The following is a 41,717-nucleotide window of genomic DNA, read 5'->3' as shown; positions in this document are numbered from 1 at the left end:
GCCCCCCTCACCCCGCCGCGGACGGATCACGCGGCACCGGCACCCCGTCGCCCCCCGTAACACCGTCCCCCGGCACCACCGCGGGCGGCGTGCCCTCGTCGMCGAGGACCTCGTCGAAGCCCTCCCATCCGCGCCAGTCCCACACGTCGACGGCCGGGTCCGCGTGCAGCGGGGTGAAGCGGCCGCGCTCGAAGTCGTCGCCGTCCAGGTCGAACCACCGTTCGTCGACGACCTCCGTGCCGAGGCCGACCGTCCGCGCGGTCAGCCGGACGAGGAGCTTCACCCCGACCGAGTCGCTCAGGTCCTTGCCCTGGATGTGCCGGAAGGGCAGGGCGTCCGCGGGCGCCTCCAGCGGGATCCACACGGTGAAGGGCGCGCCCCGTTCGACCGCGAGCCAGGACCGTTCGTCGGCCGGCTCGCCCTTCTCGTCGAGGACCTTGAGCCACTTCTTGTAGATGACCAGGCTGCCGTCGTGCGGCGACCGCTCCAGGTAGCGCAGATGGGCGCGGGCGCGCAGGTCGACCACGGTGAGGTTGTCCAGGTAGTTGTAGAAGCGGACGGCGATGATGGCGTCGTCGCTGGCCGCGTGCTCCCGGGAGTAGCCGGGGAAGTCGGCGGCCCACGCGTGGGAGATGCTGGCCCTCCGGCGCCAGACGAACGGCCGCAGCGCGAAGAGCTTGATCATGACGACGCCGAGGACCACGGCCGGGGCGAGGGCGCCGGTCACCGAGGCGAACGAGGCCAGCACCTGGTGGGTCAGGTTCCCGTCCTGCGGGCTGAGGTTGTCCGTCCCGACGCAGGCGCGCAGCGCCTCCAGCGAGGTGCTGACCACCCTCTCGACGTCGCCGAACCGGTCGGCCAGCGGGACCGGCGACGACTCGGTGAGGGTCCAGACGACCGCGATGACCGTAGAGAGCGCCATCAGGGCGCCGAGGGTCATGGCCATCAGGACGTGAACCGCGCGCCCGGCGATCCACCACCGTACGGACGTACGACGTCTCGGATGCGGACGGGTACGCCGTCTCCAGTTTCGCGTGAACCGCAACTCCACTTCCCCCCAAGTGAATTGATGCCGCCGTCCGTATTCTGCCCGAGCGGAGGTGTGTCCGGTATACGCCGGGTCGACCGTCCCGTACGCTCTCCCGGAACGGTCCGGCGCACCCGGCACAGCTCGTCGACCGCACGACCCCGAAGGGCCCATCCGATGAACCGCAGCCTGGCAGCCCTCGGCCTGGACGATGTCGCCGCCGAGCGTCCCCTCGTCTATCCCGGACGCCCCGCGACCCAGCCCTCCCTGCTCGCCCAGGACGAGCTGCTGCCCCTGGACGTGCGCCCCGCCCGGCTGGGCGCCTGGCAGGCCGAGCAGGGCGGCACCCTCGACGACGTCCTCATGGCGCACGGCCAGACCCCGGCCGGCCGCCGCCATCCGGTCATCGCCGTGGGCTCCAACGCCTCGCCGGGCCAGGTGCGGCACAAGCTGCTGCGACTGGGCCTGCCCGTGTTCGTCCCCATGGTCCCGGTGCGCGTCGAGGGGATCGGCGTCGGCTGCTCCGGCCACATCAGTCCCGCGGGGTACGTGGCGGCCACGCCGGTCGTCGCCCCGGGGACCACCACCACCCTGGTGGTCACCTGGCTCGACGGACGCCAGCTCAAGGCGGTCGACGACACCGAGTTCCCCGACTACCGGCGCGCGGTCCTGCCCGGCGAGGAGTTCGCGATGACGATGCCGTCCGGGGAGCGGCTGAGCGGCGCCTACATCTACTTCAGCGCGCACGGCACGCTCGCCCCCGTCGGCGGGCGACCCCTGCCGGGCGGCGGCGACCAGGCGGCGATCCTGGCCGGGCTGCTCGGCCGCTCGCCCCGCCTCCACGAGCTCCTGGGCCCGGACCCCGAGTCGTGGGTGGAGCGGGCGGGCGGTGACACCGGGACGCGGGCCCGTGGCACGACCCTCTTCGGCGAGGAGGGATGGGTGCTGCCCCCGGACGACTTCGTGCCGTACCTCGACGAGTCGGACACCCTGCGCCGGTACGACGACCTCCCGCCGCTGCCGGGCTCCCTGCCGTCCGGCAGCGGGACCGGCTGAGCCGGTCCGGCCGGCCGGGCACCCTCCCGGAAGGTCCGGCCGTTCCTCCGCCTTGGCCGGAACCGTCAACGGCTCGATAAGCTCCTAGCTCATACGGGGGGCTCCGGCCGACGGCCACGGCCCCGACGACGACCTGACCTGTCGATGGGGCTGGAGAATGATCGAGGCAGTCGGCCTGACGAAGCGCTACGGCGCCAAGACGGCCGTGTACAACCTTTCCTTCCAAGTACGGCCGGGGACCGTCACCGGCTTCCTCGGACCCAACGGCTCCGGCAAGTCGACGACGATGCGCATGATCCTCGGCCTCGACCGGCCGACCTCCGGCCACGTCACGATCGGCGGGCACCCCTTCCGGCAGCTGCCGAACGCGCCCCGCCAGGTCGGCGCGCTGCTCGACGCCAAGGCCGTGCACGGCGGACGCAGCGCGCGCAGCCACCTGCTCTCGCTCGCCCAGCTCGCCGGCATCCCGGCGCAGCGGGTCGACGAGGTGCTCGGGGTCGTCGGCCTCCAGGAGGTGGCCAAGCGCCGCTCCAAGGGCTTCTCGCTCGGCATGGGGCAGCGCCTGGGCATCGCCGCGGCGCTCCTCGGCGATCCGCAGGTGCTGCTCTTCGACGAGCCGGTCAACGGCCTGGACCCCGAGGGCATCCTCTGGGTGCGCAACCTGATGAAGAAGCTGGCCTCCGAGGGCCGGACGGTCTTCGTGTCCAGTCACCTCATGAGCGAGATGGCGCTGACCGCCGACCACCTGATCGTGATCGGCCGGGGCCAGCTGCTCGCGGACATGAGCGTCACGGACTTCATCTCGGCGAACTCGGCCGACTTCGCGCGCGTCCGGACGCCGCAGACCGAGCCGCAGCAGCGGGAGAAGCTGACCACGGCCCTCACCGAGGCCGGCGGGCAGGTGATGTCCGAGCCGGACGGCGCGCTCCGGGTGACCGGGCTCGCCCTGCCGCGGATCAGCGACGTGGCGCACGAGGCGGACGTACGGCTCTGGGAGCTGTCGCCGCACCAGGCGTCGCTGGAGGAGGCGTACATGCGGATGACGCAGGGCGCCGTGGACTACCGCTCCACCGAGGACCAGCTGGCGCACCTCCAGCAGCCTCATCCGCAGCAGTTCCCGCACGCCCCGCAGCAGCAGCCGGGGTACGTGATGCCCGAGGTGCCGCAGCAGGGCTGGTACGCCCCGCCGCCGCCCGGACAGAACCCGTACGCGACGCAGAMCGAGCCCGCCCCGAAGCCCGAGGACCCCCGATGACGACCCCCTACTCCTACGTGTCCCCGATCCCGGTCCGCAAGGCGCACCTCGGTGACGCGCTCGCCTCGGAGTGGACCAAGATCCGCTCGGTCCGCTCGACGATGTGGACGCTCGGCGTGATGGTGCTGCTGATGCTGGGCATCGGGCTCGGCGTCGCCGCGCTGGTCGCCGCCAACGCTCCGGAGACCCAGAACGAGTCCGCGCTCGGCCTCGGCTTCTTCGGCATGCTGCCGGGCTCGKTCTGCGTGATCACCCTCGGCGTGCTGACCATCGCCTCCGAGTACGGCACCGGCATGATCCGTACGACGCTGACCGCGTGCCCGAGCCGGGCCCGGGTGCTGACCGCCAAGGCGATCGTCTTCTTCCTGCTCGTCTTCACGCTGACCACGGTCGTCGCGGCGATCACCGGCGCGATCCAGGTCGCGATGGTCAGCGCCGCCGAGCCGACGGGCGCGGAGTGGCTGCGGGCGACCGTGGGCGCCGCCCTCTACCTGGCGCTGCTCGGCCTGCTCTCGCTCGCGCTCGGGTCGATCATCCGGCACTCGGCCGGTGCGATCACCGTGATGATCGGCGTGCTGCTGCTGCCGCTGGTGGCCGCCATGTTCATGTTCTCGGAGTCGCTGAAGTCGGTGCAGGACGCGCTCCTGATGTACGCGATCCCCTCGCAGATGATCGCGCTCTACAGCGAGACCCCCGCCTTCAACGGCGAGGGTCCGGCCGGCTGGGAGCCGGTCCTGGTGCTGGCGGCCGTCACGGCCGCGGCGATGGGCGGCGCGTACGCCCTGCTGAACAGCCGGGACGTCTGACGGCCGGCCGGTCCGCTCGTCAGTAGCGCGGCGCGTTACGGGACCGCTGCACCCGCGAGGTGCGGCGGTCCTTCGCGTTCCAGCAGGCCTTGTGCCAGTGCCGCCGGTCCTCCACTCCCCCGTACTCGGGCCAGGCCACCACGTGCGGGGCTCCCCCGGGGATCTCCTGGTCGCAGCCGGGGCAGCGGTAGCGCTTGCCGGGCGCGCTCGCACCGGCCACGTGCCGGACGCACCACTCCTCGCCCTGCCAGGACTCCGTGCGCTGCGAACCCCCGTACCGGTCGCCCGCATCACCCTGGGGATCGGGCTTCTCGCCGCCCTGGGGGCGGTTGCGACGCGGCGACACTCTCTTCACCTCACGGGGTCGGGGACGCGGGGAGCACAGACGGTGCCATCCAGCCTACGGGCCGCGACGCGGTGCCCCGCCCGCCCTCCGGAGCGGGTTAGCGGAAAATCGCAAGAACTTCATGAAGAGCCGTTGCCTTTGGCACGTGTCAGACGTTGTTGCCGGTGTGGAGGGGGAGAAACGCGTCGGCCGCAAGGAGGCAGAAGGCGATGCGCGTGGGTACGTTTGTTCTGGCCGCCCAGTTCCCGGGGCAGGGCCAGGGGGAGGCACTGCACCGTGCGGTGCGGACCGCCGAGGTCGCCGAGGAGGCGGGACTCGACTCGGTCTGGCTGGCCGAGCACCATTTCGTTCCGTACGGCGTCTGCCCGTCGGCCGTGACCCTGGCGGCGCTGCTGCTGGGCCGCACGCGCCGCATCCGGGTGGGCACCGCCGTGAGTGTGCTGCCGAGCGTCCATCCGGTCGCGCTCGGCGAGCAGGCGGCCCTGCTGCACCTCACCTCCGGCGGACGGTTCACCCTCGGGGTGGGCCGCGGAGGGCCGTGGGTCGACCTGGAGGTCTTCGGCGCGGGCCTGGAGGCGTACGACCAGGGCTTCCCCGAGTCGCTCGACCTGCTGCTGCGCTGGCTGAGCGAACCCCGGGTGGGGGCGGACGGCGAGCGGTTCTCCTTCCGCGAGGTGGCCGTGGTGCCCCGTCCGGACGAGCTGATCGGCGGGGCCGCGACGCCCGAGGTGGTGGTCGCCTGCACCTCCCTCAGGAGCGTCCGGCTCGCCGCCGAGCGCGGGCTGCCGATGCTGCTCGGGATGCACTGCGGCGACGAGGAGAAGGCCGACATGGTGGCCGCGTGGCGGCGCTGCGCGCGTGAGGCCGGGCGTGACCCGGACGAGATCGCGCGGATCGGCGCCGGGCACGTCTCGGCGGGGGTCGCCCAGCTCGCGGACCGCGGCGCGGACGCCGCCGAGGCGCTGGTGAAGGCGATGCCCGGCTGGCTGAAGCAGGGACTCGACGCCCATGTGACCGTCGACGGCCGGCACCGGTCGATGCGCGATCCGGTGGCCTACACGGAACTGCTGTGCGGACTGCACCCCGTGGGCACGCCGCGACACGCCGCGGACCGGCTGGCGGCGACGTCGGAGCGCACGGGCATCACGCGCTTCGCACTGCTCGCCGAGGGCTCGGGCGACCTCGCCGCCACCGAGGAGAACGTGCGGCGGCTGGGTGCCGAGGTGCTGCCCCTGCTCGTCTGAGGCGAAGGGAGTCATCGAAGGCCGTAGGGGGTCGGGCACCGGGGGATGCTGCCGCTCCGGTGTCTCTCGCATCGTTCGTGTCTCCCGCGATGCGGAGCGGCAGCACCGTGCCTCAGCAGTCGCGGAGTTCCGGCGACTGGTTGAGCAGCTGGCCCCGCACGGAGGTGAAGCGGGCCAGCCGCTCGTCAACCGCCGGATCCAGCGGGAACACCGCCACACGGTGGCAGTTCTGGAAGGCAAGACGCACCCCGAAGTGCCGCTGCAGCGCACCACGGATCGCGTCGCTCGCCAGTGCACGCAACAGCTGACCACGTGCCTGCTCGTTCGGCGGCGGCGTCTGGTTGTCGGCGAACTCTCCGCCGTCGACCTTCAGCTGGGCCACCAGAGAACTGATCATCTCCCATGCGTAGGGCAGGGAGGTCCGGACGCAGTCGACGAAGTCGGCTTCGTCGACCTCGCCTCGCTCGGCCTGTTCCAACAGCGCCGGTGAGACGTCGAGCGACATGGGTTCTCCTCTCGCGACCCCGACGGGCGGGGTCTTACGGGCAGGGATGAAGGACCCCCGTACGACACGCTGCGTGCACGGACGGCGACCTCCTGCTTCCACGGTAAGCGCGCGGTCCGAAGCACACCAGGAGATTGGGAACACAACCGGCCAATAACCGACGGGCGCGGGACGGGTGTTAACAGCCGAATCGCGCGGAAGAGCGTGCGTCTTGTAGCGTTGCCGACCATGCGTCTCGTCATCGCCCGCTGCTCCGTGGACTACGCGGGCCGGCTCACGGCCCACCTGCCCTCCGCTCCCCGTCTGATCCTGGTCAAGGCAGACGGGAGCGTCTCCATCCACGCGGACGACCGGGCGTACAAACCGCTCAACTGGATGTCCCCGCCGTGCACGCTGAAGGAGGGCGTCGACGGCGAGGCCGGCATCTGGACCGTGGTGAACAAAGCGGGCGAGAAACTGATCATCACGATGGAGGAGATCCTCCACGACTCCTCGCACGAACTGGGCGTGGACCCGGGCCTCATCAAGGACGGCGTGGAAGCACACCTCCAGGAGCTGCTCGCCGACCGCATCGAGACACTCGGCGAGGGCCACACCCTGATCCGCCGCGAGTACCCCACGGCGATCGGGCCGGTGGACATCCTCTGCCGTGACGCCGACGGCGGGACGGTCGCGGTGGAGATCAAGCGCCGCGGCGAGATCGACGGCGTGGAGCAGCTGACCCGGTACCTGGAGCTGCTGAACCGCGATCCCCACCTCGCGCCGGTGAAGGGCGTCTTCGCGGCGCAGGAGATCAAGCCGCAGGCCCGGGTGCTCGCGACCGACCGCGGCATCGACTGCGTGGTACTCGACTACGACGCGATGCGCGGCATCGAGGACGACAAGCTGCGGCTGTTCTAGGTCCTGTCCGGGCGATCTTGGAGGATCGGCCCGCGGCGTCGGATGTGGTGCATCGCAAGGCGGAGGGTCGCCCTCGGACCGGGTGTACTCGGGCGACTCGCGGTCCCAGGACGGACATGACGAAGGCCCCGGATGCGTTCACCGCATCCGGGGCCGTCGTCGTCGTACGGGAGCCGTCAGGCCGGGGTGCCCTCCGGGGTGGTGGAGACGGGCGGTCCGCTGCTGAGCGTCGCCGAGGCCGAGTTGCTCGGGTTCTCGGTGGTCGCCGTGTCGGTCGGCGTCGGCTGCGTGGTCGGCGGAGTCGTCGGCGGAGTCGTCGGCGGGGTGGTCGGGGGCCGGGTCGTCGGCGGTCGGGTCGTCGGCGTCGTCGTCGGGCGCGGGCTGGTCGGCGCCGTGCTGGGCGCTCCCTTGGTCGGACCGCCGGGGCTCGCGGAGCCGGCCGGGGACGACGGGGTCGCCGCGGTGCCGCTCGCGCCGGGAGAGGCGGAACCGGAGGCGCCGGGAGAGGCGGACTCCGACGGGCCGTCCGCCGGGCCGTCGTCCGCCGGCACGTCCACGTCCAGACCGTCGTCGCCCTCGTCGGCCGTGCTGTCGGAGGTGACCCGGCCGGTGCCGGGGTCGTCGGTGCTGCCGGAGGTGGCGCCGATGATCACCACGGTGCCGAGCACGGCGGCCAGGAGCGCGCCGGTGCTGACGGCGACGATGTTGCGGCGGGCGCCGGCGATGACGCCCCAGCGACCGCCGGAGCGGCGCTTCTCGTCGCCGTCGCCGTCGCCGTCGGCGGCAGCGGCGGAGCGGGTGAGCACGGTCGGGCCCTGGTCCCCGAAGCCGGGGAACGCCGGGACCCGCTTGGTGACGGCCGTGACCGGGCCGGCGGGCAGGGCCGCGGCCGGGATGCCGCGGGGCGGGGACACGGGTCCCTCCCGCCGGGTGGCGGCCGTCTCCTCCTCGCCGTGGCCCGGGTCCCCGGTGCGGTCCGCGACCAGGGCGAGCGCCCGGCGGCCGGCGACGGTGCCGCGCTTGTCCGCCAGGACGCCGCGCATGCCGACCGAGGCCTCCAGTTCGGCGCGGGCTCGCTCCAGGTTTCCGGCGCAGAGTGCCAGGACGCCCAACTCGTGGTGGAAGTAGGCCTCTTCGGCGACCTCGCCGGCGAGCCGGGCGGCCTCCTGACCGCTGCGCAGCGTCCGCTCCCAGGCGCCCCAGTGCAGCCCGGCGGCGAAGGCCGGGGCCGCGCTGCGGGCGAGGAGGACGGCGGTGGCGGGGTGCTCGGAGTCCGTACCCGGGACGACCGCGCCCAGGGCCGCCAGCAGGGCGTCCGACTCGGCGGCGGCCCGGGCGGGCGTGACGGAGGGGTGGCCGGCCCACCAGGCGTAGTGCTGGGCCACGGTGTGGGCCCGGTCGGCCGTGTCCTCGCCGTACCCCTGGGCGAGGAGCTGGGTCTGGACCCCCGCGGCGAGGCGGTAGCGGGTACCGGCCGGGGAGAGCAGTCCGCAGCCCATGAGCTCGCCGAGGGCGGCGTCGGCGTGGGTGTCGCCGACGAGGGCGGGGAGGTGGGCCTGGTGCGGCACCTCGCCGCCGAGGGCGACGGCGAACCTCAGGGTCTCCTGCGCGGAGCGGCTGAGGCGGGAGGCGAGCAGGGCGGCGGGGGCCGCGCCCTCGCCGAGGCTGGGCAGCGGTATGTCGCGCAGCTCGACCTCGTCGGCGTCGGCGACGCCGTCGAGGTCGAGGTCGTCGGCCTCGTCGGTGGCGCGGCTCGTGCCGGCGGCCGGGCCGAAGGCGTCGTCGAGCGCCCCGAAGGCGTCGAACTCGGCCGGTGTGACGCGCTGTTGGTCGCGCTGCCGGAGCAGCGCCCCCGCCTGGACGAAGCGCAGCGGAAGCCCTTCGGACTCGAACCAGAGGTCGCCCGCCCAGTTGGCCTCGTCCTCGGTGAGGGACCGGCCGACGGAACTCTCCAGGAGTTCGAGGGCGGCGGCCCGGCCGAGACCGGCGAGCGGGACCTCCTCGACGTGCGCCGCGGGCGAGGGGGCGGCGACGTCGGGGGTGGCGGCGAACAGGAAGGCGCATTCGGGGGCCGCGGTGAGCAGCTCGTCGAGGGTGGCGCCGCCGAACTCCAGGTCGTCCACGACGACGACGGCGCCGATGCCGGCGACCCGGTCGAGCAGGGCGGGGCGGTCGGGGCGCTGGTCCGGCGCGTACTCGACCGCGGCGAGGAGCTCGTACAGCAGCTCGGTGGGGGTGCGGTGCAGGCCGGAGAGCCGGACGACGCCGTCGGGCGCGAGGTCGGCGCAGTCGGCGGCGACGCCGTCGAGGAGGGTGGTGCGGCCGGAGCCGGCGGGGCCGGTCAGCCGCGCGGAGCGGCCCCGGGACAGGAGCTGGACCAGCTGGTCGCGCTGCTCCTGCCGTTCGAGCATCGGCAGCGGCACCGCGGCGGGGCCCGGCAGTACGGGCGGGCCGGCGGCACGGGTCGCCTCGGCGCGCTCCTCGCCGGTGCGGCGGCGGGACGGCCCGGGCTGCTCGCCGGGCGGGCAGGCCTCGATCTCGCTGCCGTCGACGGGGTTGACGGTCAGCAGCAGGTCGCCGGAGACGACCCGGGCCGTGCGGGCCCGGGTGGGTGCGGAGGGTCCGCGTTCGGGCAGCAGCCCGCCGCGGGTGTCGCGGGTGTCGTCACCCTCGTTGTCGTGGCCGAACTCTTCCGGCCCCCGGTTCATCGGGTCCATGATCCAAGCCCCCAAAAGCGGTGCGCGCCGAAGCCCCTCCCGGCCGATCTGCACGCTCGCCGTCGCTTCTGGTCCGGTGCCCGCCGGGTGGGTTCGTCAATGGGCAGGCGAGGCGAACCCTAGACCGTCTTCCGTCATCCGGGAACAGGCGGGGTACCGCCCCGCCCCAGACGTCACGGTCTTGTGAGGATTGAGGCGGGACGCCTCATTCTCACAAGCGCTTCACAGCCGGCTCAGACCCGGGGCAGCGACTCGGCCGCCAGGCCGCCCTCGATGGCGAGGATGCGGTGCAGCCGGGTCGCCACCAGGAGCCGTTGCATCTGCGGCGGCACGCCACGCAGCACCAGCCGCCGGCCGCAGCGGCCGGCACGGCGGTGTGCGCCCATGATGACCCCGAGCCCGGTCGCGTCCCAGGAGTCGAGACCGGTCAGGTCCAGCACCAGGTCGCCGACGCCGTCGTCGACGGCCGAGTGCAGGACCGTACGGGCGTCCGCCGCGCTGCGGACGTCGAGGCGGCCCCCGACGACCAGCTCGACATGGTCGCCCCTGATGTGCATATGCGCTCCCCGGGAGTGCTCCGTCTTTGCAACAACTGACTGCCGTGCGAGCAGAAGCGTTGCGCCTTGTAAGCGAACTGATACCGAATTCACCCTGTGGGGTGATGGTGAAGCGACCGAACAGAACTCAGTTCCGACTCGCAGCGATTCAGTGCTTGTAGAAGCCCTGCCCGCTCTTGCGTCCGATGTCACCCGCGTCCACCATCCGGCGCATCAGCTCCGGCGGGGCGAACTTCTCGTCCTGGCACTCGGTGTAGATGTTGCTCGTGGCGTTCACCAGGATGTCGACGCCCGTCAGGTCGGCGGTCGCGAGCGGGCCCATGGCGTGGCCGAAGCCCAGCTTGCAGGCGATGTCGATGTCCTCGGCGGTGGCGACGCCCGACTCGTAGAGCTTGGCGGCCTCGACGACGAGCGCGGAGATCAGCCGCGTGGTGACGAAGCCTGCCACGTCGCGGTTGACGACGATGCAGGTCTTGCCGACCGACTCGGCGAACGCCCGCGCGGCGGCGAGGGTCTCGTCACTGGTCTTGTACCCGCGGACGAGCTCGCAGAGCTGCATCATCGGGACCGGCGAGAAGAAGTGGGTGCCGACGACGGCCTCCGGGCGCTCCGTCACCGCGGCGATCTTGGTGATCGGGATGGCCGAGGTGTTGGAGGCGAGGACCGCGCCGTCCTTGGCGACCTTGTCGAGGGAGCGGAAGATCTCGTGCTTGACCTCCAGCTTCTCGAAGACGGCCTCGACGACGATGTCGGCGTCGGCCACGGCTTCGAGCTCGGTGGTCGCGGTGATGCGGCCGAGCGCGGCCTCGGCGTCGGCGGCGTCCAGCTTGCCCTTGGCGACGAACCGGTCGTACGACGCCTTGATGCCGTCGGTGCCGCGGGTGAGGGCGGCGTCGGTGACGTCACGCAGGACGACGTCCCAGCCCGCCTGGGCCGAGACCTGCGCGATTCCGGACCCCATGAGTCCGGCCCCGATGACGGCGAGCTTCCTGGCCACGATCTTCCACCCCTTAACGCCTGTTCACTTCTCTGGCTCTTCGGCGGAGATTAGCGGGAGTGGGCCCCCCTGTGACCGTGAAGTAATGCGCGTCACGCCCCGTTTGACGGACGTCACACTCGCGACAGGTCCCGCGGGGGCACGCCGATCCGGACGCGGGGCGCCCGGGAAGATCGCCCGGGACGGCCCGCAGCCATGTACGGCGTACGTCAGGACGCGCTCGCTCGGCAGGTCCTCGATCTCGTCGAGGAGGACCAGGGCCTCCCGGGAGACGGCGGTGGCCTTGCGGCCGGCCGTCCTCGCGCGGGTGATGCAGCCGACGACGGTGTACACCGCCCCGATGTCCTGGCGTGTCCCCCAGGTACGCGCGTGCTCGCCGTGACGGTGGGCACACGGACGTTCCGCGGGGCCGGAGCGTAACTACGCTGGGGTCATGGTCAATCTGACGCGCATCTACACCCGTACCGGCGACAAGGGCACCACCGCGCTGGGCGACATGAGCAGGACCGCCAAGACCGATCTGCGGATCTCGGCGTACGCCGACGCCAACGAGGCGAACGCGGTCATCGGCACGGCCGTCGCGCTGGGGCAGCTCGGCGAGGAGGTCGTGAAGGTCCTCGTCCGCGTCCAGAACGACCTGTTCGACGTGGGCGCGGACCTCGCGACCCCGGTGGTGGAGAACCCCGAGTACCCGCCGCTGCGGGTCGAGCAGTCGTACGTCGACAAGCTGGAGGCGGACTGCGACCGCTTCCTGGAGGAGCTGGACAAGCTCCGCTCCTTCATCCTGCCGGGCGGCACGCCCGGTGCCGCGCTGCTGCACCAGGCGTGCACGGTGGTGCGCCGGGCCGAGCGCTCCACGTGGGCGGCGATCGAGGTGCACGGCGAGACGATGAACGCCCTGACCGCCACCTATCTGAACCGCCTGTCCGACCTCCTGTTCATCCTGGCCAGGACGGCGAACAAGGAGGTCGGGGACGTGCTCTGGGTCCCGGGCGGCGAGCGCTAGGGGCTGTCCGGTCGACAGGGGCGCCGGGGCGTCGTCGTCCCGGTGGCCCCGGCCCGTCCGGGGCCGGGGCCACCGCGGCTCAGCGCGTCCGGTCGGGCACCCGCTTCCCGTCCCCCGCGGTCCCCGCCCCGCCCCCGGGCTCCTTCTTCGGCCAGATCAGGTAGGTGAGGGCGATCAGGCCGTGGATGCCGGCGGCCCGCCAGGCCGCCACGATCCAGGCCGTCAGCGACGCGGTGTCGCCGTCGTCGCCCACGTACCAGGTGGCGAGCAGCAGCAGGCCGCTCGCGACGGCCGCCGCCACGACCGAGCCCAGCCAGACCCGGCCCTCGTGGCGGGCGCGGGCCATCCCGTAGCGCGGGGGTCCGGCGGGCCGCTCCCCGCCGCCGAGGCGGTGGGCCGCGTGGCCGTCCAGCCACTTCACCGTGCGGTGACCGTGGCCGACCGTGTAGCCGATGTAGACCGCGGCGAGGCCGTGCCGCCAACTGGGTTCGGCGCCGTTCTTCAGGTCGATCGCCGTGACGACGAGCAGGACGATCTCCAGCAGCGGCTCGCACAGCAGCAGCGCGAGGCCCGTCCGGGGCATCCTCAGCAGGTAGCGGGCGCCGAGTCCGGCGGCCAGCAGGACCCAGAACCCGACTTCGCAGATCACGATCAACGTGACGATCACGGCACTCATCCCTTCGGTCCCCTCCAGCGTCCCGTCCGCCGCGCCGTTTCTCGTCGTCGCCGGTGACGACCTCCGTCTACATCCTTCGACGGAGGCGGGGATCGGTCCGGACGGCGAGGTCGCGCCGCCGGCCACCGTGTTGGATGGGAGCGTGACCCTCCCCCGACCGCACCGCGACGATCTCCTGATCGCCGCCGCCGGGCTCGCCTGCGGCCTGCTGCTGTACACCTTCTCGCTGCACACGCAGGCCGATCCGCTCGTCACGGCGCGCTGGGCGACCCTCGTACCGCTCGCCGTGATGACCGCGGCGGAGACCGTGCGCCGCACGCTGCCGCAGGCCGCGCTGGTCGTCGGCACGGTCGCGATCGTGGCGGACCAGCTCACCTACGGCAGTCTGCCGACGGTGCTGATGTTCACGGACGTGGTCTACTCGGCCGTCGTCTACGGCACCCCCGCCTCCGCCCGGCGCATCCCGTACACCACGGGGCTGATCACCATCGGGGTCACGGTCGGCTTCCTCGCCTGGTTGCAGGACGCCATCGCGCTGCTCATCGGCCTGGTCACGGGCATGGTCTCGTTCCTGCCCGCCGTCACCGGAGCCGTCGTGCGCAACCACCGGCAGGCCGCCGAGGCGGCCCGGCTACGCGCGGAGCAGACGGCGCTGCTGGCCGAGATGGACCGTACCCAGGCGATCGTCGCCGAGCGCGCCCGGATGGCCCGCGAGCTGCACGACCTGGTCGCCAACCACCTCTCCGCCATCGCCATCCACTCCACGGCCGCGCTCTCGATCGACGAGCCGGCGACGACGCGGCAGTCGCTGACGGTGATCCGGCGGAACAGCGTCGAGGGCCTGGCGGAGATGCGCCGGCTGATCGGACTGCTGCGGGACGGCAGCGGGGACGGCGAGCCCGCCGCCGCGCCCACCCTGGCCGGGCTCGACGCGCTGCTGGCCCAGGCCCGGACGAACGGCGAGGCGAGCGGGCTGGCCTTCGCGCTCGACGACACCCGGGACCCGTCGGAGGAGCACCGGGAGCCGTTGCCGACCCCCGTCGAACTGGCCGCGTACCGGATCGTGCAGGAGTCGCTGACCAACGCCCTCAAGCACGCCCCGGCCGGTACGGTCACCGTCGCCCTCTCCCGCGACGAACGGGCGCTGACGGTGCGGGTGGACAGCCCGTTCGGCGACCGGCCCGGACCGCGCGCCCCGGGTTCGGGGTCCGGTCTGATCGGCATGCGGGAGCGGGTGGCGCTGCTCGGCGGTGCCTTCGAGGCGGGGCCCGTGCCGCACGGGGACGGGTCGAAGATCTGGCAGGTACGGGCCGAGCTGCCCGCCGAGGAGAGGACACCGGACGCATGKCGATCCGGATCGTGGTCGCGGAGGACCAGAGCGCGGTACGGGCGGGGCTCGTCCTCATCCTGGGCAGCGCCCCGGACATCGAGGTGGTCGGGGAGGCGGCGGACGGGGAGCGGGCGGTGGAGCTGGCCCGGGAACTGCGCCCGGACCTGGTCCTGATGGACGTTCAGATGCCGCGGATGGACGGGGTGGCGGCCACCGGGCTCGTCGTCTCCGAGGGACTGGCCGACGTGCTGGTGCTGACCACCTTCGATCTCGACGCGTACGTCTTCGGCGCGCTGCGGGCCGGGGCGGCCGGGTTCCTGCTGAAGAACACCGAGGCGAAGGACCTGATCGAGGCGGTGCGGACGGTGGCGCGCGGGGAGGGGACGATCGCGCCGGCCGTGACCCGGCGGCTGATCGCGGAGTTCGCGGCGCCGACCCGTCCGGCGCGCGCGGCGGAGGCGTCCGTGCTGGACGTGCTGACACGGCGGGAGCGCGAGGTGCTGGCGACACTCGGAGAGGGGCTGTCCAACGCGGAGATCGCGGTCCGCCTGGACATGGCGGAGGCGACGGTGAAGACGCACGTCAGCAAGGTGCTCGGGAAGCTCAAGCTCCGTTCGCGAGTCCAAGCGGCCGTTCTGGCACAGGAGTTGGGGATCTGAGCGGGACCGGACGGCGGGGCGGCCGGGACCGGGGCGCCGTCGTGCCGACGTTGGTCTGGACCTCTTGACGGTTGGTCCAGACCTTTCTACGCTCGCGGGGCGCGCGCACAGTTCACGGACCACCCCCACCTTGTCCGTCCGCAACTTGAGGAGCACCGTTGAGCACTCAAGCACCGACGCGCAGAACAGGGTTCAGACACCGGGCTGCCGCCGGTCTGACCGCCCTGATCCTGCCCCTGGCCGCCATGGTCGGCCTCGCAGCACCCGCCGAGGCGGCCACCTCGGCCACCGCCACCTACACCAAGGTCTCCGACTGGGGTTCCGGCTTCGAGGGCAAGTGGACGGTGAAGAACACCGGCACCACCGCCCTCTCCTCCTGGACGGTGGAGTGGGACTACCCCTCCGGCACCGCCGTCACCTCCGCCTGGGACGCCACCGTCACCAGCTCCGGCACCCACTGGACCGCCAAGAACGTCGACAAGATGCGCAAGGACTCCCACGCCCTCGGCGCCACCGCCGAGGCCCGCAAGGCCCGTGGCCAGGCGGACGCGCTCGACCGACAGATCCGCAACTGCATCGACGCGGACGACAACCACAAGCCCTGGAACTGACGTTCCTCGGTTCCTCGCCCGGCGACAACGCCCCCTCCGCCCCCGGCACCCCGGTCGCCTCGGACATCACCAACACCTCGGTGAAGCTGACCTGGACCGCCGCCACCGACGACAAGGGCGTCAAGAACTACGACGTCAAGCGCGACGGCACCACCGTCGCCACGGTCACCGGCCTCACCTACACCAACACGGGCCTGACCGCCGGCACCGACTACAGCTACACGGTCGTCGCCCGCGACACCGTCGACCAGACCGGCCCGGCCAGCGGAGCGGTGCCCGTGCGCACCACCGGCGGCGGGGGCACCCCTCCCCCGAACGTCGTGAAGATGGGCTACTTCACCAACTGGGGCGTCTACGGCCGCAACTACCACGTCAAGAACATCGTGACCTCCGGCTCGGCCGCCAAGATCACCCACATCAACTACGCGTTCGGCAACGTCACCGGCGGCAAGTGCACCATCGGTGACTCCTACGCCGACTACGACAAGGCCTACACCGCCGACCAGTCCGTCGACGGCGTCGCGGACACCTGGGACCAGCCGCTGCGCGGCAACTTCAACCAGCTGCGCAAGCTGAAGAAGGCGTACCCGAACATCAAGGTCCTGTGGTCCTTCGGCGGCTGGACCTGGTCCGGCGGCTTCGGCCAGGCCGTGCAGAACCCGACCGCGTTCGCCCAGTCCTGCTACGACCTCGTCGAGGACCCGCGGTGGGCCGACGTGTTCGACGGCATCGACCTGGACTGGGAGTACCCGAACGCCTGCGGTCTGTCCTGCGACACCAGCGGGGCGGCCTCCTTCAAGAACATGATGCAGGCCATGCGGGCCAAGTTCGGCGCGAACAACCTGGTCACCGCGGCCGTCACGGCCGACGCCTCGTCCGGTGGCAAGATCGACGCCGCCGACTACGGCGGCGCCGCGCAGTACATGAACTGGTTCAACGTGATGACCTACGACTTCTTCGGCGCCTGGGCGGCGCAGGGCCCGACGGCCCCGCACTCCCCGCTCACCTCCTACGCCGGGATCCCGCAGGCGGGCTTCAACTCCGCCGAGGCGATCGCCAAGTTCAAGGCGAAGGGGGTCCCCGCGAGCAAGCTGCTGCTCGGCATCGGCTTCTACGGCCGCGGCTGGACCGGCGTCACCCAGTCCGCCCCGGGCGGCACGGCGACGGGCCCGGCGGCGGGCACGTACGAGCAGGGCATCGAGGACTACAAGGTCCTGAAGAACTCCTGCCCGGCCAACGGCACGGTCGCCGGYACGGCGTACGCGCACTGCGGCACGAACTGGTGGAGCTACGACACCCCGTCCACGGTCACGTCCAAGATGAGCTGGGCGAAGAACCAGGGCCTGGGCGGCGCGTTCTTCTGGGAGTTCAGCGGTGACACCGGCAACGGCGAACTCGTCGGCGCCATCAACAGCGGACTGAACTAGCCCGTCGACGGGAGCGGGGGACGGCGCAGCACGCCGTCCCCCGCTTCTCGTATGTCCGTACCGGCGACGCTCGGGCTCCGCCGGCGGCGCGGCGCCTCAGGCCACGTTCACCCGTTGGCCGGGCGGCGCCGCCTCCAGCCAGGCCAGGAAGCCGGTGAGGGCGTCCTCGCTCATGGCCAGCTCCAGCCGGGTGCCGCGGTGCAGGCAGCCCTGGATCACGGCGTCGGAGAGCAGCGCGAGCTCCTCCTCGCCCTCGGGCATCCGGCGCTCCAGGACCTCGATCGCGGAGCGCTCCAGGATCCGGCGCGGGCGCGGCGCGTAGGAGAACACCCGGAACCAGGAGACCTGGTCCCCGCTGTAGCGCGCGACGCCGTAGACCCAGCCCTTGCCGGAGGGGTCGGGCTCCTCGGAAACGTTCCAGCGCAGCGAACAGTCGAAGGTGCCGCCGGCCCGCTGGATCAGTCTGCGGCGCAAACCGAAGACGAAGAGCCCGATCACCACCAGTGCGACGACCAGGCCGCCCAGGAGCAGAGCGAGGAACATCTTCACCGACCTCCTCGCTGCGTCCCGTGACCGGCTCCGCCGGCGTAACCGAATACGACCTGCATCTGCATCGCCTCAGCCGCGACACGGTCTGGATAGTTCCAGCCGTGCCGCGGCTGAGGGCACAACTCTCGGTGCGGTCCGCTAGTGGACCGCTACCGCACGCAACCGGACATCGGCGCGTCGCTCGGCGGCGGCGTCCGACTCCGACTTGGCGCGCTCCAGCGCGCGCTCGGCGCGCTGGGCGTCGATCTCGTCCGCCAGTTCGGCGATCTCCGCGAGCAGAGAAAGCTTGTCGTCGGCGAACGAGATGAATCCACCGTGCACGGCGGCGACGACGGTGTTGCCCTCGCTCGTACGGATGGTCACCGGGCCCGACTCCAGCACACCGAGCAGCGGCTGGTGGCCGGGCATGACGCCGATGTCGCCGGAGGTGGTACGCGCGATGACCAGGGTGGCCTCGCCGGACCAGACACTCCGGTCCGCGGCGACCAGCTCGACGTGCAGCTCAGCAGCCAAGGGTGGCTCCTCGGGTCACCACCCGGCGGTCGTGCCGGGTGTTGGGGTCAATTCTAAGGGGCGTGAAGAGGGGGACGGGACGAACCCGCCCCCCTCACGAGAGCACGGGGCTCAGGAGACGCCGAGCTCCTTGGCGTTGGCCTTGAGGTCCTCGATGCCGCCGCACATGAAGAACGCCTGCTCGGGGAAGTGGTCGTACTCACCGTCGCAGATCGCGTTGAACGCGGCGATCGACTCGTCGAGCGGAACGTCCGAACCGTCCACACCGGTGAACTGCTTCGCCGCGTGGGTGTTCTGGGACAGGAAGCGCTCGACACGGCGGGCGCGGTGGACAACGAGCTTGTCCTCCTCGCTCAGCTCGTCGATACCGAGAATCGCGATGATGTCCTGGAGGTCCTTGTACTTCTGCAGGATTCCCTTGACGCGCGTGGCGGCGTCGTAGTGGTCCTGCGCGATGTAGCGCGGGTCCAGGATCCGGGACGTGGAGTCCAGCGGGTCCACGGCCGGGTAGATGCCCTTCTCGGAGATCGGACGGGAGAGAACCGTCGTCGCGTCGAGGTGGGCGAAGGTGGTGGCCGGGGCCGGGTCGGTCAGGTCGTCCGCGGGGACGTAGATCGCCTGCATCGAGGTGATCGAGTGACCACGGGTCGACGTGATGCGCTCCTGGAGGAGACCCATCTCGTCGGCCAGGTTCGGCTGGTAACCCACCGCGGAGGGCATGCGGCCGAGCAGGGTCGAGACCTCGGAGCCGGCCTGCGTGAAGCGGAAGATGTTGTCGATGAAGAACAGCACGTCCTGCTTCTGCACATCGCGGAAGTACTCCGCCATGGTCAGACCCGCGAGGGCCACGCGCAGACGGGTGCCCGGGGGCTCGTCCATCTGGCCGAAGACCAGGGCGGTCTTGTCCAGAACGCCGGCCTCTTCCATCTCGACCATGAGGTCGTTGCCCTCACGGGTGCGCTCGCCGACGCCCGCGAAGACGGAGACACCGTCGTGCAGCTTGGCCACACGGACGATCATCTCCTGGATCAGAACGGTCTTGCCGACACCGGCACCACCGAACAGACCGATCTTTCCACCCTTGACGTACGGGGTGAGGAGGTCGACGACCTTCAGGCCGGTCTCGAACATCTCGGTCTTGGACTCGAGCTGGTCGAAGGCCGGGGCCTTGCGGTGGATCGTCCAGCGCGGGGCGTCCGCCACCGTGGAGGGGTCGTCGTTCAGCACCTGGCCGAGCGTGTTGAACACGCGACCCTTGGTGACGTCGCCGACGGGCACGGTGATGCCGGCGCCGGTGTCGACCACCGGGGCCTGGCGGACCAGACCGTCGGTGGGCTGCATCGAGATGGTACGGACGAGGCCGTCGCCGAGGTGCTGGGCGACCTCGAGGGTCAGCGTCTTGGTCGCGCCCTCCTCGGCCGGGTCCGGAACCACGACGTTCAGCGCGTTGTAGATCTCCGGCATCGCGTCGACGGGGAACTCCACGTCGACGACCGGGCCGATGACCCGGGCGACGCGGCCCGTGGCGGCGGCCGTCTCAACAGTGGTCGTCATTACTTGTCACTCCCCGCGGTCGCGTCGGCCAGGGCTGCGGTGCCACCGACGATCTCGCTGATTTCCTGGGTGATTTCGGCCTGGCGGGCCGCGTTGGCAAGTCGGGAGAGGTTGTTGATCAAGTCTCCCGCGTTGTCGGTCGCCGACTTCATCGCACGACGCGTGGCGGCGTGCTTGGAGGCAGCCGACTGGAGCAGCGCGTTGTAGATCCGGCTCTCGACGTAGCGCGGCAGCAGGGCGTCGAGGACGTCCTCCGCCGACGGCTCGAAGTCGTACAGCGGACGGAGCGTGTCCTGCTCGCCCGCCTCCTTCGCCACCTCGTCGAGGCTGAGGGGCAGCAGCCGGGCCTCGACCGCCGTCTGCGTCATCATCGAGACGAACTCGGTGTAGACGATGTGGAGCTCGTCCACGCCGCCCTCGGCCGTGTCCTTCTCGATCGCCTCGATCAGCGGAGCCGCGATCGTCTTGGCGTCCGCGTACTCAGGCTGGTCCGTGAAACCGGTCCACGAGCCGGCCAGCTTGCGCTCACGGAAGTTGTAGTGCGCGATGCCGCGGCGGCCGACGACATAGATGTCGACCTGGCGGCCCTCGCCCTCCAGCTTCCTCGTCAGCGCTTCCGCCGCCTTGATGGCGTTGGAGTTGAAGGCACCGGCCAGACCACGGTCGCTCGAGAGGAGCAGGACCGCGGCGCGGGTCGGGTTCTCCGCCTCGGTGGTCAGCGGGTGCTTGTCGTTCGCACCCGTGGCCACCGCGGTGACCGCGCGGGTCAGCTCGGTCGCGTACGGGGTCGACGCCTGCACCTTGCGCTGCGCCTTGACGACGCGCGAGGCGGCGATCATCTCCATCGCCTTGGTGATCTTCTTCGTCGCGGTGACGGATTTGATGCGACGCTTGTAGACCCGGAGCTGCGCTCCCATGAGTCAGGTCCCTTCCGTCGTCACTTCGAGACGTTGACGGCAGCGGAAGCGTCGTCGCCCAGCAGCTTCCCGTCAGAGGTCTCGAACTGCTTCTTGAACTCCGCGATGGCGTCGGCCACGGACTGCAGGGTGTCGTCCGACAGCTTGCCGCCCTCACGGATGGAGCTCATGAGACCGGAGTGGCTCTGGCGCAGGTACGCCAGGAGCTCGGCCTCGAAGCGGCGGATGTCGGACACCGGGACGTCGTCCATCTTGCCGGTGGTGCCGGCCCAGACCGAGACGACCTGGTTCTCCGTGGGCATCGGCTGGTACTGAGCCTGCTTGAGCAGCTCGACCATCCGCTGGCCACGCTCCAGCTGCGCCTTCGACGCGGCGTCCAGGTCGGAACCGAAGGCGGCGAACGCCTCCAGCTCACGGAACTGGGCCAGGTCGACACGGAGGCGACCGGAGATCTGCTTCATCGCCTTGTGCTGGGCGGAGCCACCGACACGCGAGACCGAGATACCGACGTTCAGGGCCGGACGCTGGCCGGCGTTGAACAGGTCGGACTCCAGGAAGCACTGGCCGTCGGTGATGGAGATGACGTTGGTCGGGATGAACGCCGAGACGTCGTTGGCCTTCGTCTCGACGATCGGCAGACCGGTCATCGAGCCCGCGCCCATCTCGTCCGAGAGCTTCGCGCAGCGCTCGAGGAGGCGGGAGTGCAGGTAGAAGACGTCACCCGGGTAGGCCTCACGGCCCGGCGGGCGGCGCAGCAGCAGCGACACGGCGCGGTAGGCGTCGGCCTGCTTCGACAGGTCGTCGAAGACGATCAGGACGTGCTTGCCCTGGTACATCCAGTGCTGGCCGATGGCGGAGCCGGTGTACGGCGCCAGGTACTTGAAGCCGGCCGGGTCGGACGCCGGGGCGGCGACGATCGTCGTGTACTCGAGCGCACCGGCCTCCTCCAGCGCGCCGCGCACGGACGCGATGGTGGAGCCCTTCTGGCCGACGGCGACGTAGATGCAGCGGACCTGCTTGTTCACGTCGCCGGAGCGCCAGTTGTCACGCTGGTTGATGATCGTGTCGACGGCTAGCGCGGTCTTGCCGGTCTGACGGTCGCCGATGATCAGCTGACGCTGACCGCGGCCGACCGGGGTCATGGCGTCGACGGCCTTGTAGCCGGTCTCCATCGGCTCGTGGACCGACTTGCGCTGCATGACGCCGGGCGCCTGCAGCTCGAGGGCGCGGCGGCCCTCGGTCGCGATCTCGCCGAGGCCGTCGATCGGGTTGCCGAGCGGGTCGACAACGCGGCCGAGGTAGCCCTCGCCGACACCTACGGAGAGGACCTCACCGGTGCGCTGCACCGGCTGACCCTCCTCGATACCGCTGAACTCGCCGAGGACGATCGCACCGATCTCGCGCTCCTCGAGGTTGAGGGCGAGACCGAGGGTGCCGTCCTCGAACTTCAGCAGCTCGTTCGCCATGGCGGAGGGCAGGCCCTCCACCTTCGCGATGCCGTCGCCGGCCAGGCTGACCGTTCCGACCTCCTCGCGCGAGGCCGCGTCCGGCTGGTACGACTGGACAAAGTTCTCCAGCGCGTCCCGGATCTCCTCCGGCCGGATCGTGAGCTCCGCCATCTGGGTTCCCTGCTCTCCTTGTTGGGCCCGAAGTTTCTTAGGGGTCTGGGGGCCGACCCCCAGGAATCTTCTGCAATCTCTGCACGGCCCAACCGGGCCGCTGGTCATGCTTGTTGTTTTGGTGGCTGCTGCCGTCAGCCGGCCAGTCGCCGGGTCGCCTCGTCGAGGCGCTCCGCGATGGTCCCGTTGATGACCTCGTCGCCGACCTGCACCGCGATCCCGCCGAGGACCGTGGGGTCCACGTCGAGGTTCAGGTGCATCTCGCGGCCGTACAGCTTGGCCAGGACGGCACCGAGGCGCTGCTTCTGCTGGTCGGACAGCGGCACCGCAGTGGTGACGACCGCGACCATCCGGTCCCGCCGCGCCGCGGCGAGCTTGGAGAGGGACTCGAGTCCCGCTTCCAGGCTACGTCCACGCGGCTGCGTCACGAGACGGACGACCAGACGCTCGGTGACCGGGTTGGCCTTGCCGCCGAGCAGGCTGCGCAGCAGCTCGCTCTTGGCGGACGCCGTGGCGGCCTTGTCCGTCAGCGCCGAGCGGAGCCCGGTGCTGGAGGAGACGATCCGGCCGAACCGGAACAGCTCGTCCTCGACGTCGTCGAGCGCGCCGGCCTGCTGCGCCGCGGTGAGGTCGGCGGTGTTCGCCAGCTCCTCGACCGAGTCGACCAGGTCACGCGACTGCGACCAGCGGGAACGCACCATGCCGGACACCAGGTCGACGGCCGCGCCGCCCACCTGACCGCCGAGCAGTCGCCCGGCGAGCTCGGCCTTGGCCTCGCCCGCCTGCGCCGGGTCGGTCAGGACCCGACGCAGCGACACCTCGCGGTGGAGCAGCGCGGTGACCGCGGCCAGCTCGCCCGCGAGCTTCGCGGCGTCGACCGAGGTGTTGTCGGTCAGCGCGTCGAGGGACTCGCGCGCGCCGGCCAGTGCCTCGCGGCTCGCTCCGTTCATCGGACGGCCTCGGCCTTCTCCTCGAGCTCGTCGAGGAAGCGGTCGATCGTGCGGCTCTGGCGGGCGTGGTCCTCGAGGGACTCACCGACCAGCTTGCCGGCCAGGTCGGTGGCGAGCTTGCCCACGTCCTGGCGCAGCGAAGTCGCCGCGGCCTTGCGGTCGGCCTCGATCTGAGTGTGGCCGGCCGCGATGATCTCCTCGCGCTGGCGCTGGCCTTCCGCCTTCATCTCCTGGATGATCGCGGTGCCCTGCTCCGTCGCCTCCTGGCGAAGACGCGCGGCCTCGTGGCGGGCCTCGGCGAGCTGGGCCTTGTACTGCTCCAGCACACTCTGGGCCTCGATCTGGGCCGACTCGGCCTTCTCGATGCCGCCCTCGATGGCCTCGCGACGCTCGTCCAGAACCTTGTTGATGTTCGGGAGGAGCTTCTTGGCGAGGAAGCCGAAGACGATGACGAAGGCGATCAGGCCGATGACGAGCTCGTCAAGATGCGGGATCAGAGGAGGCTGGGGCTCCTCCGCCTGCGCAAGAAGCAGAGCGTTCACATCAGTGCCTTCCGTAAAAAAGGTTCGGGCTGTCGGTCCGGCTTACTGGTAGACGAAGCCCATGACGATGCCGATGAGGGCGAGCGCCTCACAGAACGCGAAGCCCATGATCTGGTTGGTGCGGATCAGACCGGCGGCCTCGGGCTGGCGGGCGAGGGCCTGCGTACCGTTACCGAAGATGATGCCGACGCCGACGCCGGGGCCGATCGCGGCCAGGCCGTAGCCGATCGAGGCGACGTTGCCGACGACGTTCTCCTTGGCGYCGGCGGCGAGGTTGACCATGTCGAGAGCAGCGGACATGCCGTTACTTCCTTCTCTTTCAATGACCCGGTGGGGGTTGGCCACCGGACGACAGTTGGCTTGGGGGTGGTGCGGCTGGTCTGGTCGGGCTCAGTGGTGCTCGGCGAGCGCGCCCTGGACGTAGCTGCAGGCCAGGAGGACGAAGACGTACGCCTGGACGGCCTGGATGAAGAGCTCGAAGGCGGTCATCACGAGGACCATCACGAACGAGGCGCCGGCGTAGACGAAGCCCAGGCCGTTCATGAGGTACCAGGTGGCCAGCGAGAACATCACGATGAGCAGGTGACCGGCGAACATGTTCGCGAACAGTCGCACCGCGTGCGTGAAGGGCCGGATGAGGAGGTTCGAGAAGAACTCCAGGACGACGACCATCGGGAGGATCGCGCCGAGGGACTTGTCGTAACCGACGATGTTCTTCCAGCCGCCGACGAAGCCGTGCTTCTTGAAGGTCAGCGAGACCCAGAGGACGTACACGATCAGGGCGAGACCGGCCGGGAAGGCGATCAGCGAGGTGACCGGGAACTGGGCGAGGGGAATGATCGACCAGAGGTTGAGCATCCACACGAAGAAGAACAGCGACACCATCAGCGGGACGTACTTCTCGCCGTCCTTCTTGCCGATGATCTCGTAGACGATGCCGCGGCGCACGAAGTCGTACCCGGCCTCGCCGACCATCTGCATCTTGCCGGGGATCAGCTTGGGCTTGTTGAAGGCGGCCCAGAAGAACCCGACGACCACGATCGAGCCCAGGATCGCGAGCAGCATGGGCTTCGTGAACTCGAAGCCGCCCCACGTGGCGATCGGCTCGTACATGAACGTGTGCAGGCCCGGCGCCGGGAAGCCGCATCCACTGAAGATGTGGCAATCCGGGTCGAAGGCAAGCGTCTGGTCAGCACTCACCGCGGGCTCCTTCAGCGTGGCGCATAGGTACGGCAACCTCGTTGTGTCGGCGCGGCACGCAGCCGCGGGTCGGCACTGGACTGGTCTTACGGATAGGGGGGCGGCGGTTCGGCGTCGAGCCTCGCGCTGGGACAGGCGTCAGCTCGGATGCCCGCGCCCGCAATGCCGCAGTTGGCACCGGACGATAGCAGGAAGCCGATGGCGCCTTTATCCCGGCCCTACCCCTCACGTCGACGACCCCGTCTTCTTGGGCTTGTCGCCGTTCGAGGAGTCGGGGTCGACGTAAAGGATCTTGGCCTTCATGTAGGCACGGGCCTGTGCGGCGATCCACACGATGGTCACTGCGAGCAGGGTGAAGGCGAACGCCTTGAAGTCGAACCAGGTGGTGTTCTTCAGCAGGGCCATCAAAATGAACAGCAGCAGCAGCTGGGCCGTGTAGAGCATCAGCCCCATGGCCTGGAACAGGTGCGGGAGCGACTTCGCGGTCCGCTGGAGCACCACGAGCCCGATACCCATGAAGGCGATGACCACGACGCAGCCGAGGACGGCGCCGAGCACCCCTTCGCCGCCGGCGACCACGCCGCTGATGACCGCGGCGATGGCGCCGGTGGCCGCAGCGGGAATGGCAGCTGACAGAAGGATGCGTGCGTCGTTGGACGGCATGGCGGTGTCTCCGCTTGCTTGGTGGGGGCAGTGGTGCAGGGGTGTCGTCGAGGACGAGCGTAGGCCCGGTCCGAGGTGTGTCTCGGGGCCAACAGACCGTCGCACTACGGTCTTTCGGCTCTGTCGCCGGGTCTCGTGAACCGTATCACAAACTATTTGAATAGGTCTTTACCCGTGGGTGTGCGGACTGTCACACATGAGAGGTACTCCGCGCGTGTGTGCGCGAAGCGACGTCGAGTTGTCTGGTAATGCGCCCGTGCGGGGCATTCGTCAACTCGGCGTTCCGGCCTTCCGCCGGTCGGTGAAGCGCGAGCGGTGACCGATGGCGGTCGACCCGTTGACCCCGGCCGGCACCGGAATGCGCTCGGGACGGTCCTCCAGGGCGCCCTGAGGGGTCCCAGCCGCCCCGGAGACGGCCGCGGAGGCTGCCTCCGGCTGGACGGGACGGGAACGGCGGTACCGGGGCGGCACGAAGGACTCCGCCCATCTCGGCGCCCGCGGCGCGAAGCGCGGCAGCAGGAGCAGCACCAGACCGAGCGCGCTCAGGAAGACGACCGTCAGCACGATCCACATCGACGTGGAGTGCACCGAGTAGGCGAGCGTGCCGAACGCGATCAGCGCCGACCAGAAGTACATGATCAGCACGGCCCGGCTGTGCGAGTGGCCGATCTCCAGCAGCCGGTGGTGCAGGTGGCCGCGGTCGGCCGCGAACGGGGACTGCCCGTTCCAGGTGCGGCGCACGATCGCCAGCACCAGGTCGGCCATCGGGATCGCGATGATCGTGAGCGGCAGCAGCAGCGGGATGAAGACCGGGAGCGCGGCGTGGGTGGCCTCTCGGGTCGAGCCCTCGAACAGCTTCAGGGTGTCCGGGTCGACCTGCCCGGTGATCGAGATCGCCGACGCGGCCAGGATCAGGCCGATCAGCATCGAGCCGGAGTCGCCCATGAAGATCCGGGCCGGGTGCATGTTGTGCGGCAGGAAGCCGAGGCACATGCCCATCAGGATCGCCGCGAACAGCGTCGCGGGGGCGGCGGCCTCGATCATGTAGCCGTACCAGAGCCGGTAGGCGTACAGGAAGAACGCCGCCGCGGCGATGCAGACCATGCCGGCGGCCAGGCCGTCCAGACCGTCGACGAAGTTCACCGCGTTGATGGTGATGACCACCAGGGCGACCGTCAGGAGGGTGCCCTGCCACTGGGTCAGCGCGACGGTGCCGACACCGGGGATCGGCAGCCACAGGATCGTCAGACCCTGCATGACCATCACGCCGGCCGAGATCATCTGCGCGCCCAGCTTGATGAGCGCGTCGAGTTCGAACTTGTCGTCGAGGACGCCGATCAGCCAGATCAGGGCGGCGCCGGAGAGCAGCGCGCGAGGCTCGTTGGAGAGCTCGAAGACGCTGTTCAGGTTCTGCAGGTGGTCCGCGACCAGCAGTCCGGTGCAGAGCCCGAAGAACATGGCGATGCCACCGAGCCGCGGAGTCGGTTCTCGGTGTACGTCGCGGGCGCGGATCTCCGGCATCGCCCCGGTCGCGATGGCGAACTTCCGCACCGGACCGGTGAGCAGATAGGTCACCGCGGCCGTGACACAGAGCGTCAGCAGGTAATCACGCACGGGCTGCCCCACAGGAATCGCTGGCCATCTCAGCCCCACACCCTAGCCGGGCCGTCCATGTGCTTGAGGACATCCGACCGGTGCGTACGGTTGCACTGTGAGGCCCGTCACCCGCCATACGGGGGAAATCCACCCGTAAGGGAGCGCACTTCCGCGCGCACGCGGGCCGTCTCCGCGGCGTCGTCGCGCAGCGCGAGCGTGAACAGCGCGGCGATCCGGGCCATCTCCGGGGCGCCCATGCCCTGGGTGGTGACGGCGGCCGTGCCGAGACGCAGCCCGCGCCCGTCCCCGTACGGCAGGGCGCAGGTGTCGAGCACCATGCCGGCCGCGGCCAGCCGCAGCCGGGCCGTGCGGCCGTCGACGCCCAGCGGCGCGGGGTCGGCGGTGATGAGGTGGGTGTCGGTGCCCCCGGTGGTGACGGCGAAGCCCTCGGCGGCGAGCGCCGCGGCGAGCACCCGGGCGTGCGCGACCACCTGATGGGCGTACGTGGCGAAGCCGGGGGCGGCCGCCTCGCCGAAGGCGACCGCCTTGGCGGCGATGGTGTGCATCTGGGCACCGCCCTGGGTGAACGGGAACACCGCCCGGTCGACCCGGTCGGCCAGATCGGCCCCGCACAGGACCATGCCGCCGCGGGGACCGCGCAGCACCTTGTGGGTGGTGGCGCAGACGACGTCGGCGTACGGGACGGGACTGGGCGCCGCTCCCCCGGCGACCAGCCCGATCGGGTGGGCGGCGTCGGCGATGAGGTAGGCGCCGACCTCGTCGGCGATGTCGCGGAAGACCGCGTAGTCGATGTGTCGCGGGTAGGAGATCGAACCGCAGACGATCGCCTTGGGACGGTGGTGGCGGGCCAGCGCGGCGACCTGCTCGTAGTCGATGAGCCCGGTCTCGGCGTCGACGCCGTAGGGCACGAAGTCGAACCAGCGCCCGGAGAAGTTCGCGGGCGAGCCGTGGGTGAGGTGGCCGCCGTGGGCGAGCCCCATGGCCAGCACGGTGTCCCCGGGCCTCAGCAGGGCCGCGTACGCGGCCAGGACCGCGGAGGAGCCCGAATGGGACTGGACGTTCGCGTGCTCGGCGCCGAAGAGGGACTTGGCCCGGTCGACGGCGATCCGCTCGGCGGCGTCCGCGTACTCGCAGCCGCCGTGGTGGCGGGCGCCGGGATATCCCTCGGCGTACTTGTTGGCGAGCGGGGAGCCGAGCGCGGCCAGGACGGCGGGCGAGGTGAAGTTCTCGGCGGCGATCAGCTGGAGGTCCTCGGTCTGCCGGCGCACCTCCCCGAGCAGCACGTCGGCGATCTCCGGGTCCTGCCGCCGCAGGACGTCGAGTTCCTCTTCGGGTGGAGCGGTGACCGGCATCTGTGGCTCCCGGCGTGGGCTGGGCTTCAGCTCCAATGTAGGCGCGTCGCCCCGGCTCTGCCCGCCGTTCACCCGCGGCTGGGCCGTCCGGCCCAAGCCGGCCGGCCGCTCCCCCGCGTCCGGGCCGGCGCCGCCCCGCGCGGGCCGGCCGTCAGCGCCGTGCGGACACGCCGGTCAGCGCCGTGACGACCGGGTCCAGCGCCTGGTTGATCTCGTCGCCGATCGAGCGGAAGAAGGTGATCGGTGCTCCGTACGGGTCGTTCACCTCGYCCGCCTCCACGCTCGGGGCCAGAAGCCACCCGCGTAGAGCCGCGGCCGCACGGACCAGGGCGCGGGCACGTTCGACCATGCCCTCGTCCCGCGGATCCGGCAGCGTCGCGGGGTCTATCGCGCGGACCAGGCGGGTGAACTCCTTCAGGGTGAAGGTGCGCAGACCCGCCGAGTGCCCCATCGAGATGACCTGGGCCCGGTGGTCGCGGGTCGCCGTCAGCACGAGGTCCGCCCTGATGACGTGCTCGTCCAGCAGCTCACGGCCCGTGAAGCCGGTGGCGTCCGCGCCGAAGTCGGCGAGGACCAGCTCGGCGTTGGCCTCCATCGGAGCCCCTTCGTGGCCCCAGGTGCCCGCGCTCTCCACGATCAGGCCGCCGCCGCGCGGGTCGCCCAGCCGGTCGCACAGGGCATGCCGCGTCAGCCGCTCGGTGATCGGCGAGCGGCACACGTTGCCGGTACTGACGTGGAGGATGCGGAAGGAACTGCTCTCCGGCCCCGCTATGCCACGCCCCTCAGGGGCCGTCAACTGGCCACCTCGAGGTCGGGTACCACCTTGCGGAGCTCCTCCGGGGACAGCGCGCCCTCACGCAGCAGCACCGGGACCTTGCCGGTCACGTCGACGATGGAGGAGGGCACGATGCCGGGCGTCGGGCCGCCGTCCAGGTAGACGGAGACGGAGTCGCCGAGCATGCCCTGCGCCGCGTCGCAGTCCTCCGGAGAGGGGTGTCCCGTCAGGTTCGCCGAGGACACGGCCATCGGGCCGACCTCGGTCAGCAGCTCGATCGCGACGGGGTGCAGCGGCATCCGGATCGCGACGGTCCCCCGGGTGTCGCCGAGGTCCCACTGGAGCGACGGCTGGTGACGCGCGACCAGCGTCAGCGCGCCCGGCCAGAACGCGTCGACGAGCTCCCACGCCTGCTCGGAGAAGTCCGTGACGAGCCCGTGCAGCGTGTTCGGGGAGCCGATCAGCACCGGGGTGGGCATGTTGCGGCCCCGGCCCTTGGCCGCCAGCAGGTCCGCGACGGCCTCCGAGCTGAAGGCGTCCGCGCCGATCCCGTAGACGGTGTCGGTGGGCAGCACGACCAGCTCGCCGCGGCGGACGGCGGACGCGGCCTCGCGCAGACCCGTCACGCGGTCGGTCGCCTCGTTGCAGTCGTATCGCCGAGCCATTTAGCGGGCCTCCCAGTTCGTGGTCACTACGGGGTCTCTCGGGCAGGGGGACGTCATGGCGTCGCCTTGCGGGCGGTCGCGAAACGCGGCCGCTTGTTCAGGTCGGGGTGGTCGGCGGCGTCCGCCCAGCCGGCCTCCTCGTTGAAGATCCACGGAACCTGGCCGCCCTGCGTGTCCGCGTGCTCGATGACCACGAGACCCCCGGGGCGCAGCAGCCGGTGTGCGGTGCGCTCGATGCCCCGGATGGTGTCGAGACCGTCCTCGCCCGAGAACAACGCCATCTGAGGATCGTGGTCACGGGCCTCGGGCGCCACGTACTCCCACTCGGTGAGCGGGATGTACGGCGGGTTGGAGATGACGAGGTCGACCTGGCCGTCGAGCTCCGGCAGGGCGCTCAGCGCGTCGCCCTGGTGGACGGTGACCCGCGAGCCCTCGGCGTTCTTCCGGGTCCAGACCAGGGCGTCGTCGGACAGCTCCACGGCGTGCACGCGGGCGCGCGGGACCTCCTGCGCCATGGCGAGCGCGATCGCGCCCGAGCCGGTGCACAGGTCGACGATCAGCGGCTCGACCACGTCCATGGCGCGCACGGCGTCTATGGCCCAGCCGACGACCGACTCGGTCTCCGGACGGGGCACGAAGACACCGGGCCCCACCTGGAGCTCCAGGTAGCGGAAGAACGCCCGCCCGGTGATGTGCTGGAGCGGCTCACGCGCCTCGCGACGGGCGATCGTCTCCCAGTAGCGGGCGTCGAAGTCGGCGTCCTTGACGTTGTGCAGTTCCCCCCGCTTCACGCCGTGCACGAACGCGGCGAGCTCCTCCGCGTCGAAACGCGGTGAGGGCACGCCGGCGTCGGCCAGCCGCTGGGTGGCCTGGGCCACCTCGGCAAGCAGCAGGTTCACGCTGGTCCTCCGTGGTGCGGGGTGGGGCTGACGGGCTCGTGTGCTCAGGCCGCGGCGAGCTTGGCGGCCGAGTCGGCGTCGACACAGGCCTGGATCATCGGGTCCAGGTCGCCGTCGAGCACCTGGTCCAAGTTGTACGCCTTGAAGCCGACGCGGTGGTCCGAGATGCGGTTTTCCGGGAAGTTGTAGGTCCGGATCTTCTCGGAGCGGTCGACGGTGCGTACCTGGCTGCGGCGGGCGTCCGCGGCCTTGGACTCGGCCTCCTCCTGGGCCGCGGCGAGCAGCCGGGAGCGGAGGATACGCATGGCCTGCTCCTTGTTCTGGAGCTGGCTCTTCTCGTTCTGGCAGGAGGCCACGATGCCGGTCGGCAGGTGCGTGATGCGCACCGCGGAGTCGGTCGTGTTGACGGACTGGCCGCCGGGGCCGGACGAGCGGTAGACGTCGATCCGCAGGTCGTTCTGGTGGATCTCGACGTCGATCTCCTCGGCCTCGGGGGTCACGAGGACACCGGCCGCGGAGGTGTGGATCCGGCCGGCGGACTCGGTGGCGGGCACGCGCTGGACGCGGTGCACCCCGCCCTCGTACTTCAGCCGCGCCCAGACGCCCTGGCCGGGCTCGGTCGCGCCGTTGCCGCCCTTGGTCTTCACGGCGACCTGGACGTCCTTGTAGCCGCCGAGCTCGGACTCGGTGGAGTCGATGATCTCGGTCTTCCAGCCCACGCGCTCGGCGTAGCGCAGGTACATCCGCAGCAGGTCGCCGGCGAACAGGGCGGACTCGTCGCCACCCGCGCCGGCCTTGATCTCGAGGATGACGTCCTTGTCGTCGCTGGGGTCGCGCGGGACGAGCAGCAGCCGCAGCTTGTCGGTCAGCTCCTCGCGCTGCTTCTCCAGCTCCTTGACCTCGGCGGCGAAGTCGGGGTCGTCGGCGGCCAGCTCCTTGGCCGTCTCGATGTCCTCGGCCGACCGCTTCCACGCCTTGTAGGTGCCGATGATCGGGGTCAGCTCCGCGTAGCGCTTGTTGAGCTTGCGCGCGTTCGCCTGGTCGGAGTGGACCGAAGGGTCGGCGAGCTTCTTCTCGAGGTCGGCGTGCTCGCCGACCAGGTCCTCGACCGCTTCGAACATCGGGTGCTCCTGGGGTGGATTCGTGAGGGGGGCTGCGGGAAAACCACTGCGGGGACGGCAAAGCGCCGGTCCGGTCCCCCCGTGCGGGAGCGACCAAGGACCGGCGCAGTGACGTGCTACTTCTTGGCCGCACCCTTGCCGAAGCGGGCCTCGAAGCGGGCGACGCGGCCGCCGGTGTCGAGGATCTTCTGCTTGCCCGTGTAGAACGGGTGGCACTCGGAGCAGACCTCGGCACGGATGGTGCCGTCGGTCAGGGTGCTACGGGTGGTGAACGACGCGCCACAGGTGCAGCTGACCTGGGTCTCGACGTACTCGGGGTGGATCTCGCGCTTCAAGGTGTCTCCTAGTTTCGGGAGGGCACCGGGTCGCCGTGCGGGATGCACATGCGTGAACCGGGGCCGACGTACCAGTCTGCCAGGACCGGCCGTATCTCCCAAAACCGGGTCCTGCGCGAAACTATTCCGGCCACGGCCGGAGCGTCTCCGCGGCCGGGTCCGGGGGGCGGTTCCGCGGCCGGGTCCAGGGGCGGTTCCGGGGCGGCACGGGGTGGTGCGGGACGGTGCCGGGACTACCGGACGACGCCCTCGGCCTTGCCGGTGGCCGCGTCCTCGGTCGCCGAGGCGGGGATCGGGCGGTCCGCCTTCAGCGCCTTCCAGACCTGGTCGGCCTCGGCCTGCAGGGGCACCACCCGGTTCGGGTCGGCGGGGTCGTACCGGACCGGCATGGTCACCATGTCGACGTCGTCCGCGCCGATCCTGCCGAGGCCGCGGGCGAAGCCGAGGAGCTCGTCGACCGAGTCGAGCTCGGAGTCCGGGGTGATCGCCTTGGTGGCGGTGTCGGCGAGGCCGAGGAGCTTCTGCGGGCTGCTCAGCACGCCGACGTCCTTGACCTGCGCGATGAACGCCTTGATGAAGGCCTGCTGCAGCTGTATGCGGCCGAGGTCGCTGCCGTCGCCGACGCTCTTGCGGGTGCGCACCAGGCCGAGGGACTGCTCGCCGTCGAGCGTGTGGGTGCCCGGGGCGAGGTCGAGGTGGCTCTTGGCGTCCTTGATGGGGACCGTGGTGGTGACGTCGACGCCGCCGAGCTTGTCGATGAGCTTCTTGAAGCCGCTGAAGTCGACCTCGATGTAGTGGTCCATGCGGATGCGGGACATCGACTCGACGGTCTTGACGGCGCAAGCCGGGCCGCCGACCTCGTACGCGGTGTTGAACATCGCCCGGTCGTCGCCGGCGACGGTGCCGCCCTGATCGTCGGTGCACTTCGGGCGGTCGACGAGGGTGTCGCGCGGGATCGAGACGACGCTCGCCTTCTTGTGGCCCTCGTAGACGTGCACGACCATCGCGGTGTCGGAGCGGGCGCCGCCCTCGTCCTTGCCGTACGCGCCGTTGTCGCCGGAGCGGGAGTCGGAACCGAGGACGAGGATGTCCATCGATCCGTCGTCGACGTTCTGGGGGCGGTCGGAGCCGAGCCGGGTGTTGATGTCGACGCCCTCGAGGTTGCCGTTGAGCTTGAGGTACGTGTACCCGAGCCCGGAGCCCCCGACCACGACGAGCACGGCGGCGCCCCAGGCGGCGGCGATCGCCGCGCGCCTGCCCCTGGTGGGCGGCTTACGGCGGCTGCCGGTGCCACGTATGCGGGCGTTCCTGGACTGCTCGGTCATCTTCTACCTCGGGTCTATGGTTCACCTTCTGTGACGGCGAAGCACCCGAAAGGGTTGCATAGTCCTCTGTGAGGTTTGGATGAGTGATGGAGCGCGACGGTCCGCGACGCACGATGCCCACCGTGCGAGGCACGGTGGGCATCGTGGTCTTTGCGCAGGTCGCGGCGGGGATCACGGCCCGGGGGGCCGGATCACCGCCGCGTGACGGAGATCTCGTCAGTCGTTGTTGCCGGCCGACGGGGTCGTCTTCTGGATCTGCAGCAGGAACTCGCCGTTCGACTTCGTCTGCTTCATCTTGTCGAGCAGCAGCTCGATCGCCTGCTGCTGGTCGAGCGCGTGCAGCACGCGACGCAGCTTCCAGGTGACGGCGAGCTCGTCGCTGCCGAGCAGGATCTCCTCCTTGCGGGTACCGGACGCGTCGACGTCCACCGCCGGGAAGATGCGCTTGTCGGCGAGCTTCCGGTCGAGCTTGAGCTCCATGTTGCCGGTGCCCTTGAACTCCTCGAAGATCACCTCGTCCATGCGCGAGCCGGTGTCGACCAGCGCGGTGGCCAGGATGGTCAGCGAGCCGCCGTCCTCGATGTTGCGCGCGGCACCGAAGAAGCGCTTCGGCGGGTAGAGCGCGGTCGAGTCGACACCACCGGACAGGATGCGGCCGGAGGCCGGGGCGGCGAGGTTGTACGCGCGGCCCAGGCGGGTGATCGAGTCGAGCAGGACGACCACGTCGTGACCCAGCTCCACGAGACGCTTGGCGCGCTCGATGGCCAGCTCGGCGACGGTGGTGTGGTCCTCGGCCGGACGGTCGAAGGTCGAGGAGATGACCTCGCCCTTGACCGACCGCTGCATGTCGGTGACCTCTTCCGGACGCTCGTCGACCAGGACGACCATCAGGTGGCACTCGGGGTTGTTCGTGGTGATCGCGTTGGCGATCGCCTGCATGATCATGGTCTTGCCGGTCTTCGGCGGGGCCACGATCAGGCCTCGCTGGCCCTTGCCGATCGGCGACACGAGGTCGATGATCCGCGTGGTCAGCACACCCGGGTCCGTCTCCAGACGGAGGCGGTCCTGCGGGTAGAGCGGGGTCAGCTTGTTGAACTCCGGGCGGCCACGGCCGGAATCGGCGGCCATGCCGTTCGCGGAGTCCAGGCGGACCAGCGCGTTGAACTTCTCGCGGCGCTCGCCCTCCTTCGGCTGGCGCACGGCGCCGGTGACGTGGTCACCCTTGCGCAGGCCGTTCTTGCGGACCTGGGCGAGGGAGACGTACACGTCGTTCGGGCCGGGCAGGTAGCCGGAGGTCCGGATGAACGCGTAGTTGTCGAGGATGTCCAGGATGCCCGCGACGGGGATCAGGACGTCGTCCTCGTTGACCTGGACCTCGGGGCCGCCGAAGTCCTCACGGCCACGACGGCCGCGACGGTCGCGGTAGCGTCCGCGACGGCCACGACGGCCGCCCTCGTCGTCGAAGTCGTCCTGCGGGCCGTTCTGCTGACCCTGCTGGCCGCCCTGGCGCTGCTGACGCTGGCCGCCCTGGCCACCGCCCTGCTGGTCGTCGCCACGGCCGCGGTCACGGCGGTCGCGCTGACGCTCACCGCGCTCACCGCGCTCGCCGCGGTCACGGCGCTCGCCGCGGTCACGACGGCCACGGCCCTCGGCGCCGTCGACGGCGGCCTCGGCCTTGCCGTCACCGGACGCGTCGGTACGGGTCTCGGTCCGCGTCTCGCCCTTGGCGGCCTGGGCGGTCTCCGCCTTGGCCTCGCCCTCGGGCGCGCCGGCCGGGGCGGTGGCGCGGCGACGGCGACGCTCGCCGGCCGGCTGGTCGTCGCTGGCGGGCTGACCGGGGATGTCGATCTGCTGCTGGGCGACGGCCTTCTCGGCCTTCTCCGCCTTGGGGGCGGCGCTCTCCGGCGCGGCCTCGCCCGTGCGGGTCTTCGAGGTGGTGCGGCGCTTCGGCTTGGTCTCGGCCGAATCGGCGGAGGCGGCCTTGGCGGGGGCGGAGCCTCCGGCCTGCGCCTCCTTGATGACCTCGATCAGCTGGCTCTTGCGCATGCGCGCGGTGCCCCTGATGCCGAGGCCGGACGCGACCTGCTGCAGCTCGGCCAGGACCATGCCCTCAAGGCCGGTGCCGGAGCGGCGGCGCCGTGCGGTGGTGCCGGTGGCAGCACCTGCGGCGGGCGCGGTGGCGTCGACACTGTTGTCGGCAGTCACGCCCATCAGATCGGTGGTGTCGCTCACGAAGGGTCCTTCCCTGGAGCGGACGTCGGCCATCTGGCTCGGCGACCGGTTGTGCTGTCCGACGCCGATCCTGCTTGTGGACCGTGTCGGGGCGGTGGTCCCGCCGGGTGCGGCGGAAGAGAAAAAACGTGCTGTGGGTCCGGCCCGAGGCCCCCTGCTCGGCCCTCACCGTGGGAGAGCGAGGGGTGTCGTGCCGGTTCCGGAGCGTGCTCAAAACTGCTCAGGCAGGCTGCTCAGGCAGTTGAGGAGGCTTCCGGAAGAATGGGTGGTCCCTGATGGGGACACTCCGCACCGCGCCACAAAGACCTCGGGTGCAGACTTGAGGTTAACACTACCGGCTCCAACAAACATTCCCCCTCTCCATCACCGGCAATCCCGCGCCCTACGGGGCGAGCGGCAGAACACTCGCTCCGGACGCGTCGAGGTCGAGCCGGTTCGCGGCCCATCCGTCGCCTGCCAGTCGGGCGACCTTGTCGGCCGTCCCGTGTTCGGCCAGCGCGAGCACCGTGGGGCCCGCGCCGGAGATGACCGCGGGGACACCGTCCGCCCGCAGTCGGTTCACGAGCGCGATGCTCTCCGGCATCGCGGGCGCCCGGTACTCCTGGTGCAGCCGGTCCTCGGTGGCCGCGAGCAGCAGCTCGGGGCGGCGGGTCAGCGCCTCCACGAGGAGCGCGGCGCGCCCGGCGTTGGCCGCGGCGTCGACGTGCGGGACCGTACGGGGCAGCAGGCCGCGGGCGGTCTCGGTCAGCACCGGCTTCCCGGGGACGAAAACCACCGGAACGATGGAATCGGAGGGAGCCATCCTGATCGCCCGGGCGGCACCCGACTCGGTCCAGGCGAGGGTGAATCCGCCGAGCAGACAGGCGGCGACGTTGTCGGGGTGGCCCTCGATCTCGGTGGCCAGTTCCAGCAGGGCCGCCTCGTCGAGGCGGGCGTCCCCGCCTATGGTCACGGCGCGGGCGGCCACGATGCCGGCGCAGATGGCGGCGGAGGAGGAGCCGAGGCCCCGGCCGTGCGGGATGCGGTTGGCGCAGACGACCTCGAGGCCGCGCGGCTGCCCGCCGAGCAGGTCGAAGGCCGTACGCAGGGAGCGCACGAGCAGGTGGCTCTCGTCGCGCGGGAGCGTGTCGGCGCCCTCGCCGGCGATGTCGACGTGGAGCCCGGAGTCGGCGACCCGGACGACGACGTCGTCGTAGAGACCCAGCGACAGGCCGAAGGCATCGAAGCCCGGGCCGAGGTTGGCGCTGGTGGCGGGAACGCGCACCCTTACGGCGGCGGCGCGGAACGCGGGACCGGCCATCGCTCGATGACTCTCCTTGACTCTGACTGCGGGATTTCCAAGAGAAGTACGCAAGACCCGGGGGCCGTTTCTGCCTCGGGGGCGACAACGGCAACGACACCGCGCATATGCAACGGGGCGGGTTTCGGTACAGCCTATCGAAGGAAGGTTCTGTGGCGACATAGGGCGCACAGGAGGCGCACGATGCGTGTCGCGAGCCTTCCTGTGCGCCTATGTACGTTCCTGGTCGGGTTTGCCTCCGCGGGGAATCCCCTGGTGGGAGCCACCGGGGGTGCCGCGGAGGGCGGACCGGACCGGATCGCGCGGAACCGGGGTTACGCGAGACCGAGGCGCTCGGCGGCGGCCGCGGCGTCCACCGGGACGGTGACGGGCTGCGGCGCGCCGGCGACCGCCCAGTCGGGGTCCTTCAGGCCGTTGCCGGTGACCGTGCAGACGATCCGCTGGCCCGGGTCGACCTTGCCCAGCTCGGCGGCCTTCAGCAGGCCGGCCACCGACGCGGCCGAGGCGGGCTCGACGAAGACGCCCTCCTGGGAGGCCAACAGGCGGTAGGCGCGCAGGATCTCACGGTCCGTCACCTCGTCGATGAAGCCACCCGACTCGTCGCGCGCGGCGATCGCGTAGTCCCAGGAGGCCGGGTTGCCGATGCGGATCGCGGTCGCGATGGTCGTCGGGTCCTTGACGACCTCGCCGCGCACGAGCGGCGCCGAGCCGGAGGCCTGGAAGCCCCACATCCGCGGCCGGTGCGTGGACATCGCGTCGGCGGCGTACTCGGTGTACCCCTTCCAGTACGCCGTGATGTTGCCGGCGTTGCCGACCGGCAGCACGTGGATGTCGGGGGCGTCGCCGAGCGCGTCGACGATCTCGAACGCGGCGGTCTTCTGACCCTCGATACGCACCGGGTTGACCGAATTGACCAGAGCCACCGGGTAGTTCTCGGAGAGGCTGCGCGCCAGCGTCAGGCAGTCGTCGAAGTTGCCGTCGACCTGGAGGATCTTCGCGCCGTGCACGAGGGCCTGGCCCATCTTGCCGAGCGCGATCTTGCCCTGCGGCACGAGGACGGCGGACACCATGCCGGCGCGCACCGCGTAAGCGGCCGCGGACGCCGAGGTGTTGCCGGTGGAGGCGCAGATGACGGCCTGCGCGCCCTCCTCCTTGGCCCGGGTGATGGCCATCGTCATGCCACGGTCCTTGAAGGACCCGGTGGGGTTGGCGCCCTCGACCTTGAGGTGCACCTCGCATCCGGTGCGCTCGGAGAGCACCTGAGCGGGGACGAGCGGCGTGCCCCCCTCACGGAGCGTGACGACGGGCGTCTTGTCCGTGACCGGAAGGCGGTCCCGGTACTCCTCGATGATGCCGCGCCACTGGTGGGTGCCCTTGCTGGTCATGGGTCCTTACTCCCCTTCAACACGCATGATGCTGGCGACACCGCGCACGGTGTCGAGCTTGCGCAGCGCCTCGACGGTCCCCGAGAGGGCGGCGTCGGGCGCGCGGTGGGTGACGACGACGAGGGAGGCCTCGCCGTCCTTGCCCGTCTGGCGGACGGTGTCGATCGACACGCCGTGCTCGGCGAAGACCGTCGCGACCTGGGCGAGGACGCCCGGCTTGTCGGCCACGTCGAGGCTGATGTGATACCGCGTCACGACCTCGCCCATGGGGCTCACGGGCAGCTGGGTGTACGCGGACTCGCCGGGGCCGTTGGCCTCGTTGAGCTTGTTGCGGCACACGGCGACGAGGTCGCCGAGTACGGCCGAGGCGGTCGGGGAACCACCGGCGCCGGGGCCGTAGAACATCAGCCGTCCGGCGGCCTCGGCCTCGACGAAGACCGCGTTGTACGCCTCGCGGACGGAGGCCAGCGGGTGGCTCAGCGGGATCATCGCGGGGTGCACGCGCGCGGTGACGGACTCGCCGTCGGCGGAGCGCTCGCAGATGGCGAGCAGCTTGATGGTGCAGCCCATGCGCTTGGCGGAGGCGAAGTCCGCGGCGGTGACCTCGGTCATGCCCTCGCGGTAGACGTCGTCCAGCCGGACCCGGGTGTGGAAGGCGATCCCGGCGAGGATCGCGGCCTTGGCGGCGGCGTCGAAGCCCTCGACGTCGGCGGTCGGGTCGGCCTCGGCGTATCCGAGGGCGGTGGCCTCGTCGAGCGCCTCGGAGTACCCGGCGCCGGAGGTGTCCATCTTGTCGAGGATGAAGTTCGTCGTCCCGTTGACGATGCCCATCACGCGGTTGATCTTGTCGCCGGCGAGGGACTCGCGCAGCGGCCGGATGAGCGGGATGGCGCCGGCGACGGCGGCCTCGTAGTAGAGGTCCTGGCCGTGCTGCTCGGCGGCGGCGTACAGGCTCGCGCCGTCCTGGGCGAGCAGCGCCTTGTTCGCCGAGACGACCGAGATGCCGTGCTCGAAGGCGGTGGTGATGAGGGAGCGGGCCGGCTCGACGCCGCCGATGACCTCGACGACGACGTCGATGTCGCCCCGTTTGACCAGGGCGGTGGCGTCGGTGGTGATCAGCTCGGGCGCGATGCCCTCGCGGACCTTGTCCGGTCGGCGGACCGCGACGCCGGCGAGCTCGACCGGGGCGCCGATGCGCGCGGCGAGGTCGTCGGCGTGCGTCGTCATGATGCGCGCCACCTCTGAGCCGACCACACCACAGCCCAGCAGCGCCACCTTCAGCGGACGCGTACGCATCATCCGACCTCGTTTCTCGTACTTCTTCGTATCTCTACGGTGGGAACCAGTCTCACTCACCGGACGGAGGTTTCTGCCCTCCGTCCGGATCCTGAGACATCTATTTCATCACCCGACATCGAGGCGCAGGAGATCTTCCTCCGTCTCGCGTCGGACGATCACCCGGGCCTCGCCGTCGCGGACGGCGACGACAGGCGGGCGGAGCGCGTGGTTGTAGTTGCTGGCCATGGACCGGCAGTACGCGCCGGTCGCCGGCACGGCGATCAGGTCGCCCGGCGCCAAGTCGGCGGGCAGGAAAGCGTCCTTGACCACGATGTCGCCGCTCTCGCAGTGCTTGCCGACGACCCGGGACAGCATCGGCTCGGCCTCGCTGGTCCGCGAGACGAGCGCGACGCTGTACTCGGCGTCGTACAGCGCGGTCCGGATGTTGTCGGACATGCCGCCGTCGACGCTCACGTAGGTCCGCAGTCCGTCGAGGGGCTTGATCGTGCCGACCTCGTAGAGGGTGAACGCGGTCGGGCCGACGATCGCCCGCCCGGGCTCGACCGAGATGCGGGGCGTGCGCAGCCCGGCGGCCTCGCACTCGCGCGTCACGATCTCGGTGAGGGCCTTGGCGATGTGGTGCGGCTCGCGCGGGTCGTCCTCGGAGGTGTACGCGATGCCGAGCCCGCCGCCGAGGTCGATCTCGGGCAGCTCGACGCCGTGCTCGTCGCGGACCTCGGCGAGCAGCTGGACGACACGGCGGGCCGAGACCTCGAAGCCGGCCATGTCGAAGATCTGCGAGCCGATGTGCGAGTGGATGCCGATGAGCTCCAGGCCGTCCAGGCGCAGCGCCCGGCGCACGGCCTCGGCGGCCTGGCCGCCGGCGAGGGCGATGCCGAACTTCTGGTCCTCGTGCGCCGTGGCGATGAACTCGTGGGTGTGCGCCTCGACGCCGACGGTGACCCGGATCTGGACGCGCTGGCGCTTGCCGAGGGCCTGGGCGGTGTGGGCGACGCGGACGATCTCCTGGAAGGAGTCGAGGACGATGCGGCCGACGCCGACGGCGACAGCCCGCTCGATCTCCTCGGGGGACTTGTTGTTCCCGTGGAAGGCGATGCGCTCGGGCGGCATGCCGGCGTCGAGGGCGGTGGCCAGCTCGCCGCCGGAGCACACGTCGAGGTTCAGTCCCTCTTCCTTGAGCCACCGCACGACCGCCCGGGAGAGGAAGGCCTTGCCCGCGTAGAAGACGTCGGCGTCCTTGCCGAAGGCGTCCGCCCAGGCGCGGCAGCGGGCGCGGAAGTCCGACTCGTCGAGGAAGTAGGCGGGGGTGCCGAACTCCTCGGCGAGCTCGGCGACCGTCAGCCCGCCGACGGTGGCGACACCCTGCTCGTTCCGCTCGACCGTCCGGGCCCAGACCTTGGGGTCGAGCCGGTTCAGGTCGGTGGGCGGCGCGGTGTAGTGCCCCTCGGGGAGGACGTCGGCGTGGCGGGGCCCTGCGGGGTGGGCGGAACGACTCATGTCTGCTCTTTCAGATCCGATCGGGTGCGGTGATGCCGAGCAGGGACAGGCCACCGGCGAGCACCGTCCCGGCGGCTTCGGCGAGCGCGAGCCGGGAGCGGTGGGCGGCCGAGGGTTTCTCGTCGCCGCGGGGCAGCACCGTGTGCTGGAAGTCGAGCAGCGCGTCGGCGACCGCCTCCAACTGCCGGACGACCCGGTCGGGCGCGCGATGCCGCGCGGCGGCGGCGAGGACGACGGGCTGGTCCCCGAGCACGCCGACGAGACGACGGGCGGCGGGGGGCTCTTGGGG

General features: G+C 71.0%; 39 protein-coding genes and 2 pseudogenes. 10 read left to right on the top strand and 31 right to left on the bottom strand.

Going from position 1 to position 41,717, the window contains the following annotated elements:
• Positions 1 to 7: 7 nt before the first annotated feature.
• Positions 8 to 940 carry a hypothetical protein gene (locus EAO71_RS31955; protein ID WP_147981260.1) on the bottom strand — a complete coding sequence of 311 codons (933 nt, stop codon included), beginning with the start codon at positions 938 to 940 and terminating at the stop codon, positions 8 to 10.
• A 264-nt stretch (positions 941 to 1,204) separates the two neighbouring features.
• Here EAO71_RS31955 and EAO71_RS31950 point away from each other — a divergent pair, with 264 nt between their 5' ends.
• From EAO71_RS31950 to EAO71_RS31940, 3 genes are all read left to right on the top strand, one after another.
• Positions 1,205 to 2,083 carry a hypothetical protein gene (locus EAO71_RS31950; RefSeq protein WP_261992435.1) on the top strand — a complete coding sequence of 293 codons (879 nt, stop codon included), beginning with the start codon at positions 1,205 to 1,207 and terminating at the stop codon, positions 2,081 to 2,083.
• A gap of 157 nt (positions 2,084 to 2,240) precedes the next feature.
• On the top strand, positions 2,241 to 3,338 hold the full coding sequence (locus tag EAO71_RS31945) for an ATP-binding cassette domain-containing protein (protein ID WP_147981259.1): 1,098 nt from the start codon (positions 2,241 to 2,243) through the stop codon (positions 3,336 to 3,338).
• Positions 3,335 to 4,144, top strand: coding sequence for an ABC transporter permease subunit (locus tag EAO71_RS31940; RefSeq protein WP_147981258.1), 810 nt, complete (start codon positions 3,335 to 3,337; stop codon positions 4,142 to 4,144). The genes EAO71_RS31945 and EAO71_RS31940 overlap by 4 nt, the downstream gene beginning before the upstream one ends.
• Positions 4,145 to 4,163: 19 nt before the next feature.
• On the opposite strand, the gene EAO71_RS31935 is transcribed toward EAO71_RS31940, so the two are convergent.
• Positions 4,164 to 4,490: an ATP/GTP-binding protein gene (locus tag EAO71_RS31935; RefSeq protein WP_147981257.1), complete on the bottom strand. Its 327-nt coding sequence runs from the start codon at positions 4,488 to 4,490 to the stop codon at positions 4,164 to 4,166.
• A gap of 209 nt (positions 4,491 to 4,699) precedes the next feature.
• On the opposite strand from EAO71_RS31935, the gene EAO71_RS31930 reads away from it, so the two are divergent.
• Entirely contained in the window at positions 4,700 to 5,734 is a 1,035-nt protein-coding gene (locus EAO71_RS31930) for an LLM class flavin-dependent oxidoreductase (protein WP_147981256.1), read from the top strand.
• Between the two features lie 112 nt (positions 5,735 to 5,846).
• Here the strand turns inward: EAO71_RS31930 and EAO71_RS31925 are convergent, their stop codons facing one another.
• Complete coding sequence (locus EAO71_RS31925) at positions 5,847 to 6,239, bottom strand: SCO5389 family protein (protein WP_017236120.1); 393 nt, start codon at positions 6,237 to 6,239, stop codon at positions 5,847 to 5,849.
• A 228-nt stretch (positions 6,240 to 6,467) separates the two neighbouring features.
• Here EAO71_RS31925 and nucS point away from each other — a divergent pair, with 228 nt between their 5' ends.
• The gene (gene nucS / locus EAO71_RS31920) at positions 6,468 to 7,139 is read left to right on the top strand and encodes an endonuclease NucS (RefSeq protein ID WP_187282896.1); all 672 of its coding nucleotides are present in this window, start codon (positions 6,468 to 6,470) and stop codon (positions 7,137 to 7,139) included.
• Between the two features lie 176 nt (positions 7,140 to 7,315).
• Here the strand turns inward: nucS and EAO71_RS31915 are convergent, their stop codons facing one another.
• From EAO71_RS31915 to EAO71_RS31905, 3 genes are all read right to left on the bottom strand, one after another.
• Positions 7,316 to 9,856, bottom strand: a complete 2,541-nt coding sequence (locus tag EAO71_RS31915; RefSeq protein ID WP_147981254.1) for an ATP-binding protein — start codon at positions 9,854 to 9,856, stop codon at positions 7,316 to 7,318.
• A gap of 233 nt (positions 9,857 to 10,089) precedes the next feature.
• On the bottom strand, positions 10,090 to 10,413 hold the full coding sequence (locus EAO71_RS31910) for an STAS domain-containing protein (RefSeq protein WP_024761898.1): 324 nt from the start codon (positions 10,411 to 10,413) through the stop codon (positions 10,090 to 10,092).
• 148 nt (positions 10,414 to 10,561) lie between these two features.
• Positions 10,562 to 11,410: a 3-hydroxyacyl-CoA dehydrogenase family protein gene (locus EAO71_RS31905; protein WP_147981253.1), complete on the bottom strand. Its 849-nt coding sequence runs from the start codon at positions 11,408 to 11,410 to the stop codon at positions 10,562 to 10,564.
• A 433-nt stretch (positions 11,411 to 11,843) separates the two neighbouring features.
• Here EAO71_RS31905 and EAO71_RS31895 point away from each other — a divergent pair, with 433 nt between their 5' ends.
• Positions 11,844 to 12,416 (top strand): cob(I)yrinic acid a,c-diamide adenosyltransferase, encoded by a 573-nt coding sequence (locus tag EAO71_RS31895; protein ID WP_147981252.1) that lies wholly within the window; start codon positions 11,844 to 11,846, stop codon positions 12,414 to 12,416.
• A 79-nt stretch (positions 12,417 to 12,495) separates the two neighbouring features.
• Here the strand turns inward: EAO71_RS31895 and EAO71_RS31890 are convergent, their stop codons facing one another.
• A complete protein-coding gene (locus tag EAO71_RS31890) occupies positions 12,496 to 13,083 on the bottom strand; it encodes a hypothetical protein (protein WP_147981251.1) in 588 nt (195 codons plus the stop codon).
• 151 nt (positions 13,084 to 13,234) lie between these two features.
• Between EAO71_RS31890 and EAO71_RS31885 the strand changes: the two genes are divergently transcribed.
• The 4 genes and pseudogenes from EAO71_RS31885 to EAO71_RS31870 all read left to right on the top strand — a co-directional run.
• Complete coding sequence (locus EAO71_RS31885; RefSeq protein ID WP_261992434.1) at positions 13,235 to 14,596, top strand: sensor histidine kinase; 1,362 nt, start codon at positions 13,235 to 13,237, stop codon at positions 14,594 to 14,596.
• Entirely contained in the window at positions 14,497 to 15,081 is a 585-nt protein-coding gene (locus EAO71_RS31880) for a LuxR C-terminal-related transcriptional regulator (protein WP_261992451.1), read from the top strand. Before EAO71_RS31885 ends, EAO71_RS31880 begins: the two co-directional genes overlap by 100 nt.
• 158 nt (positions 15,082 to 15,239) lie before the next feature.
• Positions 15,240 to 15,558: pseudogene (locus EAO71_RS31875) on the top strand (cellulose binding domain-containing protein); the annotation flags it as partial.
• 142 nt (positions 15,559 to 15,700) lie between these two features.
• Positions 15,701 to 17,119, top strand: a pseudogene (locus EAO71_RS31870) (glycosyl hydrolase family 18 protein); the annotation flags it as partial.
• A 96-nt stretch (positions 17,120 to 17,215) separates the two neighbouring features.
• Here the strand turns inward: EAO71_RS31870 and EAO71_RS31865 are convergent.
• The 24 genes from EAO71_RS31865 to EAO71_RS31750 all read right to left on the bottom strand — a co-directional run.
• Positions 17,216 to 17,662, bottom strand: coding sequence for a DUF2550 domain-containing protein (locus EAO71_RS31865; RefSeq protein WP_187282895.1), 447 nt, complete (start codon positions 17,660 to 17,662; stop codon positions 17,216 to 17,218).
• A gap of 144 nt (positions 17,663 to 17,806) precedes the next feature.
• Positions 17,807 to 18,181, bottom strand: a complete 375-nt coding sequence (locus EAO71_RS31860; protein WP_147981248.1) for a F0F1 ATP synthase subunit epsilon — start codon at positions 18,179 to 18,181, stop codon at positions 17,807 to 17,809.
• A 111-nt stretch (positions 18,182 to 18,292) separates the two neighbouring features.
• A complete protein-coding gene (atpD, locus tag EAO71_RS31855; RefSeq protein WP_147981247.1) occupies positions 18,293 to 19,735 on the bottom strand; it encodes a F0F1 ATP synthase subunit beta in 1,443 nt (480 codons plus the stop codon).
• Positions 19,735 to 20,652, bottom strand: a complete 918-nt coding sequence (locus tag EAO71_RS31850; RefSeq protein WP_147981246.1) for a F0F1 ATP synthase subunit gamma — start codon at positions 20,650 to 20,652, stop codon at positions 19,735 to 19,737. The genes atpD and EAO71_RS31850 overlap by 1 nt, the downstream gene beginning before the upstream one ends.
• A gap of 20 nt (positions 20,653 to 20,672) precedes the next feature.
• Positions 20,673 to 22,271, bottom strand: coding sequence for a F0F1 ATP synthase subunit alpha (gene atpA / locus EAO71_RS31845; RefSeq protein ID WP_147981245.1), 1,599 nt, complete (start codon positions 22,269 to 22,271; stop codon positions 20,673 to 20,675).
• Between the two features lie 134 nt (positions 22,272 to 22,405).
• A complete protein-coding gene (locus EAO71_RS31840; protein ID WP_147981244.1) occupies positions 22,406 to 23,221 on the bottom strand; it encodes a F0F1 ATP synthase subunit delta in 816 nt (271 codons plus the stop codon).
• Positions 23,218 to 23,763 carry a F0F1 ATP synthase subunit B gene (locus tag EAO71_RS31835; protein WP_147981243.1) on the bottom strand — a complete coding sequence of 182 codons (546 nt, stop codon included), beginning with the start codon at positions 23,761 to 23,763 and terminating at the stop codon, positions 23,218 to 23,220. The genes EAO71_RS31840 and EAO71_RS31835 overlap by 4 nt, the downstream gene beginning before the upstream one ends.
• A gap of 42 nt (positions 23,764 to 23,805) precedes the next feature.
• Positions 23,806 to 24,063 (bottom strand): ATP synthase F0 subunit C, encoded by a 258-nt coding sequence (gene atpE, locus EAO71_RS31830; protein WP_147981242.1) that lies wholly within the window; start codon positions 24,061 to 24,063, stop codon positions 23,806 to 23,808.
• Positions 24,064 to 24,153: 90 nt separating this feature from the next.
• On the bottom strand, positions 24,154 to 24,963 hold the full coding sequence (atpB, locus tag EAO71_RS31825) for a F0F1 ATP synthase subunit A (RefSeq protein ID WP_147981241.1): 810 nt from the start codon (positions 24,961 to 24,963) through the stop codon (positions 24,154 to 24,156).
• 225 nt (positions 24,964 to 25,188) lie between these two features.
• The gene (locus EAO71_RS31820; protein WP_147981240.1) at positions 25,189 to 25,626 is read right to left on the bottom strand and encodes a hypothetical protein; all 438 of its coding nucleotides are present in this window, start codon (positions 25,624 to 25,626) and stop codon (positions 25,189 to 25,191) included.
• A 270-nt stretch (positions 25,627 to 25,896) separates the two neighbouring features.
• Positions 25,897 to 27,240 (bottom strand): MraY family glycosyltransferase, encoded by a 1,344-nt coding sequence (locus tag EAO71_RS31815; RefSeq protein WP_147981239.1) that lies wholly within the window; start codon positions 27,238 to 27,240, stop codon positions 25,897 to 25,899.
• Between the two features lie 107 nt (positions 27,241 to 27,347).
• Positions 27,348 to 28,595, bottom strand: a complete 1,248-nt coding sequence (locus tag EAO71_RS31810) for a serine hydroxymethyltransferase (protein WP_147981238.1) — start codon at positions 28,593 to 28,595, stop codon at positions 27,348 to 27,350.
• 151 nt (positions 28,596 to 28,746) lie between these two features.
• The gene (locus tag EAO71_RS31805; RefSeq protein WP_147981237.1) at positions 28,747 to 29,391 is read right to left on the bottom strand and encodes an arsenate reductase/protein-tyrosine-phosphatase family protein; all 645 of its coding nucleotides are present in this window, start codon (positions 29,389 to 29,391) and stop codon (positions 28,747 to 28,749) included.
• Positions 29,388 to 30,035, bottom strand: coding sequence for an L-threonylcarbamoyladenylate synthase (locus tag EAO71_RS31800; protein WP_147981236.1), 648 nt, complete (start codon positions 30,033 to 30,035; stop codon positions 29,388 to 29,390). The genes EAO71_RS31805 and EAO71_RS31800 overlap by 4 nt, the downstream gene beginning before the upstream one ends.
• Before the next feature lie 53 nt (positions 30,036 to 30,088).
• Positions 30,089 to 30,934, bottom strand: coding sequence for a peptide chain release factor N(5)-glutamine methyltransferase (prmC, locus tag EAO71_RS31795; RefSeq protein ID WP_147981235.1), 846 nt, complete (start codon positions 30,932 to 30,934; stop codon positions 30,089 to 30,091).
• 44 nt (positions 30,935 to 30,978) lie between these two features.
• Positions 30,979 to 32,055 (bottom strand): peptide chain release factor 1, encoded by a 1,077-nt coding sequence (gene prfA / locus EAO71_RS31790; protein ID WP_147981234.1) that lies wholly within the window; start codon positions 32,053 to 32,055, stop codon positions 30,979 to 30,981.
• Between the two features lie 116 nt (positions 32,056 to 32,171).
• Positions 32,172 to 32,390, bottom strand: coding sequence for a 50S ribosomal protein L31 (gene rpmE / locus EAO71_RS31785; RefSeq protein ID WP_147981233.1), 219 nt, complete (start codon positions 32,388 to 32,390; stop codon positions 32,172 to 32,174).
• Positions 32,391 to 32,623: 233 nt separating this feature from the next.
• Complete coding sequence (locus EAO71_RS31780; RefSeq protein ID WP_147981232.1) at positions 32,624 to 33,715, bottom strand: LCP family protein; 1,092 nt, start codon at positions 33,713 to 33,715, stop codon at positions 32,624 to 32,626.
• Between the two features lie 216 nt (positions 33,716 to 33,931).
• On the bottom strand, positions 33,932 to 35,947 hold the full coding sequence (rho, locus tag EAO71_RS31775) for a transcription termination factor Rho (protein ID WP_315986624.1): 2,016 nt from the start codon (positions 35,945 to 35,947) through the stop codon (positions 33,932 to 33,934).
• A 382-nt stretch (positions 35,948 to 36,329) separates the two neighbouring features.
• The gene (gene thrB / locus EAO71_RS31770) at positions 36,330 to 37,247 is read right to left on the bottom strand and encodes a homoserine kinase (RefSeq protein ID WP_147981230.1); all 918 of its coding nucleotides are present in this window, start codon (positions 37,245 to 37,247) and stop codon (positions 36,330 to 36,332) included.
• 314 nt (positions 37,248 to 37,561) lie between these two features.
• Complete coding sequence (thrC, locus tag EAO71_RS31765; protein WP_147981229.1) at positions 37,562 to 38,632, bottom strand: threonine synthase; 1,071 nt, start codon at positions 38,630 to 38,632, stop codon at positions 37,562 to 37,564.
• A gap of 6 nt (positions 38,633 to 38,638) precedes the next feature.
• Positions 38,639 to 39,931 (bottom strand): homoserine dehydrogenase, encoded by a 1,293-nt coding sequence (locus tag EAO71_RS31760; protein ID WP_187282894.1) that lies wholly within the window; start codon positions 39,929 to 39,931, stop codon positions 38,639 to 38,641.
• Between the two features lie 105 nt (positions 39,932 to 40,036).
• Positions 40,037 to 41,428, bottom strand: coding sequence for a diaminopimelate decarboxylase (lysA, locus tag EAO71_RS31755; protein ID WP_147981228.1), 1,392 nt, complete (start codon positions 41,426 to 41,428; stop codon positions 40,037 to 40,039).
• Positions 41,429 to 41,438: 10 nt separating this feature from the next.
• A partial coding sequence (locus EAO71_RS31750) for a DALR anticodon-binding domain-containing protein (protein ID WP_261992433.1) occupies positions 41,439 to 41,717 on the bottom strand: 279 nt, incomplete at its 5' end.

It is taken from the genome of Streptomyces sp. MS191, from assembly GCF_008042125.1.
Taxonomy (GTDB): Bacteria; Actinomycetota; Actinomycetes; order Streptomycetales; family Streptomycetaceae; genus Streptomyces.
Note: the sequence above shows the minus strand (reverse complement) of the source record. Positions and strands in the feature narration are given on the sequence as shown.

Bases quoted from the DNA above. Each gene is read 5' to 3' on its own strand.
- EAO71_RS31950 (WP_261992435.1), top strand. From the start codon at position 1,205: ATGAACCGCAGCCTGGCAGCCCTCGGCCTGGACGATGTCGCCGCCGAG.
- EAO71_RS31930 (WP_147981256.1), top strand. From the start codon at position 4,700: ATGCGCGTGGGTACGTTTGTTCTGGCCGCCCAGTTCCCGGGGCAGGGC.
- EAO71_RS31925 (WP_017236120.1), bottom strand. From the start codon at position 6,239: ATGTCGCTCGACGTCTCACCGGCGCTGTTGGAACAGGCCGAGCGAGGC.
- nucS (WP_187282896.1), top strand. From the start codon at position 6,468: ATGCGTCTCGTCATCGCCCGCTGCTCCGTGGACTACGCGGGCCGGCTC.
- EAO71_RS31915 (WP_147981254.1), bottom strand. From the start codon at position 9,856: ATGGACCCGATGAACCGGGGGCCGGAAGAGTTCGGCCACGACAACGAG.
- EAO71_RS31910 (WP_024761898.1), bottom strand. From the start codon at position 10,413: ATGCACATCAGGGGCGACCATGTCGAGCTGGTCGTCGGGGGCCGCCTC.
- EAO71_RS31895 (WP_147981252.1), top strand. From the start codon at position 11,844: ATGGTCAATCTGACGCGCATCTACACCCGTACCGGCGACAAGGGCACC.
- EAO71_RS31865 (WP_187282895.1), bottom strand. From the start codon at position 17,662: ATGTTCCTCGCTCTGCTCCTGGGCGGCCTGGTCGTCGCACTGGTGGTG.
- atpD (WP_147981247.1), bottom strand. From the start codon at position 19,735: ATGACGACCACTGTTGAGACGGCCGCCGCCACGGGCCGCGTCGCCCGG.
- EAO71_RS31850 (WP_147981246.1), bottom strand. From the start codon at position 20,652: ATGGGAGCGCAGCTCCGGGTCTACAAGCGTCGCATCAAATCCGTCACC.
- atpA (WP_147981245.1), bottom strand. From the start codon at position 22,271: ATGGCGGAGCTCACGATCCGGCCGGAGGAGATCCGGGACGCGCTGGAG.
- EAO71_RS31840 (WP_147981244.1), bottom strand. From the start codon at position 23,221: ATGAACGGAGCGAGCCGCGAGGCACTGGCCGGCGCGCGCGAGTCCCTC.
- EAO71_RS31820 (WP_147981240.1), bottom strand. From the start codon at position 25,626: ATGCCGTCCAACGACGCACGCATCCTTCTGTCAGCTGCCATTCCCGCT.
- EAO71_RS31810 (WP_147981238.1), bottom strand. From the start codon at position 28,595: ATGCCGGTCACCGCTCCACCCGAAGAGGAACTCGACGTCCTGCGGCGG.
- EAO71_RS31800 (WP_147981236.1), bottom strand. From the start codon at position 30,035: ATGGCTCGGCGATACGACTGCAACGAGGCGACCGACCGCGTGACGGGT.
- prfA (WP_147981234.1), bottom strand. From the start codon at position 32,055: ATGTTCGAAGCGGTCGAGGACCTGGTCGGCGAGCACGCCGACCTCGAG.
- EAO71_RS31780 (WP_147981232.1), bottom strand. From the start codon at position 33,715: ATGACCGAGCAGTCCAGGAACGCCCGCATACGTGGCACCGGCAGCCGC.
- thrB (WP_147981230.1), bottom strand. From the start codon at position 37,247: ATGGCCGGTCCCGCGTTCCGCGCCGCCGCCGTAAGGGTGCGCGTTCCC.
- thrC (WP_147981229.1), bottom strand. From the start codon at position 38,632: ATGACCAGCAAGGGCACCCACCAGTGGCGCGGCATCATCGAGGAGTAC.
- EAO71_RS31760 (WP_187282894.1), bottom strand. From the start codon at position 39,931: ATGATGCGTACGCGTCCGCTGAAGGTGGCGCTGCTGGGCTGTGGTGTG.
- lysA (WP_147981228.1), bottom strand. From the start codon at position 41,428: ATGAGTCGTTCCGCCCACCCCGCAGGGCCCCGCCACGCCGACGTCCTC.